Source organism: Lacisediminihabitans sp., from assembly GCF_036569425.1.
Lineage (GTDB): Bacteria > Actinomycetota > Actinomycetes > Actinomycetales > Microbacteriaceae > Lacisediminihabitans.
The window spans coordinates 1-48,225 of record NZ_DATCQQ010000077.1; the positions used below are offsets into that span (position 1 = coordinate 1).

A 48,225-nucleotide genomic window follows, 5' to 3' on the forward strand; every position below is an offset into this window, starting at 1 on the left:
CAGATCGTCAGGGTGCATCGAACTGCCTGGAAGCCGTCCAGGCGTTTTCGAAAGGATGAGAATGCGCACGCTGGTCCTCAACGCGGGCTTTGAGCCCCTCGCCGTGGTGTCCTTCAAGCGAGCACTCGTGCTCGTGATGAACCAGAAGGCCACGATCATCGCGGCGGACGCCGAACATCCGGTCTGGGGCTCGTCCGGCTCCTACGATCGCCCGTCGGTGATTCTGCTCACTCGCTACGTGCGCATCCCCTCGACGAGGCTGATCCCGGTGAGTCGTCGCGGGGTGCTGCGCCGGGACGGGCAACGCTGCGCGTACTGCGCCGGCTCGGCGAACACGATCGACCACGTGCTGCCCCGTTCGCGCGGCGGCCAGGACTCGTGGGAGAACCTCGTGGCCTGCTGCCTGCACTGCAACAACGCCAAGGCCAACCGCACGCCGAGCGAGATGGGCTGGAACCTGCGGGTGCGGCCGAAGCCTCCGCACGGAACATCGTGGCTGGTGCGCGGTGTGGAACGTGCCGAGGAGCAGTGGGAAGTGTTTCTGGCACCCGCCGCCTGACCGCTGCGCCTGCCCCCACCCGCTAAACTCGTTGAACCAGCCTCTGTAGCTCAATGGAAGAGCAGTTCCGTCCTAAGGAAACGGTTGGGGGTTCGAGTCCCTCCAGGGGCACCAATATGTCAGCGATTGCGGTGAATCGGAAGTTCGAGTTCAACCCTGAATCGGACTCTCCTTGGTTTCATGGCCCAGTTGCGACCTGATGCGACTAGTGAGTTCCATTCGCTTGCTAACATCAGCATGCCTCGGGACGCACGCCACGGGCGAGAGGGCACGCATGACCGTCGCACCGGACCAGGACCTGGGGTGGTTCAGCGCGCTCGAGCACATCCTTCACGTTGAGCGCATCGACGGGGTCCCCGTCATCCACATCGGTGCGCCGGGACCCGTGCGGGCGGGCCTCGTCTTTCGAGTGGGAGTAGCCGATGAAGCGCTGCCGCAGAGGGGCCTCACGCACCTCATCGAGCATCTCGCGCTATACGGGCACCTCACCCCTGTCGGAAACCGCAACGGATCCACCGGCAGCACCATCACCCAATTCATCGTGTCAGGAACCGAAGAGCAGGTCGTCGCCTATCTCAATCATGTGTGCGGAGCATTGCGTGAGCTGCCGACGGAGCGCATGAAGCTGGAGAAGTCCATTTTGCGAGTGGAGGCCAAGGGGCGCGGATCCTCACCTTATGATCGGCACCTGGATGTGCGCTTCGGCGCAGACGGACTCGCGCGAGGGGCGTACCGAGAATTCGCCATCGACACGGCGGAAACAGACGAGGTGCTCGCCTGGGCTCGGCGATGGTTTGTCCGGGGCAATGTAGCCGCTTGGATCACCACGGACAGAATCCCCGCGGGTCTGGATTTGCGTCTACCGGAGGGCGAGCGTCGGACCTTCGTGACTTCGCCCACTCTGGTGGCGGTGCGTCCCGCCTGGTTCGAGGGGTACCCCGGTGCCGCACTCGTGGATGCTGTGGTGCCTCGGTCTGCCGCGGCGGTGCTGTTTACAGCCGCGCTGAACGAGACGCTGTTTCGCCAGCTGCGCATTGAGCATGGCTTCTCCTATGTCGCCGGGGCGCAGTATGAGCCTCTCGATGCCCACCAGGCCCGCATCAGTATCTACGCCGATGCGGCCGATGACGAGACCTCGAACATGGTGGGCGCGTTGGCAGACACTCTTTCGGCGCTCCGTGACGGCGAGTTCGATGAGACGGATGTCGCGCGGGCAAGAGAGCAGAAGCGGGAGAGAGCCCGAGAGATTGCGCGATCGCCGGAGTCCCTGCTCGGGGCCGCGGCCTACGGCTTTCTTCTGGGAGGCGAGCCGAATGCGCCCGGCGATCTATGGGAGTCGGGTAGTGGGGTGACTGACGCCCAACTGACGGCGGTCGCCAGCGCCTTCTGGGACGACGCGATCTGGCAAACGCCGACGACGCCCGACCGCGCCATAGGAGTGGGCCCGATCCCGGTGCGAACGGGTGCGTTCATTGGTGGAATTTCGTACTCGAACGGAGTGCCACGTGAGCGCGTCGTACTCGGCGACAGCGGTGTCTCGGTTGTGACGGGCGAACGCACTGACACGGTTCTCTTCGAGGAGTGCGCGCTCGCGGTGCGGTGGGACGACGGAGGGCGCTTGCTCATCGGGCGCGACGGTGTTGCAGTGAGTATCGAGCCAACGATGCTTGTCCGCTTTGGCCATCGTGAACTGCACCGGCTCGACGCCGCCATTCCGCACAACTCGGTCGTGCGGCTCCCGGCCCGCGCCGAGAACGCCATCCCGCAAATGCCGCTCGCCGCCACTCCACGGCGCGGACTGGGAGTCTGGGCAGTAATGGCCGGGGTCCCAACCCTAGCCCTCGCGGCGATGTTGTTGGGGATCGCAGTGGATGGCATGACCCTGATTACCCAACCCGGCCAATACGGCAGGGAGGACCTAACCTCGTCGGTGAGCACGTCGTTGGTGACCGGGATCGTGTTTCTCGTCGTCGGTGCCGCCTTCATCTGGGCCTGGGTGCGACGCCTGACCTGGGCTTACGGCCGAAGGCCTAAGAGAGTGTCGCCTTAGATCACAGGCGGGAGGATGACCGAATGACGCTGTATCCGCATCCCCTCAATCGGATCGCGAACGCAGGCCCCGCGGAATTTGTCAAGGTGAATGAGGCCAGCGTGAGTTTACGCAGCTAGGTTTGGGACCCCCTCGGCAACGTCCGGGTCCTCGACGGGTCGGTTGATCCATGCCGGGCCCGGTAACGCCAGGATCTTCGGATCCGTGGGCGTGGCAAAGCGTTCCGGGGTCGACAGTCTCGCCTGAGCGAGGACCGTCGAGCGGTCTGCGGCTTTGCCTGCCGCGAGGCCGTAATGAACGTCCGCGGGCGTGTTCAACCCGAGGCTGGTATGCCGGTGCGAATGGTTGTAGCCCTCGACGAACGCCGCCATGAAGACCCTCGCGTCGGTCAGAGATCCGAACCTGTCGGGGAACACCGGGGCGAACTTGAGGGTCTTGAACCACGACTCGGAATACGGGTTGTCATTACTCACCCGAGGCCTCGAGTGCGACTTCGTGACTTCTAAATCCGACAACAACACCGCGACGGTCTTGCTCGTCATCGACGTTCCCCGGTCCGCGTGAACAACCTGCGGGGTCCCATGAATCCCGAACGTCGTCCTCATCATCTCGGTCGCGAGGACCGCGGATTCTGACACGTAGGGCTCGGCATTGGTGGTTGTTGCTGGGGGAGAGGTCGGTCATCAGTTGCTCGAGTTTGTGGCGGCTCTCCTGCGAGGTGGTGAGGTCGATGTCGAGACTGATTTCGCCGCCGACGCGGACGAAGGTTGCCCACCCGCCGATGAGGATCGATGGCTCAAGGTCGTAGCCCAGCCGGTCGACGAGCGCGCGGATGACACCGCTCTCGTCTTCGTAGGGGTTAGGCACTGGTTCGCTGCTCCCAATCCGCGTCCGCGAACAGTTTCGCCTTGAGGGCGCGGGTGAACTCTGCTGCCTGCCATCCTGGGCTCGCCCACAGGTCGGCGTAGGTCTGCGCGAGACTGGCGTATCCGGACTTCCAGGTGCGTGCCGCCACCGGATCTTCGCGGAGGATGATGACCTCGTCTCCCGCAGGGAAGTCAGCTTGAGAGAGTGGGCGAGTTGTGTAGACGATCCGACGGCCGAGGTCGGCGACGGTGTTGCGGCCACCGAGGTAGTGCACTGCAGCGGTGCTGCCGCTAAGCGCGTAGTGGACTTCATCATCGTCGAGGAACGCTTGGGCGGCGGGCAAGGTCGTGGAGACCATGGTGTCGGCGCGCAGGTTGCGATGCGCCGCAAAGGCTTCAAGAAGCTTCTCCGGCGAGACGATCGTGTAGCCGCGACGCGAGTTCGGGCGGACAGCACCGATATCGACGAGTCGCCCGAGAGCCTGGTGGGTAGTTGAGGGCGCAACCGACGCAGCATCAGCGATGTCGCCGATACTGTTCCAATCGCGCTGACCGTCTAGCGCCGCATCTGCCAAAGTGCGCCAGACTATCTCCACGTTCTTCATCGCACCATGCTCGCGGGTTTTATATAAACATGGAAGCACGCATCTGTATTTATATGGATTGGTCGGAACGTCGCTCGCCCACCGTTTGCCCACAACTGTGGGCAAACGAACCAGAACCAACGTGGTCGCATTCAACGAAGAACGCTGAATTTCCGGGGAAGTTGAGCCAGTTCCGAATGATTTCAGCGCTGTGACGGGGGTTCGAGTCCCTCCAGGGGCACTTTGAATTCGTCAACAAAATGGCTGGTCAGAGGCCTATTTCAAGCCTCGGATGGCTCGGCAAATTGTTATGTATCAGGACATCGGTGACAGTTCTGCATCAATAGATCGGTGACCATTCCGCATCGCTTCGTGGTGACACTTCCCTTCAATGTTTGAGGGATGAGCCCCTTCGAACCTGTTGATCCTCGTGTCCGCCTCGCTGTTACTCAGTGGCCGCCTGACGTTCCACGGGGAGCGGTCAGCACCTTCTGCGCCGAGCACGGCATCTCCCGGAAGACGTTCTACGCGATCCGAAAGCGTGCGCTTGAAAGAGTTCTTCTTTGCGACACCCGCCGAGGTGCGCGAGGTCCTGATGTACAAGGTCGGGAACCTGCTCGAATTCCGAGAGCAGGCTGACGCAACTGAATACCTGCAGTCGGTGGGCCTGTGGCCGAACTCGGAGAGGACGGTTGGGCTGCCCCTTCGAGAGTTCCAGCCCGACTGAAATTGCTGCGAGCGTGGCCGTCGAGGCTTCCCTCGGGTCACTTCGCACCCCGCCTCCCCACGGCGGTCGCGCATCCCGAACTGGGGTAGGTAGATCGCCCCTGGCCGCTGTCATACACTCGCGGACTCGGCTAGCTTCGAGATGTCGCAGGGGGCGGCGTGACGGGGGACACAATGTCAGATCTGCGCGGGCGCGTTCCTGCTCAGGCCCTGATGGAACGCACCCTTCAGCTCCATTCAGCTGGTCCAGAAACACCAAGCGGAGAATCGCGACCCTGGTACGTCGGTGCCCTCGGCGAGATTGCCGTGGCTGGGCTCCTCAGTTCGCTTGGACCGGAGTGGACGGTGCTTCACTCGGTTCCGATCGGGAATGGCGAAACAGACATCGACCATGTCGTTATCGGGCCGCCCGGCGTCTTCACGATCAACACCAAGAATCACTCGGGGCAGGATGTGTGGATTGGGGGCCACGGACTATTCGTTTCTGGCAAGAGCACGCGCTACATACCTGCCGCCATGGATGAGGCTGCAGTCGCCGAGAGGCGCCTTTCGGCCGCTGCTGATCTGACAGTTCCCGTCGCTCCTCTCATTGTGCTGTTGAACCCAGGGGTGCGCACCGTCAAAGCCGAACCAGAGGGCGGCGTCCGGGTCGTTTCCGATGCAGAACTTCTGGACCTCCTTCGGGACCGTCCCGTCTTCAGCGACCAGCAGGTCGCCCGAATTGTTGAGGCAGCGATCAAGCCCGAGACCTGGCACGACAATCCTCGCCCTGGGTCGGACGGGGCTTCCTTGGCCATCCGGTTCAACGCGATCATGGCGCGGGACGCACAGTCCGCGCTTGCTGCTGCAGCCGTTGCGAACTCGAACCCCGCGGTTCGAGCCACCGCCCCGGCCAGAGCGCCGTGGCGCGCCCAGTTACGCTCGGCGCCACCTCCGCGTCGGTCCGGATCCGGTAGCCGTCGAAGGGCGAAGAAGTCATCAGCCGGTGAGGCACTGGCCAAACTGATCGTGCTGGGCGTCGCGCTATTGATCTTCTATGTCGGAGTACTGCCGGCAATGCAGGCAGCCGGACACCCCTGAATTCTCGACTGACTTAGAACGGCCGGAAGCGGGATGATTGCCGAGTGACCCTGTATCCGCACCTGCTCAACAGGATTGCGATTGCCTTCTCGACATTGGTTCTCGCGTGCATGGCATGGCTGTCACCGGGGCCATTGTGGCTGATAGTACCCATGCTGGTCGCGGAGGCGATTCTGAGCGTACGGTGCTATCGGATGAGCGTCACCTGCACCCCCGGCGTGCTCGTCGTGCGCGGAATTCTTGTGACTCGAACGATATCGAGGTCGGCGATCACATCCATTCCCGAAGATGCCCGCGCGGTTCCCCACGTGAACTGGCGCGATGAGAGCGGAAAGGACCGATGGAGCCCCATGTTTGTATTCGCCACACAGGAGAGTGAACTGTCTTTCACGCGTCGGGCCAAGATCGCGCAACTCGCGAAAATCCAGGCGTGGTTTCGCGCCGAACCTGCGGCGGTACAGACAGGCTCAGTTCCAAGCTGAGGGCAGTGACAACCGTTCCTCAAGTGACAATAGGGTGAGCACTTACCGATACTTAGACCAATAAATATCGGTATGCTGCCAGCATGCGGATATCTGATGCGCCCCATGAGGCAGCCCCCGCCTGGCCCGCTGTCGCGTTCGAGACGCTCCCGTGGCGAAGCGCGGCAGACGAGGGCCAGTCGCGACGTGCTGCCCTCAGGTCGCGCGGCCTGTACGAAGCGGCCGTCCCGCCCTTCATCGCGAACCTGCCACTTCCGCGCCTCGACGATGAAACCGCGGCCGCCGCCGAGGATGCCGTCACCGCCCTGGGCCGATTCGACGGCGAAGTGGGCGCGGTCGCGGCGCCGTTCTCGGCCATCCTGCTGCGAAGCGAAAGCGCCGCGAGCTCTGAGATCGAGCAGCTGACCGCGACCGCGAAGAACATCGCGCTGGCCGAACTCGGACGAGGCAGCGGCAAGAACTCCCGCTCCATCGTCGGGAACGTCCGCGCGATGGAGGCGGCGATCGACATGGCGAACGAGCTGGACGCCTCGAGCATCATCGCCATGCAGGCGGAGATACTGCGCGACGACCAGCCAGAGCTCACCGGCGGATGGCGCAAACAACAGGTCTGGATCGGCGGCGGATACTCGAACAGCCCGCACACGGCATCGTTCGTGCCTCCACATCAAGACCGAGTCCCCGATCTCATGAACGACCTGGTTGCTTTCGCGACGCGTTCGGATTTGCCGGCCTTTGCGCAGATCGCGATCGCGCACGCGCAGTTCGAGACGGTGCATCCGTTTCCCGATGGCAACGGACGCACCGGCCGCGCTCTGATCCAGGCGATGCTGCATCGGTTGGGGGTGACGCGCAACGTGACCGTCCCGGTCTCGGCCGGACTGCTTCGAGACACCGCCGGATACTTCGAGGCTCTGACGGCCTATCGGGCCGGTGACGTCGCCCCGATCATCCGCGCGCTGGCGGGCGCGTCGTTGGCGGCGGTCGTGAACGGGCGACAACTGGTCACCGACCTGACGGCGATACGGGTCGAGTGGGAGCGGGCCGCGTCCGCGCGCGCGGGAAGCGCCGGGCGCAGGCTGCTTGATGTGCTGCAGCGGCAGCCGATCATCGATGCGAATCTCGCCTCCGATGCGCTCAGGATCAGCGCCCGCAACGCGCAGGGTGGAATCGATCGCCTCGTCGAGGACGGCATCCTGCACAAGATCGGATCGGCCGAACGCAATCGCGCCTACGAGGCACGGGAGGTGCTCATCGCCTTGGACGAGTTCGCGGCTCGGGCGAAGCGCGTTCGGAGGGGCTGACTTAGCCGGCCCGTCTGATGTCTCAGGACATCGCGGTCTTCTTCGGTTAGACGAGGGGGTCGAACTGGAACTGACGGACCTCTTGCGAACACCGGCAGGCGACCGCGATCCTTGCGGCCCACTCCAGAGCCGCCTCCCTCGAGGGCACGTCGATGATCGCGAAGCCGCCGTTGAGCTCCTTCGACTGCGGGTAGGTGTCGTCGGTGACGGTGCCGTCACCGGCCACCATGACAGGCTCGACGTCCTCGTCCAGCCCGCCGCTGAAGATGTACACACCGGCAGCCTTTGCCTCCTGGATGACAGCATGGGCGTCCCTGGCGACGTCGGGAATCTCCTCCTCGGGGACGTCCATCGCAGCGCTGGGGAACGAAATCAGGTACCGCGTCATCCCACGACTCCTTTGTTTGGGCGGCTTCATCCGACGACTTCCATCTTCCACTGAGAGCGGCCCACTCGGAACCTTGTAGGAAGACGTGGAGCGTCACCGAGGACCTGAGGCAGAACCGTCAGCGATGTCCTGGGACATCGCAGACTCAGATGGCCCGGCTGTTATGTATCGGGTCCTTTGTTACACTGACCGTGTCGCTCGGACGGACCACATCACTTGGCGCGGCCGGAGGTGCTGGAACGTTGGAAGCCACTCCTGTTGTGCTGCGGTTGCCGTTTCGGGGCAGGTGGATCGCGCGAAACAGCCCGGCGAACCGTGTTCCTAGCCATGGCACTCATCTTTTCGGCACGACATACGCGATCGACTTCGTCTCGGTGAACGACCGCGGTCTTTCGGGAAAGCGGGGCTGGCGCTCGGTGCTGGCCACGGAGTCCCCAGAGGTCTTTGTCGGATTCGGCGCACCAATCCTGGCGCCGGCATCGGGCACGATCGTTGCCGCGGTCGACGGCGAGGTTGATCACGAGGCCCGCCGCTCGCAATTGGCGCTGATTCCGTACGTGCTTTCTCAGGCTCGACGTGTTCGGGAGGGTGTGCGCGCGATTGCAGGCAATCACGTGGTTATCGCGATCGGTTCGTCGGGGGCCTTTGTGCTCGTCGCTCATCTACGGCGTGGATCGGTGAGCGTCGCAGTTGGAGCAAAGGTCGAGGCGGGCGAGACCATTGGATCGTGCGGGAATTCGGGTAACAGCACGCAGCCTCACGTGCACGTGCAAGTCACGGACTCCACTGCCTGGCCGACGGCGCGCGGCCGGCCGATTATCTTTGAGCGCCCTCACGTCAGCGGTGACAACTGGCTGCCGAGGAACGGCGAGGCCTTCGACGCCTCATGAGTTGCCCCGGTATCCACATCCGAACAGGCTCTTGTCGCTTAAGGGCTTGCCTTAATTGTTTCTCGGACGACCGCGTGACAGGCTGCCACCATGAATGATTCGCAGATCAACGGACTGAGCGTCTTCGCCAATGGGGTGTTCCCGGTCGAACTTTCAGCCGGAAAGCGCATCAATGCAAGCCACCGAGTAGCGGTTCGGGCATCCGTGGATGTCTCGACCGGCGAGGTCCGGTTCTTCGTCGAGCCAGAAGCGATCGAGATTCTCAGGCGCGACACCGACGGTCAGTGAACTCTGACCGAGATTACGGCGCCGACGCTGGTTCTCGGCGGCGACCCCGACGGCTTCTACCCCGAGAGCTTCTTCAGGGCAACGACGCTTCGCATTCAATCGGCACAGTTCGTGGTGTTCCACGGGGTCGGACACATGACGACCCACGGCAACCATCGGCTCGCCGCCGACGTGCGGACCTTTCTTGCCGGCGAGCCTCTCGGCATCGAGCACCTCGGTAGGCATGGCCCCCTCGACGGTAAGTCGATCGAGCCGCCTCCATACTGGAGGAGTGCTCGAAACCGTCGGCGTGATCCGCGCGTGGCTGCGCGCTCACGGCCTGGCGCTCGGATTCGTCGTCGCGCTCACCGCGCTCTACTCGACTATCGCGATCCGGCTGCACCTGAGGGTGCACACGGGAGGCTATGACCTCGGCATCTTTGAGCAGGCGATTCGCAGCTATGCGGCGCTTCGGCCGCCCATCGTGGATCTCAAGGGCCCCAATTTCAACTTGCTGGGCGATCACTTTCATCCGATCCTCGTGCTCATCGCGCCGTTCTATGCACTGTTTCCGACACCGATCACGCTCCTCGTGGCGCAGGCGTTCCTGCTCGCGCTCGCCGCCTGGCCACTCGTGGCCTGGGCGCAGCGCACACTCGGTGTCGGTTTCGCCGCCGTGGTCGGCGGCGTGTACGGGCTGTCGTTCGGGATCGCCTCGGCGGTGGGGTTCGACTTTCACGAGATCGCCTTCGCGGTGCCCCTGCTCGCATTCTCCCTGAGCGCGCTCGGGGAGGGGCGGCTCAAGGCTGCTTCCGCGTGGGCGATTCCGCTCGTCCTGGTGAAGGAGGATCTCGGCGTCACGGCAGTCGCCGTGATCGGCGCCCTGATCGCGTGGCGGGGCGCGCGGCGACTCGGGATCGTCACGGCCGTGATCGGGGTTACGGCGTCGGCGATCGAAATGACGGTGTTGCTGCCCCTCGTCAACTCCGCGGGAAGTTATGACTACTGGAGCAAGTTCGCGGAGGGGCGCCCGATTCTCGACGAGGCGTTGACCTCCGTGGATGAGAAGCTCGGAACGCTCATGCTCACGCTGGCGATCACGGGATTCGCCGCCCTGTTTTCCCCCATCGTGCTGGTGGCCCTGCCGACCCTGGTCTGGCGTTTTGTGGGCGATGAACCCAACTATTGGGGAACGCGGTACCACTACAGCGCAGTGCTCATGCCGATCGTCGTCGCCGCGATGATCGAGGCGCTCGGGCGCTGGAAGCGGTCGGATTCCCGGCGCGCCAGGCGAGGCATCCGCGTCGTGGTCGTGGTGGGTGTCGCCATCACGCTGGCCACGATCCCCAACTACTCGTTCGCGCGGCTCTTCGAGCAGACCTTCTGGCAACCCAACCCGCGCATCGGCGCGATCGATGCCGCCCTGGCGAAGATTCTGGATGGCGCGACCGTCTCGGCGTCGGACGACCTGGTTCCGCAACTGACCGCGCGCGCCACCGTGACGCTCTTCGGGCTGGCGCCCCTCAACGCGATTCGACCGGATTGGATCGTCGTCGACCCGTACTCCACCAGGCATTTTCGGGTGCATCGCGGGCAGGAGCAGCGCGCCCTTGCCGAGGCGCGGACCCATGGTTACAACGTCGTGTTCCATCGGGACGGGATAGTGCTTCTGCACCGGTCGGGGTAGCCGCCGGGAGGTTTCTCGATTAGCAGAGGTGAGGTGCGGCTGAGGCGGTCGTCACGGAGCGTGGGGCGGGGGAGCGCCCGTGCTGGCCCGCAGCACCAGCCGCACGGGAACGATCGATCGCACGGGCACGATCGGTGCATGCTCGATCTCGTCGAGGAGGATCTCGATGCTGCGCTGGCCGACGAGGTCGAAGTCCTGGTGCACCGTCGTGAGGGGCGGCCAGAACGAGTCCGACTCGGCCATGTCGTCGAACCCCACGATGCTCACGTCCTGCGGAATCCGCCTCCCGCTCTCATGCAGGGCGCTCATGATGCCGAGCGCCATGGCGTCGTTCGCGGCGAAGACCGCGGTGATCTCCGGGCGGTGGGCAATCTCCAGCCCCAGTGCGTGACCGGATGCCGCGGTCCAGTCGCCGCGGAAGATCGGCGGAACCGGGCTGCCGTGCGCCACAAGGGTGTCGCGCCACGACTCGTGGCGGCGGCTCGCGGGGTATGACCCCTCCGGCCCGGCGACGTGCCAGACCGTGGCGTGGCCGAGGTCCAGCAGATGCTGTGTCGCCAGGCGTGCGCCCTCGGTCTGGTCGTTGTCGACGACGGGGTAGTCGGCGCGGGCGCCCGAGTCGACGACGACCACGGGCAGCCCCGGCGGCAACTCCACCTCCGAATTGTCGACGAGGTGCGCCTCGATCAGCAGGATGATGCCGTCGACCGCCTGCTCCACCAGGTTCGTGAAGGCGGAGCTCACCGCCTCCTGGGTCGGATCCCGCACCGGCACGAGCGTGATGGAGTAACCGGCTGCGGCAGCAGCCACCGTAATGCCGTCGAGCGTTCTCATGTTCCCGTAGGTGGACAGGGTGAACATGGTGATGCCGATGTTTCGGAAGCGGCCGGATCGAAGCGCGCGTGCGGCCTTGTTCGGCCGGTAGCCGAGCACCTGCATCGCCTGCACGACTCGGTCCCGAGTGGCCGACTCCACGTTGGTGAGCCCGTTCGCAACCCGGGAGACCGTTTGAGTCGACACTCCCGCGCTCTCGGCGACGTCCGCCATCGAGGGACCGCGGGCGGGGCGAGGTGCTCGCGAGGGAATCGTCTTGGTCATGGTGGCTTCATCCTAGGGCTTGCATGTTTACGTCAACATGCTAGGGTAACCCTGCGGATGTTGACGTAAACATCCGAGTGTTCGACGGGAAGAAACCATGACATCGACGTCCATAATCCGGCTGGCCGAGCGGGCCGCTCCGGCGCGGCGAAACCGCCGCGACTGGCGAGGCTGGGCCTTCGTGGCTCCGTTCCTGGTGGTGTTCCTCGCGATGATCATTGCTCCGGTGGTTTACGCGATCGGCCTCAGCCTGTTTCGCGAGCAGCTCTTCGGCGGAACCGTCTTCGTTGGCCTGAACAACTACCTCGCCGTCTTCCAGGATGCCAAGTTCTGGGAGGCCCTCGGCCGGGTGACCCTCTTCCTCGTCGTGCAGGTGCCCATCATGTTGGCCCTGTCGCTCACGACGGCGCTCGCCCTGGACAGCGCCCGACTGCACGGGGCAGCGTTCTTCCGCATCGCGATCTTCCTTCCCTATGCGGTGCCCGGAGTCGTCGCGGCACTGATCTGGGGCTTTATCTACGGCGACCAGTTCGGCCTCACCGCGGGGATCAACGATCTTCTCGGGGCGCACATCCTCGAACCGTTCAGCGCCCAGGCGATTCTCTCGTCGATCGGAAACATCGTCACCTGGGAGTTCATGGGCTACAACATGCTCATCTTCTACGCGGCCCTGCGCGTGGTGCCCACGGATATCTACGAAGCCGCGGAGATCGATGGCGCGGGCGCGATGCGCACGGTCTTCAGCATCAAGATCCCTGCGCTGCGCGGCGCAATCGTGATCGCCACCATCTTCTCGATCATCGGCAGCTTCCAGCTCTTCAACGAACCCAGCCTGTTGAAGATACTCAGCCCCAACGTGATCACCAGCTACTTCACGCCGAACATGTATGCCTACAACCTGTCGTTCGCCGGACAGCAGTTCAATTACGCGGCCACGGTCGCCATCGTGATGGGCGTGATCACCGCGGTCATCGCCTACGCCGTGCAACTGCGCGGCTCCCGGCGGGAGAACATCTGATGGCCGTCACCGCACTCGCCTCCCGTTCACCGCGCGCCCAGCTCAGGGCGGCGCGAAAGCGCGACCCTCGCCAGAGACGATCCGTGGTGCTCACCATCGTGATGGCCCTCTTCGTGCTCTACTTTGTGATTCCGCTGCTCTGGCTGATAATCAGCGCCACGAAGAGCCAGCCCGACCTGTATTCCACCTTCGGGCTCTGGTTCGGCAAAGACTTCAACCTGTTCCAGAACATCGTTGACACCCTCACCTACCGCGACGGCATCTTCGTGAAGTGGTTTGGCAACACGCTCCTGTACGTGGTGGTCGGCGCCGGCGGGGCGACCCTGCTCGCGACGGTTGCCGGCTACGGGCTGGCCAAGTTCACCTTCCCGGGCAAGCGGGCCGTCTTCGCCGTGATCCTCGGCGCCATCGCCGTGCCAGGCACGGCCCTGGCGGTGCCGACCTTCCTGATGTTCAGCCAGGTAGGACTCACCAACACGCCCTGGGCGATCATCCTGCCGTCCCTGATCAGCCCGTTTGGCCTCTATCTGATCTGGACGTACACGATCGACGCGGTACCGACCGAGCTGCTCGAGGCCGCACGGATGGACGGGTCAGGCGAGTTCCGCACCTTCTTCACCATCTCGCTTCGACTGCTGGCGCCCGGCGTCGTGACGGTGCTGTTGTTCGCCATCGTCGCAACCTGGAACAACTACTTCCTGCCGTTGATCATGCTGAGCGACCCCACCTGGTATCCGCTCACCGTCGGCCTCAGCCAGTGGAGCGCCCAGGCCTCCGGGGTCGCGGCTCAGCCGATCTACAACCTGGTGATCACCGGTTCGCTGCTCACCATCATCCCCATCGTCGCCGTGTTCCTCCTCCTGCAGCGCTACTGGCAGTCGGGGTTGGCCGCGGGAAGCGTCAAGCAGTGACGGGAGACCGCTGCTCGATTGTGCACCAACCCTCCCAGGGCGTCCTGCCCATCCTCATCCCGAAGAAGTGAAAGGAACACCATGAAGATCACGTCACGAACAGTGTCGTTGTCGCGTCGAATCGCCGCGGTTGTGGTCGTCAGCGCCCTCATCGGCACGGCCCTGGCCGGCTGCGCGAGCAACTCGTCAGGCACGGCCGGCTCCACCGATGTCACCGCCGCCCTCAAGAAGGGCGGAACCATCACCTACTGGTCGTGGACGCCCTCCGCCGAGGCGCAGGTCGCGGCGTTCGAGAAGGCGTACCCGAAGGTGCACGTCAAGCTCGTCAACGCCGGCACCAACACCACCGAGTACACGAAGTTGCAGAACGCGATCAAGGCCGGCTCCGGCGCACCGGATGTCGCACAGGTGGAGTACTACGCGATCCCGCAGTTCGCGCTGAGCAAGTCCCTCGTCGACCTCACGGCGTACGGCTTCGACTCGCTGAAGAGTGCGTACACGCCGGGCCCGTGGAGCTCCGTCAACGTGGGCGGTGGCCTCTACGGCCTGCCGCAGGACTCCGGCCCCATGGCCCTGTTCTACAACAAGACGGTCTTCGACAAGTACGGCCTGACGGTTCCCAAGACCTGGGACGAGTACATCGCCGACGCCAAGAAGCTGCATGCAGCAAACCCCGAGGCCTACATCACGAGCGACTCCGGCGATTCCGGCTTCACCACGAGCATGATCTGGCAGGCCGGCGGCCGTCCGTTCACCTCGAACGGATCCAAGGTGAGCATCAACCTCCAGGACGAGGGCAGCAAGAAGTGGGCCTCCACTTGGAACGACCTGGTCGACAACAAGCTCCTCTCTCCCGTTCCCGGTTGGAGCGACGACTGGTTCAAGTCCCTGGGCAACGGGAACATCGCCTCCCTCGTCACCGGAGCCTGGATGCCCGGCGTGCTCGAGTCCTCGGTGAAGGACGGTTCTGGCCAGTGGCGTGTTGCCCCCACTCCCGCCTATGACGGAAAGCCGGCCAACTCCGAGAATGGCGGCGGCGCCCAGGTGGTGCTCAAGCAGAGCAAGAATCCTGCCCTCGCGTCCGGCTTCCTGAAGTGGCTGAACAACAGCCCGGAGAGCATCAAGGTGTTCCTCGCCTCCGGCGGCTTCCCGTCGACGACCAACGAACTGAACTCGGACAGCTTCCTCGCGGATGCCCCGGACTACTTCGGCGGCCAGAAGATCAACGAGGTTCTCGTCCAGGGAGCGAAGGACGTCTCCACCGGATGGTCGTACCTTCCGTACCAGGTCTATGCGAACAGCATCTATGGAGACACCGTCGGCCAGTCCTACGTGTCCGCGGGTGACCTGAACGCCGGACTGGGAGCCTGGCAGAAGTCGCTTGCCGACTACGGCAACCAGCAGGGCTTCACCGTCACCACGAAGTAGCACCGCCTCGGTGTGCGGCCGACGGACCCAGCGGGTTCCGTCGGCCGCTCGCTGCGGCTACGACCAGCTCACGCCATAAGGACCGCGAAGCATGAACACTTTCGAGATCGAGGGCGACGACTTCGTCCTGAACGGCCAACCGTTCCGAATCCTCTCCGGCGCAATCCACTACTTTCGTGTGCACCCCGACCAGTGGGCGGACAGGATTCACAAGGCGAGGCTCATGGGCCTCAACACCATCGAGACCTATGTGTCCTGGAACTTCCACGCCGAGACGCCGAACTCGTGGATCGGCTCCGGCCGCGCCGATCTCGACCGGTTCCTGCGCCTCATCCACGCCGAGGGAATGTACGCCGTCGTGCGGCCCGGCCCATACATCTGCGCCGAGTGGGACAACGGCGGACTGCCCGCGTGGCTCTTCGCCAACCCGACCGTCGGCATCCGCCGGGACGAGCCGCAGTTCATCGCTGCCGTGACGACGTACCTCAACCGGGTGCTCGGCATCGTCGCGCCCCTGCAGATCGGCAACGGCGGGCCGGTGATCCTCGTGCAGGTCGAAAACGAGTACGGTGCATACGGCGACGACGCCTCCTACCTGCGAAAGCTCACCGACATCACCCGCTCGGCGGGAATCACCGTTCCGCTGACCACGGTCGACCAGCCACAGGACGACATGCTCGTCAACGGATCGCTCCCCGAGCTGCACAAGACTGGTTCGTTCGGCTCCCGCGCCGTGGAGCGGCTGGAGACGCTTCGGAGGAACCAGCCGACCGGTCCGCTCATGTGTTCGGAGTTCTGGGACGGCTGGTTCGACCACTGGGGAGCGCACCATCACACCGCCTCGGCCGACGATTCGGCCGCCGAACTCGACGCGTTGCTCTCCGCCGGTGCGTCCGTGAACATCTACATGTTCCACGGCGGCACCAACTTCGGGTTCACCAACGGGGCGAACGACAAGGGCATCTACCAGCCGATCGTCACCAGCTACGACTACGACGCGCCCCTCGACGAAGCGGGCGAGCCCACCGCCAAGTACTGGGCGTTCCGTGAGGTGCTCGCGAGGCACTCGACAGTGCCCGCCGAACTGCCCAGCGCGCGTGTGCCTGCCCCGGAGTTCTCCGTGCCCCTCGACGCGACGGTGAGCCTCTTCTCGGTCGCGGACCGGCTCGGCTCCTGGTCGTGGTCCGATGGGCTGCCGTCCATGGACGAGCTTGGCCACTACAGCGGATTCGCGCTCTACTCCCACGAGATCGACATCACCCGCGCCGCGGTTCTCGAAGTCGGCGAAGTTCGGGACCGGGCGTACGTCTTCGTCAACGGCGCGCCCATCGGTGTGCTCGCCCGCGACCACCACGACCGCGCGATCAGCGTGCCGGCGGGACGCGGCACCCTCGCCCTGCTCGTGGAAGACCAGGGGCGAGTCGACTACGGCGGCCGGATCGGCGAACGGAAGGGACTGATCGGGCCGGCACTCCTCGATGGCGGCCCGTTGCACCGGTGGGGTGTTCTTCCCCTCGACCTGCGCTCGCTCGTCCCGGTGCACGCTGCGCTTGATGCCAGCACCGATCATCCGCGAGCCCTCGGCGGGCCAGTGTTCGCGCGCGGCCACTTTTCGCTCGCCACGGTGCACGACCTGTTTCTCGAGACCTCGTCGTGGGGCAAGGGGGTGGTCTGGATCAACGGATTCTGCCTCGGTCGGTATTGGTCGCGCGGTCCGCAGCACACCCTCTACGTGCCCGGTCCGGTGCTGAACTCTGACCGGAACGAGATCCTCGTGCTCGAGCTCGAATCCGCGGCCCGAGCGGAGGCACGATTCGTGGCAGACGCGAGCCTGGGGCACACCGAGTTCTAACGGTCGGCTCGCGTCCTGGACCGGGCGAGAACCGCTCGGAGCTCGACCCTTGCCGAGCTCGAGGTGGACGCGGCCGGCTCCTCCATGCTGTCCAACCGCGGGCCGCGCATCCTGCAGGGGTACGAGGAGGACGGCGCAGAGGTGCTGAGTCGCCCCGACATCTTCGTGAAGGACATGGGGATCGTCTCCAGGGCGGCTCGGGCCGCCGGGCTCCCGGTGCCGGTGGCCGCCGCCGCCGCCGAGCAGCTGTACCTGCTCGGGCAGGCGCAGGGTCTGGGCAAGGCCGACGACTCCGCCGTGATCAGGGTGATCGCCCCCACTCTGCGATGACCGGGTCGTTCTCGGCCGGGCGGAAGCGGCGTGATCGGAGCGCCGACTCGCCCGGGCGAGGATGCGCGGCATACTTGGCACTGTGAAAGCCGTCCGGGGGAACCGTCTGCGTTGGCCACTCCGGTCGGTGCGTGCGCGGCTGTTGGTCGCGCTCGTGGTGGTCTCCGCCCTCGGGATGGCGGCCGGCGGGGCCGCGACCTTTCTGATCCAGCGCGAACGGGTGCTGGCGAACGCCGACGCCACCCTCGTGGCCCGGGTCGAGGCAGCGAGACTCGTGGTGCTCGGGGCCTCGAACAGCGCACCGGCGGCCGGTTCACCCGGCGCCGTTCCCGAGGCGTATCGCACAGGAAGCGCGGCACTGCAGGCCGTCATCGGCCGAGTGCTGCCCAACCTGCACGAGAGCTCCCTGGGCATTCTGAACGGCAAGCCGATGTTCGTGCCCGGCGTGCCGACCTCGTTCAGCCTGGCCGAGATGCCCGCGCTCGCCGCCGCGGCGGTGGCCGGCGTCGCCAACGGCAAGGCGCACATCGGCACCATTTCGTCGCGGATCGGGCCGATCCGCTACGTGGCGGTTCCCGTGAGGGTGGACGGCAACTCCGACCGCGGCGTCTATGTCGTCGCCATTGATCTCGACTCCCAGCTGGCCGACCTCACCGCGGCCTTCACCACCTACTGGATCGTGATCTCGATCGCCACGCTCGTGATCGCGTCGCTGGCCTGGTTCATCGCCGGGCGACTGCTCAGCCCGATCCGCACGCTTCGGCTCGCCGCATCCCGGGTCACCTCCACCAACCGCAGCGAACGCATCCCCGTGGTGGGCCACGACGACCTCTCGTACCTCACGCGGAGCGTCAACCTCATGCTCGACCGCCTCGACCGGGCGATGACCGATCAGCGGCAACTTCTCGACGACGTGAGACACGAGCTGCACACGCCGGTGACGATCGTGCGCGGGCACCTCGAGATCCTCAACCCGCACAATGTGGCCGAGGTGATCGCCACGCGAACCCTCGCGCTCGACGAGCTCGAGCGCGTGACGGTGCTCGTGGAGGATCTCGCCCTGCTTGCCGAATCGCAGCGCGCCGATCCGGTGCTCGGCTCGGTGGATGCCGCAGCCTTCACCCGGCAGGTCTTCGCCAAGGCGGAGGTGCTTCCGCGGCACGAGTGGGCGTTGGGCGGCGTGGCGGACGGCACGATCGCGATCGACCAGGGGCGCATCACCCAGGCCTGGCTCCAACTCGTCGACAACGCGTCGAAGTACTCGCCGGACGGCACCCGGATCGAGATTGGATCGTCGCTGCATGCCGTCGGTGTCGAGTTCTGGGTCGCCGACAACGGCCCGGGGATCCCGCCGAACGCGGCCGACCGCATCTTCGCCCGGTTCGGTCGAGTCGACTCTGGTCGGGGCATCGCGGGCTCGGGCCTCGGCCTGTCCATCGTGCGGGCGATCGCCATCGCTCATGGCGGCGATGTGGACTTCGTCTCCTCGCCAGTCGGGACGCGGTTCTCCATCCGAATTCCCCACGACCCGCTCGGCGCCGGGGCGACGGGGCCGGCCTGACATGGCGCGGCTGCTGATCGCCGAGGACGAGCCCCGCATCTCCAGCTTTCTCGACCGAGGGTTGCGTGCCGCCGGCTACGGCTGCACCGTCGTGGCGCACGGCGAGCGCGCCCTTGAGGAGGCACAGAGCGGCATTTTCGACCTGATGCTGCTCGATGTCGGACTGCCGGGAATGGACGGATTCGAGGTGCTGACCGCGCTTCGGCGCACCGATTCCCGGCTGCCGGTGATCATTCTGACGGCGCGCCACTCGGTGGAGGATGTGGTGCGCGGCCTTGACGGGGGAGCGAACGACTACCTCACGAAGCCGTTCAAGTTCGACGAGCTGCTGTCCAGGGTGCGCCTGCGGTTGCGCGAGAAACCGGGCCAGGACGCCGGGGTGCTGAGCCACGGAACGCTGCGCGTCCACCAGCGGAGCCGACGGGTGCTGGTGGACGAAGTGCCCGTCGCCCTTTCCGCGCGAGAGTTCGCTCTTGCAGTGGAATTTCTGCGGCATCCCGACCAGGTGCTGAGCCGGGAGCAGCTGCTTGCCCGAGTCTGGGGCGAGGGGCCCGGCTCGCAGCCGAATGTCGTCGGGGCAATGGTGAGCGCGCTGCGTTCGAAGTTCGGCGCCGACCTGATCGAGACGGTGCGCGGGGTCGGCTACCGCCTCAGATAGGGAAGTGCCCGGTTCTGTTCGAACCGGGCACTCTGTCTGTCATCGCGATCAGCCCCGAGCCGACCAGCGAGGAACAGATCGGAATCGAATTCCCGCCACGGTATTCTTCGACTCCCGAAGGAGCCGAACCGTCGATCGCGTACCCGAACGCGATGACCAACCGCAGCTTGAACCGTTCCGCTGTGTTTGGAACCCCGACTGGAGTTCCCCCTGAAACTGATCTTGCCTTGGGTGGATGAGGACTTTCCAAGACGGCGATGAGAGTTCTCTTATCGGGAGCCCGCGAGCGCGCGACACACGTCGGGGCGTCGGCGTGGATGGGCGGTGCTTCCCGCCGCGATCGCCGCCGCGCGTGACGATGCCGGCCCGGGCCAGGGGTGGCGTCAGCCGTTGCTGCCGGAATCGGCCTTGTCGGAGTTGCCGCTGCGGTCGGACTTGCCGCTGCTGTCAGACTTGCCCGTGTCGTCGACCTTGACATCTGCGGTCTTCTCCGGCGTGGGGGCCTGCGCTACCTCCGGCTTCGACTCTTCTGGCTTCGATTGCCCGCCCGGTTCGCTGGCGTCGGAATGCGAGTTGTCTGATCCCGAGGATTCGGAATCGCCGGAGATGCCTGGCGTTTCCCCGACGCGCGCAGGGTCAGCCGACGGCGAATCCGTGCGACCCTCCTGACGGCCGAGAGTGTCGGCTCCGCTCACCGCAACCACGACGAGGCCGCGGTCGGAGCCGACCGTCGCGGGCACGATGTCGGCGAATCCGGCGGGCCGGTGGCCAAGTGGCACAACCAGCGCCGCAACTCCCGCAAGCTCGGCTGAGGCCTGCGGGGCCTGTGCGGCAAACGCCGCGACGGCAGAGCCCGAGAGCACGGCGACCGCCACCGTCGCGCAGGTGGCGATCGAGAGCAGGGAGAGTTTCACACGTTAAGTCTGACCGAAAGCACGAGCCCCCGCAGTTAGATAAGAAAAGTCTCAGATCCCGGGTCGATGGCGCGAGAATCCTCGCCTGCCTAACGACGGTGCTCGCCCGGCCGATAATCTAAGCAAAGCCTCACTTCTTTCGCGTCCGGTCGCGCCGACCCGCGCGTAGGAGCATCCCGACCTGCTGATGGAGTCACCCGAACATGCGCCACATCCTGATCGCAGAAGACGAGCCGCGGATTTCGGACTTCCTCCAGCGCGGGCTCAGGGCCGAGGGCTACACCTGCACCGTGATGGCCGACGGAGCCGATGCTCTCAACGAGGCACAGACCGGCGGATACGACCTCGTTCTCCTCGACATCGGCCTGCCGACTCTCGACGGGTTCGAGGTGCTGCGTAGGCTTCGGATGCAGGACCAGTCGACTCCGGTGATCATGCTCACCGCGAGGCGTTCCGTTGCCGACACCATCCTGAGCCTCGACAGCGGGGCGAACGACTACCTGCCCAAGCCGTTCAAGTTCGACGAGCTGATGGCCAGGGTGCGGGTGCGCCTGAGGGACACCCCGGCGACGCCCGCGGCGTTGCGGCGCGGTTCGCTCAGCCTCGACCTGAAGACGAGGCGCGCAAGGGTTGGCGACGTGAGTGTCGACCTGTCTGCGCGGGAGTTTGCGCTCGCCGAGGAGTTCCTGTCGCATCCCGATGAGGTGATCAGCCGCGAGCAGCTTCTCAGCCGTGTCTGGGGCTACGACTTCGACCCGGGGTCGAACGTCGTCGAGGTGTACGTGGGCTACCTGCGCGGCAAGCTGGGCGCGGAGGCGATAGAGACGGTCCGCGGAATGGGCTACCGGCTGCGCTGACGCCGGTCAGTGGAGTGGTTCGAGCAGCACGAGCGGGATCTGCCGCTTCGTCTTCTCCTGGTAGCCGCCGTAGTTGGGGTACCTGCCGGTGATGATCGGCCAGAGGCGGGCGCGCTCCTCGAGGGTGGCGACGCCCGCGAGCATGGGCACTCGAGGGCGACCCTCGATCACGACCTCTACGTGAGGGTTGTCGCGGAGGTTGAGGAACCAGGCCGGATGCCGGTCGTCCCCACCGCGGGACGCCACGACCACGTAGGCGTCGCCCTCCTTCAGCGGCGACGTGAGCATCGTCGCCCGAGGCTCACCGCTTCGGCGACCGATCGTCGTCAGCTCGATCACGGGCATGTTCGAGATCGTCCAGCCGACCCGGCCGCGGGTGATCCACTGCAGGAAGCGGTGCGATGCCTCCATCGCCTTGAGCGAGAGTGTGCTCGGCATGGTCGGTCAGCCCTCCCGGGGAACGCCGGCGCCAGGCGCCGGGGTGACGTGGATGGTCATGGAGGCATCCTACGTCGCTATGCGGATCGCCCGCCCAGTCGCGCCGCCCGTTACGTTGCTGCTCAGTGCACCACGGGCGGCCGCGCCACCAGCACGGCTCCGTGGCCGTCGATCGACAGCGCGCCGGCGGCGAAGGGGACGAGCGTCGTGGTTCCCTGAGCCAGTTCCAGAACCGCGCCGCGCTCGGTGGTCAGCGTCATCGATCCCTCGAGCGCGATGACGATCGCGAAGCCCGCGGGCAGCGTCTGGGAGCGCGAGACGCGGTCGAGGCGAAAGTAGCCGGCCGAGGCGGCCGGGAGCACCGGGCCGTCCGAGTCGACGTGCCGCACCAGGGCGCGGATGTGCTCCCGCGAGCGCCCGTTCGTGTCGACCGCGCCGAGGGCGAGTTCGAATCCCAGCCCGAGGTGCCCGTCAGCTGCACCGTCGAGTTCGAACCCGGTCCACTCGAGCAGGATCGACAGGTCTTCCGGTTCCTGCACCTCGGCGAGCAGGATGCCCGGGCCGATCGCGTGCAGCAGCCCGGGAGGCACGTACACAGTGTCGTTCGGCGCGACGTCGATCGCGTGCATGAGCTCGAGCATGTGCTCGGTCTGCTGGCTGTCGACGAGGTCGCGCAGTTCGACGGGGTGGATGGGCTCGCGCAGGCCCAGGTAGACGGTGCCCGGGGTCAGGATGTACCAGGCCTCCGCCTTGCCGTGCGCCGCGGCGAGGTGTTCCGCGGCGAACCCACCGCCCGGGTGGGCGTGGATGGGCAGCCGCTGCCCGGCGTCGAGCAGCTTGACCAACAGCATCGTGTCCGCGCCGAAGCGTTCGACGTGGGCCGGACCGAGCCAGCCGAGCGGGTCGCGGCAGACCGCGTCCGCGAGAAGCTCGCCGTCGGGGAGCCGAGTCTGCCCGACCGGGGCGTGTCCGCGCACGCTGGTGGTGGAACCCACCCAGTCCTCCGGCGTGAACGGGTCGGCCGCCGGCGCGGACCGGAAGTCGGAGATGCGGCTCCCGCCCCGGTAGAACCGATCAGCCGGCTGGTTTGCGGGGAGGAGGATCGGATCCGTGCCGGGGGCGTTCACGGCGCCGGTGCCTCGACCCCGGCGACGATGCCCTCGTCGAGTTCCACGGCGAAGCCGGCGCCGGTCGAGGCACGCAGGTCGTCGACCGAGGTGCCCGGCGCGAGGGCGCGCAGCACGAGGCCGTCGGGGGTCACGTCGAAGACCGCGAGATCGCTGATGATCCGGTGCACGACCCGGCTGCCGGTGAGGGGCAGGTCGCACTCCGCCACGATCTTCGGGCTGCCGTCCTTGGCCACGTGCTCGGTCACCACGACCACGCGCGGAGTGCCGGCGACGAGATCCATTGCGCCGCCCATGCCCTTGACGAGCTTGCCGGGGATGGTCCAGTTGGCGAGATCCCCGTGGCCCGATACCTGGAGGGCCCCGAGGATCGCGATCTGCACGTGCCCGCCGCGGATCATCGAGAACGAGGTCGCCGAGTCGAAGTAGCTGCCGCCCGGGAGCAGCGTCACGGTCTGCTTGCCCGCGTTGATGAGATCGGCATCCTCCTCGCCCTCGAACGGAAAGGGACCCATGCCGAGCAGTCCGTTCTCGCTCTGCAGGGTCACCCGCACCCCCTCCGGCAGGTGGTTCGCCACGAGGGTCGGAATGCCGATCCCCAGGTTCACGTATTCGCCGTCGCGCAGCTCCCGCGCAGCGATGGCGGCCATCTCGTCCCGAGTCCATGCCATGATCGTCTCCTCCCGCGGAGTTCTAGTCGGCGACCGTGGCGCGGGGGCGCACGGTTCTCTGCTCGATGTCCTTCGTCCGCGGCAGCGCCACGACGAGTCGCTGAACGAAGATGCCCGGCGTCACGATGATGTCGGGGTCGAGGTAGTCGGTATCGAGCACCTGCTCCGCCTCGGCGATCGTAATCCCGCCGGCGGTGGCGACCACCGGGTTGAAGTTGCGGGCGGTGTGGCGAAAGATCAGGTTGCCCTCGCGGTCGGCCCGGAACGCGTGGACGAGGGCGATGTCGGCGACGATGCCGCGCTCGAGCAGGTAGGTCTCGCCGTCGAATTCGGTGAGCGTCTTGCCCTCGGCCACCCGGGTGCCCACTCCGGTATTCGTGTAAAAACCGGCAATGCCAGCCCCGCCCGCCCGCAGGCGTTCGGCGAGCGTGCCCTGCGGAACGAACTCGACCTCGAGTTCGCCGTCCAGGTACTGCCGGGCGAACAGCTTGTTCTCGCCGACATACGAGGCGACGACCTTCTTCACCTGGTGGTTCTCGAGCAGGATGCCGAGGCCCTTGCCGTCGACGCCCATGTTGTTGGAGACGATGGTGAGGTCGGTTGCGCCCGAGTCGCGCAGGGCCTCGATGAGGTCGGACGGGTTGCCGCTCAGCCCGAAGCCGCCCACCGCGATGGTGGCCCCGTCGTGCACCGCGTCGCGCAGCGCCTCCGCTGCCGATGGCCAGACCTTTGACATGAACACTCCCTCGTGCGATTGCCTTGGGCGCACCTCATCGACCACAAAGTGGTCAGGCGTTGCCCGCCACCCACGCTAGTGTTCCCAATCTGTTTCTGTCAAAGTTGCCGAGTGTTAGTCCACAATCCGATCACAGCGTGGTCAGACGCGCTACCCTTATCCACATAGTGGTCAGCGAGGGAGCAGCCGATGGCAGAACCGATCCAGGGCGGGCAGGTGATCTCGCGGGCGAGCAGCATCCTGCGCATCGTGAGCGAGAACGCCGACGGAGTGTCGTCGGCTGAGGTGGCGAAGCGGTCCGGGCTCACCAGGCCGACGGCCCATCGCCTGCTGTCTTCCCTCGCCGCCGAGGGGTTGCTCGACCACGACAGCGGACGAGCCCGCTGGCACCTCGGACCAGAGCTGTACGTGCTCGGTTCTCTCGCCGCCGAACGCTACGACATCACGGATGTCGCCCGCGACAGCGTGCAGACCCTCGCGAGGGAGACCGGGGAGAGCGCCTTTCTCTCCGCGCGCCGGGGCAACGAGACCGTGTGCCTGGTGCGCGAAGAGGGCAGCTTTCCGGTGCGGTCATTCGTGTTGTACGAGGGAGTGCGGTTTCCGCTCGGCGTCGCGTCAGCGGGGCTGGTGATGCTCGCATTCTCGGGCGATGACGAGATCGACCGGTACCTGGCGCGGGTGCCCCTCGAGGCGAACTGGGGCGCGCAGCATTCCGTGGCGGCGATCCGGCAGCGAATCGCGCTCACCCGCGGAACGGGCTACGCGGTGAATCCGGGGCTCATCCTCGAGGGAAGCTGGGGGATGGGGGCGGCGATCTTCGACGACCGTGGCCGGCCCGCCTGGGCGCTGAGCATCACCGGGATCGAGCCGCGGTTTCGGGCCGAGCGGCAGCCGGAGCTCGGGCGGCTGCTTCTCGAACAGGCGCACCTGGTCGGGCAGAGGCTGGCGAGCACGCCCCGGCACGCCTCCCGGGGGTGACCGCAGGCGGTCTGCTGCGCGTCAGCCCAGGCTACGGATCAGCGCAGGCTACAGATCAGCGCAGGCTACGGATCAGCGCAGGCTACGGATCAGCGCAGCTCCACCGGCACCGTTTGCGGCCGCTCCCAGGTGAGGGTCAGCCCGTTGCGACTCTGCGGCCGGGCGGCCTCGGCCACCTCCTTGGTGATGACGGCGCGGATCGTGTCGAGCATGTCTTCGTAGCTGGCCACGGCATCCAGTCGCAGGGTCGTCACCTCGTCGCGCACAAGCACCCGGCCCACCCCCTGGATCAACACCATGGTGCCGTTCGAGGCGACCGGCACGTGTTCGAAGCGGTTGAGGCGCTCCCGCAGAAGGACGAGCGGGAGGGGCGAATCGGTGGGGCGAACGGTCGCCGTGAGTGCGAGCATGCCGCCAAGCCTGCGCCCGGCGGGTAACGGGAAAATGAATTGCGGCTGTGCGGGAGGCGTGAGTTTCGGTTCAGCGGGTCTTCGGCAGGTAGGCCGCGAGCTTCCGCTCGAGCGCGGGCGCGAGGGCGCGGCTGTAGGTGGCGGTGAGGTGGTGCGAATCCGAGTAGACGAGCGTCGACCCGATGATCGGCGGGCAGGACGTGCGGTTGCAGAAGTAGTCGCTCAGGTCCAGGTAGCCGGAGCCGGTTCGCGCGCTCACCGCCCTCTGCGCCGCGGCGATCGCCGGGTTGAAGGCCTCCGCGCGCGGCACCGAGCAGGGCGTGGTGTCGTCGAGGTTCTCGGCGAGGCAGAGCACCGGCGAGTTCGCGAATTGCGGGGAGTCCGCGAGCGTGAGCACTCTCGAGCTCGAGGGCAGCCTGTCGATGGCGTGACCGATGCCCGCCTCCCAGTCGCGCTGCTGTTTGGCCGCGTCCCGGTCGGGGCGCGGGCCGAGGTGGTTGGCCAGCACGATCAGGTCCGGCGGGTGGGCGTTGAGGGCCGCGACCGCGGCGCCGCGCCACTCGGAGCACGGCGAGTCGCCCGCGCGGTTCCACAGTCCGTCGGTGTCTTCGGAGCGGCATCCCGACTTGGTGAAGGTGTCGAGCCGGATGCCGAGGCGAGTGGCCGCCGCCTCGATGGCGGGAAACCAGCGGCCGGCGTGCGAGTCGCCGAAGAGCGCGACGACGGTCGACGAGCCCCGGTCGCCGAAGCTGCAGCGGATGACCGCGGACCCGGTGAGGCCCTGCTGGCAGCCGTCGGTGTAGAGCTCGCCGGTGTCGTCGACCGCAGCGGACAGAGTGGGCGAGACCCCGGACGGCACGAAGCCGGTGCCAAGCGGGAGGGGCGACAGCACGGTCGCCGGCGCCGCGCGGCCGGAGTGCAGGGGAAGCAGAGTCGAGGCGGCCGCGCCCGCCCCGGCGAGGCACGCCGCGAGGGCGATCGACGCCGCGGCGCCGACGGCAACGACGCGACGGGGGCCGGCCGGGGCCGTGCGACCGGCGCCCGTGCGACCGGCGCCCCTGCGCCCGCGCAGCGGCGTCTCGACGAACCGGAACAGGCCGTAGGCGACCGGCACCGCGAGTGCCGCCACGAGCAGCCCGGTTGCGAGGGGGAGCGGTTCGCCGGCAGGCAGCTTCTCGTGCAGGATCGCGAGCATCGGCCAGTGCACGAGGTAGAGCGAGTAGGAGATGGCGCCGACGAACTGGAGAGGGCGCGTGCCGAGCACGCCGCCGCGCGCGACGCGGCCGCCGAATCCGATCACGAGCGCCGCCCCGGCCACCGGCGCCACGGTGGCCCAGCCCGGGTAGCGCGTCTCGGTGGTGAGCAGAACCGCGGAGGCGAGGATCACGGCGAGGCCGGAGGCCGCCAACAGCCGCGCCGGCAGCGGCGGAACCCGCGCGAGCACCGGCATCCCGCAGGCGACGAGCGCGCCGGCCGCGAGCTCCCAGGCTCGGGTGGGCAGCGAGAAAAAGGCCCACGGCTGCGAGAGGTGGGCGACGAGCAGGCAGGCCACGAAGGACAGTGCCGCGACGAGGGAGATGCCGATCGCGAGCCGTCGAGGCGACCGTCGCGCCACCAGGAACAGGGCGAGCAGTAGCAGCGGCCAGAACAGGTAGAACTGTTCCTCCACGCCGAGCGACCAGAAGTGCTGGAACGGAGACGGGGTGGTGCCGGCGAGGTAGTCGGTCTTCTCGATCGCGAACAGCAGGTTGGGCAGGTAGAGGGCGGATGCGATCCCGTCCCGCGCGATCGTCGCGACGCGGAGCGGTGAGAGCAGTATCAGGGCGGCCACCGCGGTGACGGCGATCACGGTGAGCGAGGCGGGGAGGATGCGGCGCGCCCGCGCGGCATAGAAGCCCGCGAAGTCGATGCGGCCGTTGTCGCGGAGGGCGGAGACGAGGTGGCCGCTGATGAGGAAACCCGAGATGACGAAGAAGACGTCGACCCCCGCGTAGCCGCCGGCGAGCCAGGGGAGGCCGGCGTGGTTCAGCACGACGAGGGCGACCGCGACCGCACGCAGCCCCTGGATGTCGGCACGGAATCCCGTCGGCGCCGCGGGAGCCGCGGGCCGGATGCGTGTCGTGCCGAACACTGCGAGGCCCTCCTCCCGGCCGATGGATCGATGCCGCGCACCATAACACCCCGCGGCAAACAGAAGGGGGCGACGGCTTCGGCCCGGGCGTCGACGGGTTCGGGGTGAGCCGGATGGTGGACATCGCGGGCGCCCGGCGCACAGGGCACCGAGAGGTGGCACGATTAACGTCACACCGGAGGAAAGAAGCACCATCGTGACGCAGTCTGGCAACCGATCAACTCCGAAGCTCCGGCCGGGTGACCGGTTCGTGCACACCGACCCTCTCGACCCGCTCGTGGCGCCGCTGCTGGCGGATCTGGAGCGCGAGTACGACGGACGCTACGGCACGATGTTCGGCGAGTCGGCGGCGGCGGAGATCTCCCGATACCCCGCCGAGGCCTTCACCGCGCCGGGCGGCACGTTCGCCCTGCTGCTTCGGGGCGGCGCGGCGATCTCGGGCGGAGCATTCATGAGGATCGACGAGTCGACCGTCGAGGTGAAGCGCATGTGGACCCATGCCGACCATCGCGGCCAAGGGCTCGCCAGGCTCGTGCTCGCCGAACTCGAGGCGGAGGCGCGCCGGCGCGGTTTCCGCACTGTCGTGCTGAGCACCGGGCCGCGCCAGCCCGAGGCCGTGCGGCTGTACCTCGCGACCGGCTACACCCCTCTGTTCGACACCGCCCTCAGCGCGGAGACGATCGTCATCCACTCCTTCACCAAGCACCTGGGAGAGGCCGCAGCATGACCGGCATCGACTCACACGGCAGCGACATGACAGTGCCGCCGAGCGGCACCGGCTGCGTGGAGTGCGAAGCCGTGGGCGGATGGTGGGTGCACCTGAGGCGGTGTGTGGAGTGCGGCCACATCGGATGCTGCGACTCGTCGCCGGCCAAACACGCGACGGCGCACGCGGCGGCGACCGGGCATCCGATCATCCAGAGCTTCGAACCCGGCGAAGACTGGTTCTGGGACTACCGAACCTCCGCGACGGTCACCGGCCAGGTGCTGGCACCGCCGGCGCACCGTCCGGTCGACGAAACGGCGCCCGGACCGCGCGGCCGGGTGCCGGCGAACTGGCGCGACCTGATGGGGTAGCCGGATTCGGCCGAATAGACTTTCGCGCAGAATCATCGGGGACGAAACGAGTTAATCGGCGTAACATTTCGTAACAGAGAGTCTCTGCAGTCCACGTGAACCGCGCAGCGTGCCGGTCGTCGGTGGGGACGATGGGTGGCGAACGATGAGCATGATGGCCGAAATGATGTCCATGTCGATGAAGGACATGAAGGACGCGCAGAAGATGGACATGGCGGGCATGCAGGCCTGCATCGAGGCGTGTTCCGCCTGCGAGCAGGCCTGTACGGTGTGCGCCGACGGCATGATGGACATGCCGCGCTGCGCGAGCATGTGCGCGAGCACCGCCGACGTCTGCAACACGATGATGCGCATGATGATGCGCCCGGCGGGCTACGACATGGCCGCGATGATGTCGATGCTCGAGACCACGATCGCCATGTGCAAGGCGTGCGCGGCCGAGTGCATGATGCATGCGGACATGCGCGAGGAGTGCCGGATGTGCGCTCAGGCGTGCATGGAGTGCCAGAAGGCCTGCGAGGCGATGCTCATGTCGATGAAGTCGATGAAGTCGATGTCGATGAGCTAGGCCCGTGGGGTGTGAGGGCCGTGGGGTGTTAGGCCCGTGGGGTGTTAGGCGGCGAGTTCACCCTCGACGAGAACGTTGAACCAGCGTTCGCCGACCGCGACGACGTTGTAGACGCCGTGGATGCCGACCGGCTCGCCCGCGGCGGCGAGGTTGTCGAGCGCCTCGTGGTGCCAGACGCTCACCGCGCTGCCGTCGAGGAGGTGCAGTCGCACCCAGCCGTCCCCGATCGGGGCACCGACCACGGCATCCAGCCACTTGCTCGGCGTGGCCGAAACGACGCGCTGCTGGATGAGGTGCATCGCGTGCCCTGGCCCGACCTTCTCGCAGCCCATCGCGTGCTCGCTCTGGCATACCGAGAGCTGCTGCGCGGGCAGGGGAAGGTGGGACATTCTGGCCTCATCACGGTGGGAAGCCGGGCCGAACTGGCGCCGGTCATTTCACGTTAGCGGCGATGGGCCGATGCGTCACTCATGCCCGTAACCCAGCGAAACATTGGCCGAGCGGCCGCAGCCGTCCGCAGCGAGATCCGCCGGATCCTCGCTATCGGGGGCTGGTCGTTGCTACTGTGGTGAATGTTGCCAGTGTTACTGGTGTTACACGCGATTTTTTCGCACGTCATGTATGGGGATCATGAGCTACACAACGCACGCCAGCGCCATGCCGCGCAGCGCCGACAAGACCCGCCTTCGCCTGGTCGCGGGGCTCGTCGCCTTCGCCCTGCTCGGCGCCGGTTCGGTGGCGTCCGGCCAGGCCGCGTGGGCAGTGACATACCCCAGCTGGGGAGACGTGCAGGCCGCTCGAGCCAGCGAGGGCGCCAAGAACGCGCAGATCGCACGCCTTCAGAGCCTGCTGAACGGCCTCAGCGCCCAGGTGCAGGCCACCCAGGCCGAGGCGGCCACGAAGGGCAACGAGCTGCAGGTCGCCCAGCAGAAGCTCGACGAGGCCTCGCTCAAGGCCGACGCCCTCGCTGCCCAGGCGGACGCAGCCAAGGCACGCGCCAAGACATCCCGCGAGCGGGCGGGCGCCATGGCCTCCCAGATGGCGCGCTCCGGCAACAGTGAGGTCGTCGCGACCCTGATGTTCAACGGCGGCAAGGCCGCAGATCTCCTGTCGCAGCTGAGCCTCGCCAGCAAGGTGACCGACCAATCGAAGGGCCTGTACGAGAAGGCCGTGCAGGAGCAGAACAGCGCGCAGTCGCTCACTGACCAGAGCACCCTCGCCAAGACCGCGCTGAAGGCGCTCGCGGAGGCTGCCCAGGTGGCCCTCGAAGAGGCCCAGACGGCCGCGACGAACGCCACAAACGCCCTGGCCGAGCAGACGGCCCACAAGTCAGAGCTTGACGCCCAGCTCGCGTTGCTCGTCAGTAACACCCAGCAGACCGAGGCCGGCTATCGCACCGGAGTCGCCGTCGCCGCGGCGGCAAAGGCAGCCGCCGAGGCCGCAGCACGGGCGGCGGCAGCGGCCGCGGCGGCAGCCGCCGCGGCAGCCGGAGGCGGAAACGGAGCCGGCGCCGGACAGCCCGGCTCGAGTGGATGGGCCAGACCGGCCGGCGGTCGGATCACGAGCGTCTATGGCTACCGGCTCGACCCGTACACCCACCAGAACGCCCTGCACTCCGGGACCGACCTCGGGGCATCCTGTGGCTCGCCGATCTTCGCCGCGCACTCCGGAAGGGTCATCTACGCCGGCCCGTACGGCGGCTACGGCAACTTCGTGCAGATCGCCAACAACGACGGCACGGGGATCTCCACCGGTTACGGCCACATCGTGAACGGCGGCATCCTCGTGGGCGTCGGCCAGCAGGTGAGCGCAGGCCAGCAGGTCGCGCGGGTCGGCAGCACCGGATGGTCCACCGGCTGCCACCTCCACTTCGAGGTGCGCTACAACAACGTGGCGCGGGACCCGGTGCCGTACCTCCGCGACCGGGGTGTGAACCTGTAGCAGGCTCCCGAGGGGGACGGCGCTGGCGCTCCTAGCGAGCAACCGCAAACGTAGTAGAGAATGAGAGTCATGTCCAAGAAAATTGACGCGACTCTGAAGGACCTCATCAAGGCCCTCGAGAACCACGCGAAAGTCGTTGGCGGCCGAAGTGTGTCGCTCAAGAAGTCCCAGCGTGCCGCTGCGAAGCTCCAGGCGGCCGCCAGCGCTTACTCCGTGACCGTCTATACCAAAACCGGACTGGATAGCCCGTTCAATGACGTGCTTCGCCCCGGGCTCGACGAGGCGACCGTCGCGTCGCTGGAGGCCGAGCGCGACGCGCTCGCGAAGATCGTGACCGGGTCGATCCCGCTGCAGCAGCGCGAGGCCAGCTAGCCGCACAGATCGCGTGGGGCACCACGCAAGGAGCGTGAGTGATCCAGTCGGCGCCCGGCCAGAGCGTGCTCGAGGCCGGTTCGAGGCGCACGGAGGCGCGCACGCTCGTGCAGGTCCTCGCAGAGACCGCCAGGGACAACCCGGATGCGGTGGCGCTCGAGGACCCGGACGGCGCGATCAGCTACCGCCGGCTGCTGCGCCTCGTCAACGAGCAGGCCCGCGCCCTGCGCCTGGCCGGCGTGCGCCGCGGCGACGCCGTCGGCATCCGGATTCCGTCGGGCACTCGCGACCTCTACCTGTCGATTCTCGCGACGCTCGTGGTGGGCGCGGCCTACGTTCCGGTGGACGCCGACGACCCGGAGGAGCGGGCGAGGCTCGTGTTCCAGGAGGCGGCCGTGGTTGGCGTGATCGGGGCGGGCGGCGTCTTCGAACCGATCGGCGGGGCCATCGGCACGCGCGGCGCGGTCGACGACGACGAGCCGTCGGCACAGGCGCCCCGACCGGAGGACGACGCCTGGGTGATCTTCACCTCCGGTTCGACCGGGCTGCCCAAGGGGGTCGCGGTGACGCACCGCTCCGCCGCCGCGTTCGTGGACGCCGAGGCGCGCCTCATTTCTGCAGGATGAGCCGATCGGACCGGGCGACAGGGTGCTCGCCGGCCTCTCGGTGGCATTCGACGCGTCCTGCGAGGAGATGTGGCTGGCCTGGCGCAACGGGGCGTCGCTCGTGCCGGCGCCGCGTTCGCTCGTGCGCTCCGGGGTCGACCTCGGCCCCTGGCTCATCGCCCACGGGATCACCGTCGTCTCCACCGTCCCCACCCTCGCCTCGCTCTGGCCCGAGGAGTCGCTCGAACTCGTGCGGCTCGTGATCTTCGGCGGCGAGGCCTGCCCGCCCGAGCTCGCGGCGCGGATCTCGGCGCGCGGGCGCGAGGCGTGGAACACCTACGGCCCGACCGAGGCCACCGTCGTGGCCTGCGCGGCGCCGCTCGGCGGCGCAGGCCCCGTGCGCATCGGCCTGCCGCTCGACGGCTGGGATCTCGCGGTGGTGGATGCCGCGGGGGAGCGGGTCGCCGAAGGGGAGACGGGGGAGCTCATCATCGGCGGAGTCGGGCTCGCCCGGTACCTCGACGCGGTGAAGGACGCGGAGAAGTTCGCGCCACATGAGGGCCTGGGCTGGGGCCGCGCCTACCGCAGCGGGGACCTCGTGCGTTTCGAGAGCGAAGGACTCGTGTTCGTGGGGCGCGCAGACGACCAGGTGAAGCTCGGCGGCCGCCGAATCGAGCTCGGCGAGGTGGAGGCGGCGCTGCAGTCGCTCGACGGGGTCGTCGACGCCGCAGCAGTCGTGCAGACGACGCCGGCCGGCAACCACGTGCTCGTCGGCTACCTCGCCCTCATCGAAGGGACCGTCGGCTTCGATCGCGCGGCGGCGAGCGACACGCTGAGGGATGCCCTCCCCGCCGCCCTCGTGCCGCTTCTCGCCGTGGTCGACGAGCTGCCCACCCGCACCTCGGGCAAGGTGAACCGCGCGGCCCTGCCGTGGCCGCTCCCCGCCTCCGACGAGCCGGCCGCCGAGCGGCTGTCACCCACGGCGGAGTGGATCGCCGAGCGGTGGACCGCGATCCTCGGCGCCCCGGTGGCCGGCCCGGACGACGACTTCTTCGCGCAGGGCGGCGGCTCGCTCTCCGCGGCCCAGCTGGTCTCGGCGATCCGGGAGCGGCATCCGCAGACGAGGGTCTCCGACATCTACGACCACCCGCGGATCGGTTCGCTCGCCGACGAGCTCGACGCGCGCGCGCCAGCCGCCCCCGCGGCGACGAGGACGGTCGTGCGGACCCCGCTCGCCAGCCAACTCGCCCAGACCCTCCTCGGCATCCCTCTGCACGTGCTGGTCGGCGCGCGCTGGCTGGTCTACCTCGCCGTCGCGAACAACCTGCTCGCCCTCGTCTTCTGGGTCACCTTCGTGCCCACTGTCTCGTGGTGGTGGATTGCCGTCGGATTCGTGCTGTTCATCACCCCGCTGGGCAAGATGACGATAGCCGTGGTCGCCTCGAGACTGCTGCTCGCCGGGGTGCGGCCGGGCAACTACCCGCGCGGCGGGTCGGTGCACCTGCGGCTCTGGCTCGCCGAGCAGGTGTCGCTTCTCGTGGGGCCGGCGAGCCTCGCCGGTGCACCCTGGATCAGCTACTACGCGAGGGCGCTCGGCGCGAAGATCGGCGAAGGGGTCGACCTGCACTCGCTTCCGCCGGTCACCGGGATGCTGTCGATCGGCCCGCACGCCGCGATCGAACCCGAGGTGGACCTGGCCGGCTACTGGATCGACGGCGACGTCCTGCGCGTCGGTCACGTGCACATCGGCGCCGACGCGGTCATCGGGTCGCGAAGCACCCTGCTCGGCGGGGCGAGCATCGGGCGCGGGGTGGAGGTGGAACCGGGAGCCGCCGTCTTCGGACGCGTACCGGCCGGCGAGCGGTGGGCCGGGTCGCCCGCCGCGCGCGTGGGCTCCGCACGGCACGCCTGGCCGATCGAACGCCCGCCGCGCGGCCGGCGCTGGCTCGTCGTGTACGGAGCGGGGTCGGTGGCCCTCTCCGCGATGCCCGCCGTGAGCCTGGCGCTGGGGGTGCTCGTCGTCGGTTCGGCCATCGGCGAGGCGTCCACCCTCGGGGTCGCGCTCCTGCGGGCGGCCGTCGCGGTGCCGCTCGCCGTGCTGGTGAGCGGGGCGAGCTACGCGCTGCTCGTGCTGGTCGCGGTGCGCGCCCTCGGCGTGGGGCTTCGCGACGGATACTTCCCGGTGCGCAGCCGCATCGGCTGGCAGGCCTGGTCGACCGAACGTGTGCTCGACAGCGCCAGGACGCTGCTCTTTCCGCTCTACGCGAGCCTGTTCACGCCGGTGTGGCTGCGGATGCTCGGGGCCACCGTCGGCAGCGGGGTCGAGGCATCCACGGTGCTTCTCATCCCCTCGCTCACGACCATTGCTCCCGGGTCATTTCTCGCCGACGACACGATGGTGGCGACCTACGAGCTCGGCGGCGGCTGGATGCGCATCGGCCGGGCGAAGATCGGCCGACGGGCGTTCCTCGGCAACAGCGGCATGGCGGGGCCCGGCCGCACGGTGCCGCGGAACGGTCTCGTGGCCGTGCTCTCGGCCACGCCGCGCAAGGCGAAGCGTGGGTCGTCCTGGATCGGCAACCCCCCGCGGAGGCTGCGTCGCACGGTCACCGACGTCGACGAGGGGCGCACCTTCGAGCCGAGCCTCGCCCTGCGGATTGCCCGCGGCTCGTGGGAAGCCCTGCGCATCGTGCCGGTCTTCGTGACGGCGTGGATCGCCCTCGGCGTTCTCGGGTCCCTCGAGTCGCTCTGGATCGTGGTCGGCGGCGTGTGGTGCATCGCCCTCTCCGGCGTGGTGATGCTCGCGGCCGGGGCGGCGGCGGCGACCGCCACGACCTGCGCCAAGTGGCTCGTGGCCGGGCGGATCGACGCGAGCGAGCATCCGCTCTGGTCGTCGTTCGTGTGGCGCAACGAGCTCTCGGACACCTTCGTGGAGATGGTCGCGCGCCCGTGGTTCGCGGCGAACGCCACCGGCACCCCTGCGCTCGCGTTATGGCTGCGCAGCCTCGGCGCGCGGGTCGGCCGCGGGGTGTGGTGCGAGACATACTGGCTCCCGGAGGCGGACCTCGTGACCCTCGCCGACGGGGTGACCGTCAACCGCGGGTGCGTCGTGCAGACCCACCTCTTTCACGACCGGATCATGCAACTCGACACCGTGCGGATCGGGGCCGGCGCGACGCTCGGGCCGAACAGCGTCATCCTGCCCGCCGCATCGATCGACGAGGGAGCCTCGGTGGGTCCCGGCTCGCTCGTGATGCGGGGCGAGCGGGTGCCGCCGGGCTCGCTCTGGGCGGGCAACCCCATTTCGCCGTGGCCGTCGCCGCCATGGAATACTTGACGGCAGTCATGCCCCAGTCCCCGCGATCGACCTACGGCTCCCCGTCCGCGGGAGACCCCTACCTGCCGACGAGCGGCAACAGCGGGTACGCGGTGGAGCACTACGACATCGACCTCGACTACCGGGTCACCACCAATCGCCTCGTGGCGACCGCGGTCATTTCGGCACGCGCGAACCAGGCGCTCGAGCGGTTCAGCCTCGACTTCGCCGGCCTCGTGGTGGACCGGATCACGGTGGCGGGCGAGCGCCCGCGCAAGGTCTCGCAGACGGCGCGCAAGCTCGTGATCACGCCCGCGGTGCCGCTGGCCGACGGCGAGCCGTTCGAGGTGGTGGTGCGGTATCGCGGCAGCCCGCATCCGATCCGCAGCGAGTGGGGCGAGATCGGCTGGGAGGAGCTCGCCGACGGCGTGCTCGTGGCCAGCCAGCCGTCGGGGGCGTCGTCGTGGTTCCCCTGCAACGACCACCCGAGCGACAAGGCGACGCTCACCCTCGCCGTGGCGTGCGAGTCGTCGTACGCCGTGGTCTCCAACGGGACCCTCGTGTCGCAGGCCACCCGCTCCGGGCGCACCCGCTGGCTGTTCGCGGCAACCGAGCCGATGGCAACCTACCTCGCGACGGTGCAGATCGGCCGCTACCGCACACTCGACGTGCTCGCGGCGCCCGTGCCGACCCGCATCCACTTTCCACCCCAGCTCGCACGGAACGTGGCGACGGATTTCGAGCGCCTGGGCGAGATGATCGACCTGTTCTCGAGACTGTTCGGTCCGTACCCGTTCGAGACCTACTCGGTGATCGTGACGCCGGACGAGTTGGAGATCCCGCTCGAGGCCCACCGCATCGCGGTGTTCGGTCACAACCATGTGGACGGCGCACACGGCAGCGATCGCCTGATCGCGCACGAACTCGCCCACCAGTGGTTCGGCAACAGCCTCACCGCCGGCTCGTGGCGCGACATCTGGCTGCACGAGGGCTTCGCCTGCTACGCGGAGTGGTTGTGGGCGGAAGCGAGCGGCGGGGCGACTGCCGAGCAGAGCGCCCGGGAGGCGTGGGACCGTCTCGAGGCGTTGCCGAAGAACATCGAGATCGGCGACCCTGGCCCCCGGGCCATGTTCGACGACCGGGTCTACAAGCGTGGCGCCCTCGCGCTGCACGCGCTTCGGCAGCACCTCGGCGACGCCACGTTCTTCGCCGCCCTCCGCGGCTACACGCTCGCCCACCGGTGGGGCACGGTCACTCCGCAGGCCTTTGCCGCGTTCGTCGCGGCGTCGGGCGTCGGCGAGGCCGTCGACGACATCCTGCGGCGCTGGGTCTACTCCCGGCCGCTGCCGCCGCTGACCGTCGTCTGACCGCGCCGCGCCGACCGCGGCGCCGACAGTGTGGTGCCGACCATTACAGGCGGATGAACTCCGGGTTACCCCAGATGGGACGGTGCGACACGTCCGTGCCGGGCTTCGGCGCGTCGACGATGCCGCCGTTGCCGTCGTAGAAGCCGATGTGCTGGTGCGGGTAGTAGACGAGGTCGCCCGCCACGGCCTCCGAGCGCGGAATCACGGTGCCCTGGGCCGCCTCGGCCACGGCGTTCCCGGTGAGATGCACGCCGAACTGCGCGTAGACGAAGCGCACGAAGGTGTCGCAGGTGAAGCCGGTGCTCGGCGAGTCGCCGCCCATGATGTACGGCACCATGCCCACGAACTGCATCGCGTACTGCACGACGGCCTGTCCGCCGCCTCCGAGATCCGGCGGGTTGATGAACATGTTCGCGCCGACCGAAAGGGGAGTAGCAGGCAGGGCGCCGCCGCCGTACACGCCGAGTGCGACCCGCGTCGCCGCGTAGTAGACGCTCGACTTGTCGCGAACGACGTCGTCGGCCTCGACCGCTCGGCTCACCGTCAGGTGCTGCGACCGCGCGATCATCGACGAGACCTGCGAGTCGGCGTCCGTCGCCGAGGCCGAGACGGCGGGGATGGCCATCGTTGCCGCGAGACCGAGGGCCACGACCATCGCCGTGCCGGTGGCGGCGGCTCGTCTCAAGGAGAGAATGGGGCGTTGCGTGCGGGGGGCCGAGTGCCTGCCGAGATGAGAAGCCAAGATTCGTGAAGTTCCATATCGCGGTGCGTTACCAGAATGTGATCTTGAGGAGACTACCCCACGCGGCTGGGATCGGGCCGACCCACACGGTAGTTTTGACAGGTGAGCGAAACACGAACAGAACTTGAGCGGCAGTACGACTCCCTCCGCGAGCGCAACCTCAGCCTCGATCTCACCCGCGGCAAGCCGTCACCCGAGCAACTCGACCTGTCGAACGCGCTCCTCTCCCTCCCGGGTGACCGCGACTTCCGCGACGCGAGCGGCACCGACCTGCGCAACTACGGCGGCGCGGACGGCCTGCCCGAGCTGCGCGCGATCTTCTCCGAACTGCTCGCCGTTCCTGCGGCCCAGCTGCTCGCCCTCGGCAACGCGAGCCTCGCGGTGATGCACGACTCGGTCGTCAACGCCCTCCTGCACGGCGTGCCCGGCGGCAGCGGCCCCTGGCGCGACGTGCCGGACCTGGCGTTCCTCTGCCCCGTTCCCGGCTACGACCGGCACTTCAGCATCTGCGAGTCGCTCGGCATCCGGATGATCCCTGTTCCGTTCGTGGACGGGCGGCTCGACCTCGACACGATCGCCCGCCTCGTGGCCGAAGACCCGGCGATCCGCGGAATGTGGTGCGTTCCGATGTACTCGAACCCCACGGGACTCACCTACACCGTGGAGGAGGTCGAGGCGCTCGTCGCCATGCCTACCGCTGCGCCCGACTTCCGCCTCTTCTGGGACAACGCGTACGCGGTGCACCACCTCAGCGACGACGAGCCGGTGGTGATCGACGTTCTCGGCGCCGCGGCGACGGCCGGGCATCCCGACCGTCCGCTCGTCTTCGCCTCGACCTCCAAGATCACCCTGCCCGGCGCCGGCGTCGCCTTTCTCGGTGGTTCGGTGGACAACATCGCGTGGTTCCGCCGACACAGCGCGGCCCAGACCATCGGGCCGGACAAGATCAACCAACTGCGGCACGTGCGGCTGTTGAAGAGCGCGGATGACGTGCGCCGTCACATGCGCGCGCACCGAGCGATCGTCGAGCCGCGCTTTGCCGCAGTGCTCGCCATTCTGGAGAGGCGACTCACCGGGGTGGCGACCTGGTCGCGCCCCACCGGCGGCTACTTCATCAGTCTCGACGTCGCGCCGGGAACCGCCGCCGCCGCCATCGCCCTCGCGAAGGAGGCGGGCGTCGCGGTGACCCCGGCCGGGTCGACGTGGCCGCACCGAAACGACCTGATCGACTCCAACATCCGCATCGCCCCGACCTTCCCCTCGGTCGCGGAACTCGAGGCGGCGATCGATGCGCTGTGTACGTGCGTGCTGCTCGCTTCGGCGCCCGCCTGACGCCCGCCGACGGCCCACTGGCACCGAATCCAGGGCCGCGGAAGCGAAACTCCCCCGCATCTCCCCGGCTTTGCCGGGTTGCACGCTTAAGGTAACGGTGTGTGGCGTGCTAATAGACCTCAGGACGATCTCTTCGACGAGCCTGGCGATGACCGTGCCCGCGTGGAGCTGCAAGTGACCGCCCCCCATGCCTTGACCTTCGGTGACCCGAACTACGTGCTCGCCAACGTCGCCGAGCCGGTGTGGCACGAGTGGCGCACCGAACTCGCGACGGTGGGCGGCCCGTCGCCGCTGCTGCACTTCGTGGATTCGCCCCGCACCCGCATCGAACTCGGGGCGACGCATCCCGGCGGCCTTGCCCAGTTCATTACCGGCAAGAGCACCCTTCTCTCGAGTCTCATCCGCGACGATGTCGCCCTGCGCGCGGCCAAGCTCGCCGCGGGCGAGATCGCGGCGAAGGGCCTCGAACTCGCCACGGCCCGCGGCATCGACTCCATCCACCTGGGCATCGGAATCGCCGACTGGAAGCTCGGCGGCGTCGAGTACCGCGCCCCGGTCTTGCTGCGTCCGCTGGCCATCCGGCGCTACGGCAGCGACTTCGAGGTGAAGCTCAAGGGGGCGCCGTTCCTGAACCCGGCGCTCGCGAAGGCCCTCGCTGAGCAGTTCCAGATCGAACTCGACACCGGCGCCTTCGTGGCGCTCGCCGAGGAAGACGGATCGTTCAAGCCGAATCCGGTGATCGACCGGCTGCGCGGCCTCACCTCCCACCTGGACTGGTTCAACGTGCAGCCGCGACTCGTGGTCTCGTCGTTCGCCGACGTGGGCACGGCGATGGTGGTGGATTCCGCCGACCTCGAGCACCCCATCCTCGACGCGCTCGCCGGCAACCCCTCTGCAAAGTGGACGATAGAGGAGAGCTACGCACCGGTCGAACCGCAGAATCCCGACCAGCGCACCCCGGAGACGGACACCCTGCTGCTCGACGCGGACGCTGAGCAGGAGAACGTGATCGCCCAGATCGCCGCCGGCAACTCCGTGGTGGTCAAGACGCTTCCCGGCACCGGCGCCACCCAGACGATTGTGAACGCGCTCGGCTGCCTCGTGAACCAGAACAAGCGTGTGCTGGTGGTCAGCGCTCGCCGCTCCTCCCTCACCGGCATCGCCCGGCGCCTCGGCGACATCGGCCTCGCGGGCATCGCGGTGTCTCCGGCCACCCTGCGCCGCGACCTCATCCGGTCGATCGGCCGCAATGAGAAGGCGAAGGCGCCCCAGGTCGCGGAGGTGGATGACGCCCTCGTGCGCCTGCGCAAGGTTCTGCTCGACTACCGCGGCGCCGTCGCCCGCCGTGACCCCGCGCTGCGCGTGTCCGTGCTCGACTGCCTCACCGAGCTCTCCCGGCTGGCCCTCCTGCCGACGCCTCCCGCGACGACCGCCCGCCTCTCCCGCCAGTCGGTCGAGCTCATGGCGGACGACCGTTCACGTGCCGCGACCGCCATGGTCGAGGCGGCCACGCTCGGCGAGTTCAAGTACGGTCCTGGCGATTCGCCATGGTACGGCGCCACCTTCTCCTCGAGCGAGGCGGCCACCCGTGCGCACGGCATCGCGCAGCAGTTGCACCACACCGAGCTGCCGCGTCTGCTCGAACGCGCCAACGAGCTCATCTCCGGCACGCGGATGCGGCCGTTCGAGTCGATCAACGAGCTGGGCGTCTACCTGCGCCTGCTCATCGACATCCGCGACACTCTGGACAAGTTCCAGCCGGTGGTCTTCGACCGTTCGCTCAGCGAGCTCATCGCCGCCACGTCATCCCGCAAGGACTCCCCGGAGATGTCCGGCGCGAACCGGCGTCGGCTCAAGAAGCTCGCCCGTGAATACGTGCGCCCCGGCGTGCACGTCGGCGACCTCAACGAGGCCCTCGTGCGCATCCAGCAGCAGCGCATCCTGTGGCAGCGTTTCGTCGCCGCCGGGGTTACCCCCGAGGTGCCGGTCGGAATCGCGGACGTGCAGGTCGCGTACCAGCAGGTGGCGCAGGACCTGACCTTCCTCGACGAGCCGCTCGGCGCGGTGACGCGCGAGACGCAGCTCGTGTACCTGCCCATCCACGTTCTCGTCGAGCGGATCGCCGGCCTCGCCGCCGATTCGGATGTTCTGCACAACCTGCAGGAGCGTGCGCACCTGCGCACCACGCTGCGCGACCTGCAGCTCGACCCGCTGCTCGAGGATCTCGCCTCCCGGCACGTTCCGGAGGAGCAGGTGGCCGCCGAGCTCGAACTCGCCTGGTGGCAGTCTGCGCTCGAATCCCTTCTCGAGACCGACCGGGCGCTGCTCAACGCCAACACCTCGGTGCTCGACCGGCTCGAGGCGGACTTCCGGCTCGTCGATGAGGCGCACGCGGCCGGCAGTGCCCAGTTGCTCGCCTGGCAGCTCGCCGAGAGCTGGAGCATCGGCCTGGTCGACTGGCCGGACGAGGCGGCGGAGCTGAAGACCGCGCTTCGCACCGACCGCATGGATGCCCGCGCCCTGCAGGAGGCGGCCCCGCACCTGTCGCGCACGGTCGCACCGGTCTGGCTCGCGTCGCCGTACGAGGTGGCGCAGATCACCGACACGCTGCACTTCGACACCGTGATCCTCGTCGATTCCGGCGCCACCACGCTCGCCGAGAACGTCGCGGCGATCCGTCGCGGAAAGCAGACCGTGGCCTTCGGTGACCCGGTGACCCAGACTCCGGCGCAGTTCTCCATCGCCCTCGCGGATGCCGAGGACGAGCAGGTCGACGACGTCGCCGCCGCACTCGACGAGCTTCATGCCGAGTCGGCGCTCGCCCGACTGGGCACCCTCCTGCCGACCCTGGCCCTCACCCGCAGCTACCGCGCCGGCGGCGAGGACCTCGCCGAGCTCGTCAACCGCCGCTTCTACGCCGGCAAGATCGAGTCCTTCCCCTGGGCCGGAAGCTTCCTCGGCCACAACAGCATCCGACTCGACTTCGTCGCGGACGGCTCGGGCATGCCCGATCCGGAGTCCGGGGGAGTGGAGAGCGTCGACGCCGAGGTCAACCGTGCGGTCGAGCTCGTGATCGAGCACGCCACGATCCGCCCGCACGAGTCGCTCATGATCATCACCGCGAGCGCGCGTCACGCGGTTCGCGTGCAGCAGGCGGTGCTCGCCGCGACCGTCGGGCGCCCGGAGGTGAGCGAGTTCGTGCTCGGCGACCGGGCGGAGCCCTTCGCCGTCATGACGATCGAGCAGGCGGTCGCCCAGAGCCGCGACCGGGTGATCCTCTCGATCGGCTACGGCCGCACCCCGCACGGGCGCGTGTTGAGCGACTTCGGCGCCCTCGGGCGGCCGGGCGGCGAACGACTCCTCGCCGTGGCGATGACGAGGGCGCGCCGGTCCATGGTGATCGTGACCTGCTTCGAACCGCAGGACATCGACGAGGGCCGCATGCAGTACGGCGCGGTCGCCCTCGCGGAGATCCTCGCCGACGTGAGCGCCCGCAGCACGATCCAGCCGGTTCCCGACGACAGCGAACCGATGCTCGTCGACCTGGCGCGCCGTCTGCAGGTTCGCGGGCTGCGCGTGGCCCTCGGCCATCGTGGCAAGCTCGGCCTCGTGGCGTCGCACCAGGGAATGTGCCTCACGATCGAAACCGACACCGTGCTCCAGGGTTCGAGCCTGCGCGAGTCGCTGCGCCTGCGCCCCGAGATGCTGCGTCGACTCGGCTGGCACTACCTTCGCGTGCACGCGTTCGAGCTCTTCAGCGAACCGGATGCCGTCGCCGACCGCATCGTCACGATGCTCGGCCTGGACTCGGCGCCCAAGACCGAGCCGATCCCGATCGTCGCCGCGCGGGGCTGACCGGTGCCCGAAGTGATCGGCGCCGAGTCGACCGGCGCCGAGTCGACCAGCGCAGGGGCGACCAGCGCAGGGGCGACCGGTTCCGGTGGCACCGAGCCCGCCCCTGGCAAGCCCGCGCGCACGCGACGCCGGGTCACCACCAAGCCGGTGCCCGGTGTGGACCCGAACCCGCCGAGCGAGCCGAAGCGACACGCCGAGGGCGAGAACGACGAACGGCTGAAGGTCGACAAGCCGCCGCACTGGGGCTGACCCGGCCTCACCTCACCTCACCTCGGCTCACCTCGCCTCGGCTTGGCATCCCACTCGGCCGTCGGTAGGTGCTGGCTGGGGTCCGCCGGCGAGCGGTTAGTGACGGTTGAGTTGGGGTGGGCGGGCCGGTTTCCACTCGTCCGTCGGTAGGTGCTGGCTGGGGCCCGCCGGCGAGCAGTTACTGACGGTTGAGTTGCAGGGCAGGGCAGGGGCAGGGCAGGGCAGGGCGGGAAGGGGGCGGGCGCGCGGACTCCCGGCGGTGCCGCCGCGGACCGCGCTACTCGGTGGGCAGGGAGTGTGCGCCGCTCGATGCCGGACTCGTGGCGAGCAGGTCCCGAATCTCGCCGAGAAGCTCGAGTTCGGTGGGCGGAACTTCCTCGTCAGCGGTGGGCTCCTCCTGCTTCTTGCGGAACGACACCCGCTTGAGGTAGTTGATCGGCACGATGAGAGCGAAGTAGACCACGATCGCCACGAGCAGGAACTGGATGACGGCCGCGATGACCGCACCGAAATGCAGGGTCGCCGTGCCGCCGCCGGTGGTCGGGATCGTGACCGGCAGGGCCTCCTCGAGCGACTTCGCGTTGAACAGCGCGCCGATCGCCGGGTTGAAGACGCTGTTGACGATCGCGTTGACGATGCCGGTAAAGGCGGCGCCGATGACGACGGCGACCGCGAGGTCGATGACGTTGCCGCGCAGGATGAACTCTCTGAACCCCTTGAGCATTGAGTGACTCCTTCAGCGACGAGCTGGGCTAGCTGGCGCTTGAGGATACCGCGGCCGGGGCTTTCGCCGGCGTTGACGGGGCCGAGTCGGGCTTCGATTTCGGTTCGGACTTGGTGTCGGACTTCGTCGCCGAGCCGCCAGAGGATTCGCCGGAGGCGCCATTCGCGGCGGACTTCGCGCTGGACTTCGCGGCGGACTTCGCATCGGCGCGGGCGTCGTTGCGGTAGAAGCCGGTGCCGTTGAAGGTCACGCCGATCGAGTTGAAGACCTTGCGCAGCTGCGGTTCGTGGCAGTGGGGGCACACGGTGAGCGAGTCGTCGGTGAACGCCTGGTACTGGTCGAAAGCGTGGTCGCAGCTCGCGCAGCGATACGAATAGGTGGGCACGCGGTCCTCCGTGCGGTAAGCGGTAGTGGGGGTGAAAGTCAAAAAGTGACGAGGGCGTTCGGTGTGACAACACCGTCCACGCGCTTGTCGTGCACCTCGCTGGGCACTGAGTCGACAAGTTCCCGGTCGAAGATCACAGCATAGACCGGTGGGCACTTCTCCATCGATCCGAGCGTGCGGTCGAAGTATCCGCGTCCCCAGCCCATGCGCATTCCCGTTCGGTCTACGCACGCGGCCGGCACGATGATCAGGTCGACGTCATTAATGGCGAATGGACTTAACAACTCTCCGACGGGCTCCGGCATTCCGAAGAGCCCCTCGGTCTCGGTCTCTCCGTCGCCGACCGTCCAGTCGAGCAGGCCGTCGTCGCGGGAAATCGGGAAGAGGATGCGCACGCCGTGCTCGGACGCCCAGTTGAGGAACGGCCGGATGTTCGGCTCGTCGTTCGAGGGAAGGTACGCGGCGAGCGTCTTCACCTCGAGGCTCGTCGCGAGCTCGATCAGGTGCCGACTCAGCTCCGTCGTCGACCGCTCTCGCTCGGTCGCGGTCATGATGCGCCGATGCTCGCGAATCTCGGCCCTCATGGCCCGCTTATGGTGGCCAACGTCACCGCTCATGCTCACATCCTAAGTGTGTGTCGTTTGTTAACCCCCCCGAAACGGGCACAGGTTAGCCTTGTCCACATGTCGTTCAAGATCACTAAAGCAGTCATTCCCGCAGCGGGCCTCGGAACACGATTCCTGCCCGCGACCAAAGCCATGCCGAAGGAAATGCTTCCCGTGGTAGACAAGCCGGCCATCCAGTATGTGGTGGAAGAGGCCGTTGCCGCGGGACTCACCGATGTTCTCATGATCACGGGCCGCAACAAGAACGCTCTCGAGAACCATTTCGACCGTGTCGGCGAACTCGAGGCCACCCTGCTGCAGAAGGGCGACATCGAGCGCCTGCGCAAGGTCAACTACGCGACGGACCTCGCCGAGGTGCACTATGTGCGCCAGGGCGACCCGAAGGGGCTCGGTCACGCGGTGCTCCGCGCCAGGATGCACGTCGGCCACGAGCCGTTCGCCGTACTGCTCGGCGACGACATCATCGACGACCGCGACGTGCTGCTCGCGCGCATGATCGAGGAGCAGGGCCTGCGCAACGCGACCATCGTCGCGCTGCTCGAGGTGGACCCGTCCGTCGTGCACATGTACGGTGTCGCGACGATCGAGGCGACCGAGACTGACGACGTCGTGCGCGTGACCGGTCTCGTGGAGAAGCCGACCAAGGAGAACGCGCCGTCGAACTACGCGATCATCGGTCGTTACGTTCTGCAGCCGGAGATCTTCGACATCCTCGAGCACACGAAGCCAGGCAAGGGCGGCGAGATCCAGTTGACGGATGCGCTCGAAACCCTCGCGGCCAATCCCAGCATCGCCGGCGGCGTCTACGGCGTCGTTTTCCGCGGCCGCCGCTACGACACGGGTGACCGCCTCGACTACATCAAGGCGATCGTGCAGCTCGCCGTCGAGCGTGACGACCTCGGGCCGGACCTTCGTCCGTGGCTCAAGGAGTTCGCCAAGGACCTGAAGTAGTCGCCGGCGCCCGGCCGCCCGGCATCCCGGGCGGCTCGGGCGGCTCGGGCCCCGATGCGGCCAGCCTCTAGAATGGTGACCGTGGCGACGCCGATACCTACGCTCCGTGAGGGCAACGTGGCGATTCGCCCGATTCGCCTTCGGGATGCCCGGGCGATCGAGCGGGAACTGCTCGACAACCGGGGCTGGCTGCGCAAGTGGGAGGCGACCAATCCGCACGGCGCGATGAGTTTTGACGTGCGGTCGAGCATCCGCAGCCTGCAGGCGAACGCGCGAGCCGGCTTCGGGCTGCCGTTCGTGATCGAGTACGACGGCGAGCTCGCCGGCCAGTTGAACGTCTCGAGCATCACCTACGGTTCGCTGTCATCCGCCTCGGTCGGCTACTGGGTGTCCGAGCGCTTCGCCGGCCTCGGCATCACCCCCACGGCGGTGGCCCTCGCCACCGACCACTCGTTCTTCCAGGTGGGACTGCACCGCATGGAGATCTGCATCCGGCCGGAGAACGGCCCGAGTCTGCGCGTGGTGGAGAAGCTCGGCTTCCGCTACGAGGGGCTGCGTCGGCGGTACATCCACATCAACGGTGACTGGCGCGATCACTTCTGTTTCGCCCTCGTCGCGGAGGAGGTTCCGTCCGGGGTGCTGCGGCGCTGGCGGGACGGGCGGGTTCCGGCGGGCGCCGGCACGGTGCCCCAGGCGGATCGGGATGCCGCACTTCTGCCCGGAACACACCCTCGCTAATCGGCGCGATTCGCCCGCCGCCCTCGTAGCGTATGGGTATGGGAGCAGACGGGTTCGGATCGAGCATGATCATCGCGGCCGCCGCGCTGCTCTGGCTCGTCTATCTCGTGCCCACCTGGCTGCGTCGGCGCGAATACCTGGCCACGGAACGCAACGCGATCCGCCTCCAGCAGACCCTGCGCATCATGGCCGAGACGGCGGAGGTGCCGACCGAGGTGAGGGCCGAATTCTCGGCCCGCAGCGCCGCCCAGCAGGAGCGGCTGCTCAAGAAGGAGATGGAACGGCAGGCGGCCGTCGCGAGTGCTCAGGATGCCGCGGCCGCGCGTGCAGCGGCCAGGCGCCTCGCCGAGTCCCAGCCTGCCATCGCCGCGGACGTCACGCTCTCCTCGAGTTCCTCCCGACGACTGCGCCGTTCCCGGGCCATCACCTCCCTCATTCTCTTCGCCTCCTTCGCCGCCGTCGGAGTCGGTGTTGCGCAACTGCTCGCGACCGGCGCCTGGCTGCTGCTCGCCGCCGGCGGTCTCGTGTCGGCAGGCAGCCTCGCGATGCTCGGCCAGATGGCCGCGGTCGGTCGCGCGCGCCTCGAACTGGCCCGCACCATCCGGTCCCGGCCGCCCGTCGTGCAGGAGGTCCAGCGCCGAGTGGTCATTCCCGCGGTGCCTGTGCGGTCGACCTGGACCCCGGTGCCCGTTCCGAAGCCGCTCTACGCGACCATGCCGGTCGCGGAGCGTTCACTCGCCACCTCGCTCGAGGCGGCGGCCGAACTGCGGCAGGCCGCGGCCGACGCGGAACGCGCGCTGCGCGAGGCGCACCAGGCTCCGGAGGTGACGCCGATCCGCGCCGCGTCCGCTCCGAGCCGTTTTTCGCGCATGGGCATCATCGACGAACAGCAGGCGGCTACGACAGACATCGACGCCGTGCTGCGCCGCCGTCGCACGGCCGCTGCCGGCTGATCGGCCCGGCCGCTCGCCACGCACTGCTCGCACGCACTGCTCGCCAACACGCGTTTCTCCGGAGGTTTCGGCGAGAGCGGGAGACCGGATGCCGGGCAGGCCCGAGTTGGCGGGCTCGCTCGGCGGGCAATGCCCCGCGGGCGCGATGACCTCCGGAGAAACGCGTGTCGGCGGGGTGCTGGTGTCTCGGCGGCGCGCCGGAAAGTGATAACGTAGCTACGCACTAGGGCCCTTGGCGCAGTTGGTAGCGCGCCTCGTTCGCATCGAGGAGGTCAGGAGTTCGAATCTCCTAGGGTCCACCAGACAGGTGCCGAGAACCCCACACAGACGACAGTCTGGGTGGGGTTTCTTCGTCATTTCGCCCTACCCGCGCAGCGCGAGCTCCTGGCTTCGCCAGAGGGCATACTGCGCCCACGGGTCTTC

At 67.8% G+C, this 48,225-nt stretch carries 44 protein-coding genes, 2 tRNA genes and 4 pseudogenes; 33 read left to right on the plus strand and 17 right to left on the minus strand.

Annotated elements, in window-relative coordinates:
• Window positions 1-61 precede the first annotated feature (61 nt).
• The 3 genes from VIM54_RS13325 (at window position 62) to VIM54_RS13335 (ending at window position 2,609) form a co-directional block, all read left to right on the plus strand.
• Window positions 62-559: an HNH endonuclease gene (locus VIM54_RS13325; protein ID WP_331902024.1), complete on the plus strand. Its 498-nt coding sequence runs from the start codon at window positions 62-64 to the stop codon at window positions 557-559.
• A gap of 39 nt (window positions 560-598) precedes the next feature.
• Window positions 599-673, plus strand: a tRNA-Arg gene (locus VIM54_RS13330).
• 160 nt (window positions 674-833) lie between these two features.
• Window positions 834-2,609: an insulinase family protein gene (locus VIM54_RS13335; protein ID WP_331902025.1), complete on the plus strand. Its 1,776-nt coding sequence runs from the start codon at window positions 834-836 to the stop codon at window positions 2,607-2,609.
• A gap of 107 nt (window positions 2,610-2,716) precedes the next feature.
• Here the strand turns inward: VIM54_RS13335 and VIM54_RS13340 are convergent.
• Window positions 2,717-3,241: pseudogene (locus VIM54_RS13340) on the minus strand (transposase); the annotation flags it as partial.
• Between the two features lie 227 nt (window positions 3,242-3,468).
• Entirely contained in the window at window positions 3,469-4,080 is a 612-nt protein-coding gene (locus VIM54_RS13350; protein WP_331902027.1) for a hypothetical protein, read from the minus strand.
• A 381-nt stretch (window positions 4,081-4,461) separates the two neighbouring features.
• On the opposite strand from VIM54_RS13350, the pseudogene VIM54_RS13355 reads away from it, so the two are divergent.
• From VIM54_RS13355 to VIM54_RS13375, 5 genes and pseudogenes are all read left to right on the plus strand, one after another.
• Window positions 4,462-4,605: pseudogene (locus VIM54_RS13355) on the plus strand (IS481 family transposase); the annotation flags it as partial.
• Between the two features lies 1 nt (window position 4,606).
• Window positions 4,607-4,786, plus strand: a complete 180-nt coding sequence (locus tag VIM54_RS13360; protein ID WP_331902096.1) for a hypothetical protein — start codon at window positions 4,607-4,609, stop codon at window positions 4,784-4,786.
• Window positions 4,787-4,959: 173 nt separating this feature from the next.
• Entirely contained in the window at window positions 4,960-5,865 is a 906-nt protein-coding gene (locus tag VIM54_RS13365) for a nuclease-related domain-containing protein (protein ID WP_331902029.1), read from the plus strand.
• Between the two features lie 44 nt (window positions 5,866-5,909).
• The gene (locus VIM54_RS13370) at window positions 5,910-6,347 is read left to right on the plus strand and encodes a hypothetical protein (RefSeq protein ID WP_331902031.1); all 438 of its coding nucleotides are present in this window, start codon (window positions 5,910-5,912) and stop codon (window positions 6,345-6,347) included.
• An 83-nt stretch (window positions 6,348-6,430) separates the two neighbouring features.
• A complete protein-coding gene (locus tag VIM54_RS13375) occupies window positions 6,431-7,651 on the plus strand; it encodes a Fic family protein (protein ID WP_331902033.1) in 1,221 nt (406 codons plus the stop codon).
• A gap of 46 nt (window positions 7,652-7,697) precedes the next feature.
• Here the strand turns inward: VIM54_RS13375 and VIM54_RS13380 are convergent, their stop codons facing one another.
• Window positions 7,698-8,039: a YciI family protein gene (locus tag VIM54_RS13380; protein ID WP_331902035.1), complete on the minus strand. Its 342-nt coding sequence runs from the start codon at window positions 8,037-8,039 to the stop codon at window positions 7,698-7,700.
• Window positions 8,040-8,299: 260 nt separating this feature from the next.
• On the opposite strand from VIM54_RS13380, the gene VIM54_RS13385 reads away from it, so the two are divergent.
• Entirely contained in the window at window positions 8,300-8,929 is a 630-nt protein-coding gene (locus VIM54_RS13385) for a M23 family metallopeptidase (protein ID WP_331902037.1), read from the plus strand.
• Window positions 8,930-9,082: 153 nt separating this feature from the next.
• Here the strand turns inward: VIM54_RS13385 and VIM54_RS13390 are convergent, their stop codons facing one another.
• Entirely contained in the window at window positions 9,083-9,442 is a 360-nt protein-coding gene (locus VIM54_RS13390) for a hypothetical protein (protein ID WP_331902038.1), read from the minus strand.
• A 46-nt stretch (window positions 9,443-9,488) separates the two neighbouring features.
• Between VIM54_RS13390 and VIM54_RS13395 the strand changes: the two genes are divergently transcribed.
• Window positions 9,489-10,883: a DUF2079 domain-containing protein gene (locus VIM54_RS13395; RefSeq protein ID WP_331902040.1), complete on the plus strand. Its 1,395-nt coding sequence runs from the start codon at window positions 9,489-9,491 to the stop codon at window positions 10,881-10,883.
• A gap of 51 nt (window positions 10,884-10,934) precedes the next feature.
• On the opposite strand, the gene VIM54_RS13400 is transcribed toward VIM54_RS13395, so the two are convergent.
• Window positions 10,935-11,981 (minus strand): LacI family DNA-binding transcriptional regulator, encoded by a 1,047-nt coding sequence (locus VIM54_RS13400; RefSeq protein WP_331902042.1) that lies wholly within the window; start codon window positions 11,979-11,981, stop codon window positions 10,935-10,937.
• Between the two features lie 97 nt (window positions 11,982-12,078).
• Here VIM54_RS13400 and VIM54_RS13405 point away from each other — a divergent pair, with 97 nt between their 5' ends.
• From VIM54_RS13405 to VIM54_RS13435, 7 genes and pseudogenes are all read left to right on the plus strand, one after another.
• Window positions 12,079-12,999, plus strand: coding sequence for a sugar ABC transporter permease (locus VIM54_RS13405; protein WP_331902043.1), 921 nt, complete (start codon window positions 12,079-12,081; stop codon window positions 12,997-12,999).
• A complete protein-coding gene (locus VIM54_RS13410) occupies window positions 12,999-13,910 on the plus strand; it encodes a carbohydrate ABC transporter permease (RefSeq protein ID WP_414673227.1) in 912 nt (303 codons plus the stop codon). Before VIM54_RS13405 ends, VIM54_RS13410 begins: the two co-directional genes overlap by 1 nt.
• An 81-nt stretch (window positions 13,911-13,991) precedes the next feature.
• The gene (locus tag VIM54_RS13415) at window positions 13,992-15,338 is read left to right on the plus strand and encodes a sugar ABC transporter substrate-binding protein (protein ID WP_331902045.1); all 1,347 of its coding nucleotides are present in this window, start codon (window positions 13,992-13,994) and stop codon (window positions 15,336-15,338) included.
• A 91-nt stretch (window positions 15,339-15,429) separates the two neighbouring features.
• A complete protein-coding gene (locus VIM54_RS13420) occupies window positions 15,430-17,190 on the plus strand; it encodes a beta-galactosidase family protein (RefSeq protein WP_331902046.1) in 1,761 nt (586 codons plus the stop codon).
• 36 nt (window positions 17,191-17,226) lie between these two features.
• Window positions 17,227-17,520, plus strand: a pseudogene (locus VIM54_RS13425) (NAD-binding protein); the annotation flags it as partial.
• Between the two features lie 127 nt (window positions 17,521-17,647).
• Window positions 17,648-19,081 carry a sensor histidine kinase gene (locus tag VIM54_RS13430; protein WP_331902049.1) on the plus strand — a complete coding sequence of 478 codons (1,434 nt, stop codon included), beginning with the start codon at window positions 17,648-17,650 and terminating at the stop codon, window positions 19,079-19,081.
• Between the two features lies 1 nt (window position 19,082).
• Window positions 19,083-19,739: a response regulator transcription factor gene (locus tag VIM54_RS13435; protein ID WP_331902050.1), complete on the plus strand. Its 657-nt coding sequence runs from the start codon at window positions 19,083-19,085 to the stop codon at window positions 19,737-19,739.
• Window positions 19,740-20,122: 383 nt separating this feature from the next.
• On the opposite strand, the gene VIM54_RS13440 is transcribed toward VIM54_RS13435, so the two are convergent.
• On the minus strand, window positions 20,123-20,653 hold the full coding sequence (locus VIM54_RS13440; RefSeq protein WP_331902051.1) for a hypothetical protein: 531 nt from the start codon (window positions 20,651-20,653) through the stop codon (window positions 20,123-20,125).
• 203 nt (window positions 20,654-20,856) lie between these two features.
• On the opposite strand from VIM54_RS13440, the gene VIM54_RS13445 reads away from it, so the two are divergent.
• Window positions 20,857-21,510 carry a response regulator transcription factor gene (locus tag VIM54_RS13445; protein ID WP_331902052.1) on the plus strand — a complete coding sequence of 218 codons (654 nt, stop codon included), beginning with the start codon at window positions 20,857-20,859 and terminating at the stop codon, window positions 21,508-21,510.
• 6 nt (window positions 21,511-21,516) lie between these two features.
• On the opposite strand, the gene VIM54_RS13450 is transcribed toward VIM54_RS13445, so the two are convergent.
• From VIM54_RS13450 to VIM54_RS13465, 4 genes are all read right to left on the minus strand, one after another.
• Window positions 21,517-21,948 carry a nitroreductase/quinone reductase family protein gene (locus VIM54_RS13450; RefSeq protein ID WP_331902053.1) on the minus strand — a complete coding sequence of 144 codons (432 nt, stop codon included), beginning with the start codon at window positions 21,946-21,948 and terminating at the stop codon, window positions 21,517-21,519.
• A gap of 122 nt (window positions 21,949-22,070) precedes the next feature.
• A complete protein-coding gene (locus VIM54_RS13455) occupies window positions 22,071-23,075 on the minus strand; it encodes a class I mannose-6-phosphate isomerase (protein ID WP_331902054.1) in 1,005 nt (334 codons plus the stop codon).
• On the minus strand, window positions 23,072-23,746 hold the full coding sequence (locus VIM54_RS13460) for a CoA transferase subunit B (RefSeq protein ID WP_331902055.1): 675 nt from the start codon (window positions 23,744-23,746) through the stop codon (window positions 23,072-23,074). The genes VIM54_RS13455 and VIM54_RS13460 overlap by 4 nt, the downstream gene beginning before the upstream one ends.
• A 22-nt stretch (window positions 23,747-23,768) precedes the next feature.
• Entirely contained in the window at window positions 23,769-24,482 is a 714-nt protein-coding gene (locus VIM54_RS13465) for a CoA transferase subunit A (RefSeq protein ID WP_331902056.1), read from the minus strand.
• Window positions 24,483-24,671: 189 nt separating this feature from the next.
• On the opposite strand from VIM54_RS13465, the gene VIM54_RS13470 reads away from it, so the two are divergent.
• Window positions 24,672-25,460: an IclR family transcriptional regulator gene (locus VIM54_RS13470; RefSeq protein ID WP_331902057.1), complete on the plus strand. Its 789-nt coding sequence runs from the start codon at window positions 24,672-24,674 to the stop codon at window positions 25,458-25,460.
• Between the two features lie 89 nt (window positions 25,461-25,549).
• On the opposite strand, the gene VIM54_RS13475 is transcribed toward VIM54_RS13470, so the two are convergent.
• The gene (locus VIM54_RS13475; protein ID WP_331902059.1) at window positions 25,550-25,870 is read right to left on the minus strand and encodes a hypothetical protein; all 321 of its coding nucleotides are present in this window, start codon (window positions 25,868-25,870) and stop codon (window positions 25,550-25,552) included.
• A gap of 70 nt (window positions 25,871-25,940) precedes the next feature.
• Complete coding sequence (locus VIM54_RS13480; protein WP_331902061.1) at window positions 25,941-28,001, minus strand: acyltransferase family protein; 2,061 nt, start codon at window positions 27,999-28,001, stop codon at window positions 25,941-25,943.
• Window positions 28,002-28,197: 196 nt separating this feature from the next.
• Between VIM54_RS13480 and VIM54_RS13485 the strand changes: the two genes are divergently transcribed.
• The 3 genes from VIM54_RS13485 to VIM54_RS13495 all read left to right on the plus strand — a co-directional run bounded on the left by VIM54_RS13485 (window position 28,198) and on the right by VIM54_RS13495 (window position 29,646).
• The gene (locus tag VIM54_RS13485) at window positions 28,198-28,728 is read left to right on the plus strand and encodes a GNAT family N-acetyltransferase (protein WP_331902063.1); all 531 of its coding nucleotides are present in this window, start codon (window positions 28,198-28,200) and stop codon (window positions 28,726-28,728) included.
• On the plus strand, window positions 28,725-29,078 hold the full coding sequence (locus VIM54_RS13490) for a UBP-type zinc finger domain-containing protein (protein WP_331902064.1): 354 nt from the start codon (window positions 28,725-28,727) through the stop codon (window positions 29,076-29,078). Before VIM54_RS13485 ends, VIM54_RS13490 begins: the two co-directional genes overlap by 4 nt.
• 172 nt (window positions 29,079-29,250) lie before the next feature.
• Complete coding sequence (locus VIM54_RS13495) at window positions 29,251-29,646, plus strand: hypothetical protein (RefSeq protein WP_331902065.1); 396 nt, start codon at window positions 29,251-29,253, stop codon at window positions 29,644-29,646.
• 44 nt (window positions 29,647-29,690) lie between these two features.
• Here the strand turns inward: VIM54_RS13495 and VIM54_RS13500 are convergent, their stop codons facing one another.
• Window positions 29,691-30,035 (minus strand): hypothetical protein, encoded by a 345-nt coding sequence (locus tag VIM54_RS13500; protein ID WP_331902066.1) that lies wholly within the window; start codon window positions 30,033-30,035, stop codon window positions 29,691-29,693.
• A 241-nt stretch (window positions 30,036-30,276) separates the two neighbouring features.
• On the opposite strand from VIM54_RS13500, the gene VIM54_RS13505 reads away from it, so the two are divergent.
• The 4 genes and pseudogenes from VIM54_RS13505 (at window position 30,277) to VIM54_RS13520 (ending at window position 37,247) form a co-directional block, all read left to right on the plus strand.
• Complete coding sequence (locus tag VIM54_RS13505; protein ID WP_331902068.1) at window positions 30,277-31,587, plus strand: M23 family metallopeptidase; 1,311 nt, start codon at window positions 30,277-30,279, stop codon at window positions 31,585-31,587.
• Between the two features lie 69 nt (window positions 31,588-31,656).
• A complete protein-coding gene (locus VIM54_RS13510; protein WP_331902070.1) occupies window positions 31,657-31,959 on the plus strand; it encodes a hypothetical protein in 303 nt (100 codons plus the stop codon).
• A 41-nt stretch (window positions 31,960-32,000) separates the two neighbouring features.
• Window positions 32,001-35,901: pseudogene (locus tag VIM54_RS13515) on the plus strand (Pls/PosA family non-ribosomal peptide synthetase).
• A gap of 8 nt (window positions 35,902-35,909) precedes the next feature.
• Window positions 35,910-37,247 carry a M1 family metallopeptidase gene (locus tag VIM54_RS13520; RefSeq protein WP_331902072.1) on the plus strand — a complete coding sequence of 446 codons (1,338 nt, stop codon included), beginning with the start codon at window positions 35,910-35,912 and terminating at the stop codon, window positions 37,245-37,247.
• A 43-nt stretch (window positions 37,248-37,290) separates the two neighbouring features.
• Here the strand turns inward: VIM54_RS13520 and VIM54_RS13525 are convergent, their stop codons facing one another.
• Window positions 37,291-37,932 carry a C40 family peptidase gene (locus tag VIM54_RS13525; protein WP_331902074.1) on the minus strand — a complete coding sequence of 214 codons (642 nt, stop codon included), beginning with the start codon at window positions 37,930-37,932 and terminating at the stop codon, window positions 37,291-37,293.
• 159 nt (window positions 37,933-38,091) lie between these two features.
• On the opposite strand from VIM54_RS13525, the gene VIM54_RS13530 reads away from it, so the two are divergent.
• From VIM54_RS13530 to VIM54_RS13540, 3 genes are all read left to right on the plus strand, one after another.
• A complete protein-coding gene (locus VIM54_RS13530; protein ID WP_331902076.1) occupies window positions 38,092-39,321 on the plus strand; it encodes an aminotransferase class I/II-fold pyridoxal phosphate-dependent enzyme in 1,230 nt (409 codons plus the stop codon).
• Between the two features lie 99 nt (window positions 39,322-39,420).
• The gene (locus VIM54_RS13535; protein WP_414673228.1) at window positions 39,421-43,176 is read left to right on the plus strand and encodes an AAA family ATPase; all 3,756 of its coding nucleotides are present in this window, start codon (window positions 39,421-39,423) and stop codon (window positions 43,174-43,176) included.
• A 3-nt stretch (window positions 43,177-43,179) separates the two neighbouring features.
• A complete protein-coding gene (locus tag VIM54_RS13540) occupies window positions 43,180-43,425 on the plus strand; it encodes a hypothetical protein (RefSeq protein WP_331902079.1) in 246 nt (81 codons plus the stop codon).
• Window positions 43,426-43,702: 277 nt separating this feature from the next.
• Here VIM54_RS13540 and mscL read toward each other — a convergent pair whose 3' ends face one another.
• Genes mscL through VIM54_RS13555 form a run of 3 tightly spaced genes read right to left on the minus strand, consistent with a single transcriptional unit; the run spans window position 43,703 to window position 45,151 of the window.
• Window positions 43,703-44,149 carry a large conductance mechanosensitive channel protein MscL gene (gene mscL / locus VIM54_RS13545; protein WP_331902080.1) on the minus strand — a complete coding sequence of 149 codons (447 nt, stop codon included), beginning with the start codon at window positions 44,147-44,149 and terminating at the stop codon, window positions 43,703-43,705.
• A 28-nt stretch (window positions 44,150-44,177) separates the two neighbouring features.
• Complete coding sequence (locus VIM54_RS13550) at window positions 44,178-44,534, minus strand: FmdB family zinc ribbon protein (protein WP_331902082.1); 357 nt, start codon at window positions 44,532-44,534, stop codon at window positions 44,178-44,180.
• 38 nt (window positions 44,535-44,572) lie between these two features.
• Complete coding sequence (locus tag VIM54_RS13555) at window positions 44,573-45,151, minus strand: 5-formyltetrahydrofolate cyclo-ligase (protein ID WP_331902084.1); 579 nt, start codon at window positions 45,149-45,151, stop codon at window positions 44,573-44,575.
• Window positions 45,152-45,217: 66 nt separating this feature from the next.
• Here VIM54_RS13555 and galU point away from each other — a divergent pair, with 66 nt between their 5' ends.
• The 4 genes from galU (at window position 45,218) to VIM54_RS13575 (ending at window position 48,104) form a co-directional block, all read left to right on the plus strand.
• Window positions 45,218-46,111 carry a UTP--glucose-1-phosphate uridylyltransferase GalU gene (galU, locus tag VIM54_RS13560; protein WP_331902086.1) on the plus strand — a complete coding sequence of 298 codons (894 nt, stop codon included), beginning with the start codon at window positions 45,218-45,220 and terminating at the stop codon, window positions 46,109-46,111.
• A gap of 72 nt (window positions 46,112-46,183) precedes the next feature.
• Complete coding sequence (locus tag VIM54_RS13565; RefSeq protein WP_349257504.1) at window positions 46,184-46,849, plus strand: GNAT family protein; 666 nt, start codon at window positions 46,184-46,186, stop codon at window positions 46,847-46,849.
• Between the two features lie 38 nt (window positions 46,850-46,887).
• Window positions 46,888-47,802 carry a hypothetical protein gene (locus tag VIM54_RS13570; protein ID WP_331902090.1) on the plus strand — a complete coding sequence of 305 codons (915 nt, stop codon included), beginning with the start codon at window positions 46,888-46,890 and terminating at the stop codon, window positions 47,800-47,802.
• Between the two features lie 226 nt (window positions 47,803-48,028).
• Window positions 48,029-48,104: transfer RNA gene (locus VIM54_RS13575), tRNA-Ala, on the plus strand.
• The last annotated feature ends 121 nt before the right edge of the window (window positions 48,105-48,225 follow it).

Bases quoted from the DNA above. Each gene is read 5' to 3' on its own strand.
- VIM54_RS13500 (WP_331902066.1), bottom strand. From the start codon at position 30,035: ATGTCCCACCTTCCCCTGCCCGCGCAGCAGCTCTCGGTATGCCAGAGC.
- VIM54_RS13375 (WP_331902033.1), top strand. From the start codon at position 6,431: ATGCGGATATCTGATGCGCCCCATGAGGCAGCCCCCGCCTGGCCCGCT.
- VIM54_RS13380 (WP_331902035.1), bottom strand. From the start codon at position 8,039: ATGACGCGGTACCTGATTTCGTTCCCCAGCGCTGCGATGGACGTCCCC.
- VIM54_RS13510 (WP_331902070.1), top strand. From the start codon at position 31,657: ATGTCCAAGAAAATTGACGCGACTCTGAAGGACCTCATCAAGGCCCTC.
- VIM54_RS13445 (WP_331902052.1), top strand. From the start codon at position 20,857: ATGCGCCACATCCTGATCGCAGAAGACGAGCCGCGGATTTCGGACTTC.
- VIM54_RS13490 (WP_331902064.1), top strand. From the start codon at position 28,725: ATGACCGGCATCGACTCACACGGCAGCGACATGACAGTGCCGCCGAGC.
- VIM54_RS13505 (WP_331902068.1), top strand. From the start codon at position 30,277: ATGAGCTACACAACGCACGCCAGCGCCATGCCGCGCAGCGCCGACAAG.
- VIM54_RS13470 (WP_331902057.1), top strand. From the start codon at position 24,672: ATGGCAGAACCGATCCAGGGCGGGCAGGTGATCTCGCGGGCGAGCAGC.
- VIM54_RS13365 (WP_331902029.1), top strand. From the start codon at position 4,960: ATGTCAGATCTGCGCGGGCGCGTTCCTGCTCAGGCCCTGATGGAACGC.
- mscL (WP_331902080.1), bottom strand. From the start codon at position 44,149: ATGCTCAAGGGGTTCAGAGAGTTCATCCTGCGCGGCAACGTCATCGAC.
- galU (WP_331902086.1), top strand. From the start codon at position 45,218: ATGTCGTTCAAGATCACTAAAGCAGTCATTCCCGCAGCGGGCCTCGGA.
- VIM54_RS13405 (WP_331902043.1), top strand. From the start codon at position 12,079: ATGACATCGACGTCCATAATCCGGCTGGCCGAGCGGGCCGCTCCGGCG.
- VIM54_RS13565 (WP_349257504.1), top strand. From the start codon at position 46,184: ATGGTGACCGTGGCGACGCCGATACCTACGCTCCGTGAGGGCAACGTG.
- VIM54_RS13570 (WP_331902090.1), top strand. From the start codon at position 46,888: ATGGGAGCAGACGGGTTCGGATCGAGCATGATCATCGCGGCCGCCGCG.
- VIM54_RS13520 (WP_331902072.1), top strand. From the start codon at position 35,910: ATGCCCCAGTCCCCGCGATCGACCTACGGCTCCCCGTCCGCGGGAGAC.
- VIM54_RS13465 (WP_331902056.1), bottom strand. From the start codon at position 24,482: ATGTCAAAGGTCTGGCCATCGGCAGCGGAGGCGCTGCGCGACGCGGTG.
- VIM54_RS13495 (WP_331902065.1), top strand. From the start codon at position 29,251: ATGTCGATGAAGGACATGAAGGACGCGCAGAAGATGGACATGGCGGGC.
- VIM54_RS13450 (WP_331902053.1), bottom strand. From the start codon at position 21,948: ATGCCGAGCACACTCTCGCTCAAGGCGATGGAGGCATCGCACCGCTTC.
- VIM54_RS13410 (WP_414673227.1), top strand. From the start codon at position 12,999: ATGGCCGTCACCGCACTCGCCTCCCGTTCACCGCGCGCCCAGCTCAGG.
- VIM54_RS13475 (WP_331902059.1), bottom strand. From the start codon at position 25,870: ATGCTCGCACTCACGGCGACCGTTCGCCCCACCGATTCGCCCCTCCCG.
- VIM54_RS13390 (WP_331902038.1), bottom strand. From the start codon at position 9,442: ATGCCTACCGAGGTGCTCGATGCCGAGAGGCTCGCCGGCAAGAAAGGT.
- VIM54_RS13420 (WP_331902046.1), top strand. From the start codon at position 15,430: ATGAACACTTTCGAGATCGAGGGCGACGACTTCGTCCTGAACGGCCAA.
- VIM54_RS13400 (WP_331902042.1), bottom strand. From the start codon at position 11,981: ATGACCAAGACGATTCCCTCGCGAGCACCTCGCCCCGCCCGCGGTCCC.
- VIM54_RS13555 (WP_331902084.1), bottom strand. From the start codon at position 45,151: ATGAGCGGTGACGTTGGCCACCATAAGCGGGCCATGAGGGCCGAGATT.
- VIM54_RS13435 (WP_331902050.1), top strand. From the start codon at position 19,083: ATGGCGCGGCTGCTGATCGCCGAGGACGAGCCCCGCATCTCCAGCTTT.
- VIM54_RS13415 (WP_331902045.1), top strand. From the start codon at position 13,992: ATGAAGATCACGTCACGAACAGTGTCGTTGTCGCGTCGAATCGCCGCG.
- VIM54_RS13460 (WP_331902055.1), bottom strand. From the start codon at position 23,746: ATGGCATGGACTCGGGACGAGATGGCCGCCATCGCTGCGCGGGAGCTG.
- VIM54_RS13335 (WP_331902025.1), top strand. From the start codon at position 834: ATGACCGTCGCACCGGACCAGGACCTGGGGTGGTTCAGCGCGCTCGAG.
- VIM54_RS13325 (WP_331902024.1), top strand. From the start codon at position 62: ATGCGCACGCTGGTCCTCAACGCGGGCTTTGAGCCCCTCGCCGTGGTG.
- VIM54_RS13350 (WP_331902027.1), bottom strand. From the start codon at position 4,080: ATGAAGAACGTGGAGATAGTCTGGCGCACTTTGGCAGATGCGGCGCTA.